We start from the raw sequence: 48,355 nt of genomic DNA on the forward strand, positions 1-48,355 counted from the left end.
TGGGCAGCGACCCGGCGCAGACCCTGGTCGCGTCCATCGGCGTGTTCGTGCTGCTGGTGGGCGGGGCGGCGCTGCTGTGGGGCCAGGGGGCGCGGGACGACGCGCCGGAGCTGGTGTCGGCGGATCCGTGGGGTCAGCTGGCGGTGGCGCTGCTGCTGGCGGCCGGGGTCGGGGCTGTCGTCCGCTGGACCCGCTTCGGGCGGGAGGTCCGTGCCGTCGTCGACGACCGGCAACTGGCCGTCCTCGGGGGCATCGACGCCGACCGGGTGGCGGCGGCGGGCTGGGCGTTCGGCTCGTTCACGGCGGGCCTGACGGGCGTGCTGCTGGCGCCGTACGTCCGTCTGGACCCGTACGGCATGCCGCTGCTGGTCATGGAGGTGGTCGCGGTCGCGGTGGCCGCGCGGATGCGCAGCCTGCCGGTCGCGGTGATCGCGGCGCTGGGCATCGGCGTGGCCCAGAGCCAGCTGACGCGCCTGCACCCCTCCGGCTGGGGCGCGCCCCTCCTGCAGGCCGTCAGCACGAACCTCTTCGTCGTGGCCCTGCTGATCGCGGCCCTGGCCCTCCCTCGCGTCGGCACCCGCGACGCCCTGCCCCGCACGGCCACCGCGCGCGTGCCGACCCCGCCGGGCGCCTGGATCGTGGCGACGGTTCTCTTCCTGCTCCCCCTGGGCTTCGCGGGCTCGGACCTGCACACGTCGGTCCAGGTCCCGGCGCTGGCCGTGGTGCTGCTGTCCCTGGTCGTGGTCACGGGCCGGGGCGGCCAGATCTCCCTCGGACAGGCGGCCTACGCGGGCCTCGGCGCCCTGTTCACGGCCCTGCTGGCGGCGGGCCGCTTCCCAGGCCTGCCGCGCCTGCCGGAACTCGCGGCACTGGCGCTGGCGGTCGTCCTGGTGGCTCCGCTGGGTCTCCTCACGGGCTGGCCGGCGATCAGCCGCCGGGGCCTGGCCCTCGCCCTGGCGACGTTCGCGGTGGGCGTCGGCGTGAGCCGCTTCGTCTTCACCCAGCCGTACGCGATCTCGGGCCTCTCCCTGGGCCGCCCGGCCGGCTTCGAGGGCGACCGCGCCTACTACGTCCTGGAACTGGCCCTCCTGGCGGCCGCCCTGCTGGCGACCCGGCTGCTGCGCCGGGGCCGCACGGGCCGGGCCCTGGCGGCGATGCGGGACCACGAGCCGGGTGCGTCGGCGGCAGGCGTCCAGGTGCCCTCCTTGAAGCTCCTGGCCTTCGTCTCGGGCGCCGCCCTGGCGGCACTGGGCGGCGGCCTGCTCGGCATGGGCCTACGCGCCTTCGACCCGGCCGCCTACGACCCGGTCCGCGGCCTCCTCTGGTTCGCCGCGGTGGTCGTCCTGGGCGCCGACAGCACCCTGGGCGCCCTGGCCGCGGCAGCCCTCCTGGTGGGCCTCGACGCCGGCGCCCGGGGCGGGGTGGCGGCGGCCCTGATCGGGGTGCTGGCGGTGCTGGTGGGCCGCTTCCCTGGAGGGCCGTACGAGGCGTTGCGGACGGCGGCGGGGAGACGGCGGCGAAGGGCGAGGCTCACGGCGTTGGGGGCGGAGGTACGGAGGCGACTGCGGCCACCGGAGCGAGGACCTGCGTCCGGGCCTACCTCGGCGGGTTTGACGGCGCAGCCCCGACGAGCCGCGGCCGCCGACGGCGCTCACCCCCCACAGGGGCCACCCGCACCCGACGACGAAAGCAGCACGGGTGGTGCGGATGGGACCCCAAACGCGGCCGAAGGCCGCGTGCACCACCACGCACCCGCACCCAACGACGCCACCCTCACCACCCACCACCTCCAGGCCCGCTACGACACCTTCACCGCCCTCCACGACGTCACCCTCACCGTCCCACCCGGCCACATCACCGCGATCATCGGCCCCAACGGCGCCGGAAAGAGCACCCTGTTCCACTGCCTGGCCGGCACCCACCGCCCCGCCCACGGCCAAGTCCTGCTCGGCACCCGAGACATCACCCGCCTGCCCGCCCACGCCCGCACCCGCCTCGGCATCGCCCGCACCTTCCAGCAACTGGCCGTGTTCCCTTCCTTGACCGTCGCCGAAAACGTCCGCGTAGGCGCCGAGCAGGGCCGGGTCCGAGACCCCGCGGCCGTGGAGCGAGCCCTCGGCCTCCTCGGACTCGACGGCCCCGTAAGGGCAATGCCCGCCGCGGACCTCCCCACCGGCACACTGCGCCGCGTCGAACTGGCCCGCGCCCTCGCGGGCAGCCCGCGCGTGCTGCTGCTCGACGAACCCGCCGCCGGCCTCGACACCGCCGAAGTCAACGCACTGGCCCGGGTCCTGAAGGCCCTCGCCGCCGACGGCACGGGCCTGCTCGTCGTCGAGCACGATCTCGACCTGGTCGCCGACCTCGCCGACACCGTGCACGTCATGGCGGCGGGCCGCATCGTCGCCTCCGGCCCACCCGACCGCGTGCTCGACCTCGCGGGCTCCCAGGAGACCGCCGTATGACCACGATCTCCCTGCGCCACGCGCGCGTGCGCTACGGCCCCCTGGAGGCCCTCCACGGCGTCACCCTCGTCGCCCCCGGCCCCGGCCTCACCGTGCTGCTGGGACGGAACGGATCCGGCCGTACGACCGCGCTGCGCGCCCTGGCCGGCACCGTGCCCCTGTCGGGCGGCGCGGTGGTGTGGGACGGCGCCGACGTGACCCGTATGCCCGCGGACGAGCGGGCCCGCCGCGGACTGTGCCTGGTACCCGAGCGGCAGGCGACGTTCGGCTCCCTCACCGTGCGCGAGAACCTCGAACTCGCGGCCGAGTCGTACGACATCGCCCTCGACGCCTACCCCCGGCTCGCGCCCCTCCTCGCACGCCGGGCCGGCACCCTCTCCGGCGGCGAGCAGCGCATGCTCGCCCTCGCCCGTGCCCTGCTGGCACGCGCGCGCGTGGTACTCGTGGACGAGCCCGCGCAGGGCATGTCGCCCACGGTGGCGGCCCGGACGTACGAACTGCTGAGCGGACTCGACGCCTGCGTGATCGTCACCGAGCAGCGCCTGCCGCGCGTGCTGCGCGGCAGGGCGGCGCTCGTCCACGAACTGCGGCGGGGCGTGGTCGTGTTCAGTGGAGAGAGCGGCGAGTGGGAGCGCCGTGCAGCGCGCCGAACCGGGTCGAGCCCTTCCGGATGAGCTGCGACGTCTTCGAGGTCAGGCGGTCCACGACGCTGGGCCTCTCCAGCTGCATACGGCCCTTGAGCCCGTACCGCCTGGAGCAATGCGGCCAGGCGCCCCATCCCTGCACGGCCACGACTTTACGGGCGATCGCGATCTGTTCCTGGCGGGTGGCGAGATCCGCGCGCGGGGCGTACTTCCCCCCGCCGAAGCCCTCCCAGGTCGACTGCGAGAACTGCAGCCCCCCATAGTGGCCGTTGCCGGTGTTGATGCTCCAATTGCCGCCGCTCTCGCACTTGGCGACACAGCCCCAGGGCCACTGGTCCTTGGCACAGCCGTACGCCGCGGGTTTGGGCGGCGGTCCGGGGGCCGGTGGTGGCGCCGTATGGACGTGCTGCGTCGGGTGCGTTGGCTGCGCCGCGTGCGACGTTCCCGGGAGAACGGCGGTGAACAGTGCGGCGGCCAGGGCGATCGTGAGTCGTGTGCATTTCATATCAGCACGCTAGGCAGCTCATTGCGGTCGGCCGGGGCGGCGCGTCCGACGACCGCCGGGGCCCCACCCGGTCGGCGGACCGAGTGGGGCCCCACGCCCGGTGCGGCAGGCGACGCACTCAGAGTGCGAGGCGCTGTCCGGGCACGATCAGATGGGGATCACCGCCGATGACGGACTTGTTGGCGGCGTAGAGCCGCTCCCAGGTGGTTCCGTGCCGGGCGGCGATGCCGCTCAGCGTGTCGCCCTCACGGACGGTGTGGTCACCGCGGGACGAGCCGCGGTTCGGGTGTCCCGCCGAACGCTCCGGCGTCCGCGACGGAGTCGACGGGGCCGCCTTGGCGGAGGATGTGGCGGCGGAGGGGGCCGAGCCGGTGGCGGGCGCCGCGGGTGCGTCTCCCCACGCTCCGGCACGGGCCGAACAGGTCGGCCACGCACCCCATCCCTGGGCGCGCTGGACCTTGGTGGCCACGGCGATCTGCTGGGCCTTGCTCGCCTGGTCCGCCGTCGGCGCGTAGGCCGTACCGCCGTACGCGCGCCAGGTGGAGGGGGCGAACTGCAGTCCGCCGTAGTAGCCGTTGCCGGTGTTGATGTGCCAGTTGCCGCCGCTCTCGCACTGTGCGATGCGGTCCCACACTCCGCCGTCCGCCGCCACTGCGTTGCCGGTGGCGGCCAGCAGCCCGAGCGGGGCGAGCAGTGCCGCCCCGGCGAGGACCGCCGTCGTACGAGTCCGGCTCCGGTTCGGAGCCTGCTGCGTCTTGAGACCGTTGCCGTGAGTGTTATCGGCACATTCGGACATGTAGTTCCCTCTCGAAGGACCCGGGGTCCCCCAGGGCGAAGCGCCGCTCCCACGCCATGGGGCGCGTGAGTCGCGCTCACCCCCGTCCGCCGGAGTGGTGCTGCGAGCCGGCTTGTTGCGGCCGGCGGACGTACCCGAGCGGTGCTCGTTGCACACGGCCGAGGAATCTAGGGAGGGCGCACGGTCGGCATCAACCAACTCCTTGTCACTCCAGGCCAGTTCGCCGTTACCTCCGGTATCGGCGATTTCCGGCCACCCACTTCATTCGCTGATTTCCGGATTTGTCGACCACCACCCCCGACGATCTGTGACGCACCCCACGCAGTCAACTTCCTTGGGTTTCCGAGGAGTTGACGATGAGTACGCGATTCCGCACGCGAGGTGACCGTGCGCTGTGGATGGTTCGATTCCGTTCGCCCGAGTGCGTGACTCCCGCCACAGATCGTCCGTTGTCTTCTTCATGAGCCCGGCACCCGCCCGGTTCACGGGCCGGGAGCCACCCGGCCCCGCCACGCACCGCACCCCGAGGGAGCCAACCGTGCCGCGCATGCTCGACGTCAGCGACGAGGTACGTGCCGAGATCGGCGACGAAGAAGCCGACCGGCTGCTCGCCGGAGAGAACGCCCCCGGCAGTTACGACTGCACGTCCTGCCGCACCCCGGGCGACTCCGAACAGGAGCGCACCAGCACCGTCCTGTTCATCGGGGACGAGACCGCAGTCCTCGCCTTCGCCCACGCCACCTGCCTGCCCTCGCAGGTCGTCCAGGTCACCGAGGAGCAGTTGCAGGGTGCCGTGAAGTCCATCACCGGCGACCGGGTCGATCTGGAGCCGGAGTCGATCGTGCCGGAGCAGGCCGTGCTCGGCGTGACCAGCGGACTGGTGCTGATCGCCGGGGAACTGCACCCCGCCCTGGTCGTCGAACCGACCGGACCCATCGTGCGCCCCGGGGCGATCGGCGCCGGGGACGACTTCCTGCCGCTGCTCATCGAGCAGGGGTTCATGCCGGTGACGGAGCTGGCCGACGTACCGCCGGTGCTGCACGGCTGGTCCGTGCTGCTGGCCATGGGGCAACTGCACGCGGTCCTCCAGCCCGGGACCAACGGCGGCCAGCCGGTCGCCTGGTGGCAGGCGCATCAGCCGTTGCTGGTGACCGACGGCTGGCGCGCCGCGGCAAACAAGCACCAGCAGGTGCTGATGTTCGCGGCACCGGTGGGTTCGATCGGGCGCCAGCCCCGGGAGGACCTGCTGCGGGAGGCACTGGACAAGGCCGCGGCGAACGGGAAGTTGGTAGGGGCCGCACTGCCTCTCGCGGGGACCTGAGCGCGCCCGCCCCGCGCCCCGGGACGTTGCCGACGCCCCGATGAGCAGGCGATCCTTCACGGCCAGCCGCATCTCTTCGACCGCGGGGTCGTTTGGACATACGTGCATGCATACGACGTTCCCCGCCATCAGGGCGGCCCCTCGCCCACGCCGATCTACGACGCGCTCTACGCCGAGTACGTCAAGTCCTTCCGCTCGCTGCCGGGTGATCGCAGCGGTGAGGAGGAGCTGGGGTTCATCGCGTTCGGGAACATCCCGCGCAGTACGGGCTCGTACGGGGGTCACCGCCCGGGGTCGTTCAGCAGCTCGTACACCGCCTACAGCGCGGGGGCACAGAGTGCGCGCCAGGGCCACGGCCAGCAGCCGCAGTGGCAGCGCGTCGGGCACATCGGGCCGCAGGGCACGGGGATGCACCACGTCCCGGCCGCGCTGCCACCGGCGCGCAGAGGCTGAACACACGGAAGGGCGGCCCGCACCGGGCCGCCCTTCCGTCATGTCCGTTACTTCTTCTTGCCGCGCTTCTCGCGCACCCGCACCGAGATATGGATCGGCGTGCCCTCGAAGCCGAACTCCTCGCGCAGCCGGCGCTCGATGAACCGGCGGTAGCCCGCCTCGATGAAGCCGGAGGCGAAGAGCACGAACCGCGGGGGCTTGGTGCCGGCCTGGGTGCCGAACAGGATGCGGGGCTGCTTGCCGCCGCGGATCGGGTGGGGGTGGGCGGCGACCAGCTCACCGAGGAAGGCGTTCAGGCGACCGGTCGGGACGCGGGTCTCCCAGCCGGCGAGCGCCGTCTCGATCGCCGGGACCAGCTTCTCCATGTGCCGTCCGGTGCGCGCGGAGACATTGACCCGCGGTGCCCAGGCGACCTGGCCGAACTCGGTCTCGATCTCCCGCTCCAGGTAGTAGCGGCGCTCCTCGTCGAGGGTGTCCCACTTGTTGTAGGCGATGACCATCGCGCGGCCCGCCTCCACGGCCATCGTGACGATGCGCTGGTCCTGCACCGAGATGGACTCGGAGCCGTCGATCAGGACGACGGCGACCTCGGCCTTCTCGACGGCGGCCGCGGTGCGCAGCGAGGCGTAGTAGTCGGCGCCCTGCTGGAGGTGGACGCGCTTGCGGATGCCCGCCGTGTCGACGAACTTCCAGGTCACGCCGCCCAGTTCGATGAGCTCGTCGACCGGGTCACGGGTCGTACCGGCGAGTTCGTTGACGACGACGCGCTCCTCGCCCGCCACCTTGTTCAGCAGGGACGACTTGCCGACGTTCGGGCGGCCGATGAGAGCCACGCGACGCGGACCGCCGATGCCGCCCCCGCCGAAGGACTCGCGCGGGGCCTCCGGCAGCGCCTCCAGGACGGCGTCCAGCATGTCGCCGGTGCCACGGCCGTGCAGCGCGGAGACGGGGTGGGGCTCCCCCAGTCCCAGCGACCACAGATACGCGGCGTCCGCCTCACCACTGGGACCGTCGACCTTGTTGGCGCACAGCACCACGGGCTTGCCGGCCTTGCGCAGCAGTCGTACGACGGCTTCGTCGGTGTCGGTGGCACCCACCTTGGCGTCGACGACGAACACGACGGCGTCGGCGGCCTCGATCGCGAACTCGGCCTGCGCGGCCACGGAGGCGTCGATGCCGAAGACGTCCTGCTCCCAGCCACCGGTGTCGACGACCTTGAAGCGGCGGCCCGCCCACTCGGCCTCGTAGGTCACGCGGTCCCGGGTGACGCCGGGCTTGTCCTCGACGACGGCCTCGCGGCGCCCGATGATCCGGTTGACGAGAGTCGACTTGCCGACATTGGGCCGGCCGACGACGGCGAGGACGGGAAGCGGCCCATGACCGGCCGCCTCGATCGCCCCCTCGACGTCCTCGAGGTCGAAGCCCTCTTCCGCGGCGAGCTCCATGAACTCCGCGTACTCGGCATCGCCAAGCTCTCCGTGGTCGTGCTCTTCGAGCGAGCCCTCGGAGTGGATGTGGTCGTTCATGAAGTCCGTACCTCGTTCATCGTGGTGATCGGTGGACCGCCCGGTGCCTTTGTGCCGGTCTGATCCACTACTCAGTGTCGCCTAGCGACCGGTCAGTCGCCTGGCGTTTTCCAGGTGCGCGGTGAGCTGCTTCTGGATGCGCTCGGTCGCCTCGTCCAGCGCCTTGCGGGTACGCCGGCCGCTGCCGTCGCCCGCCTCGAAGGGGTCGCCGTACACGACGTCGACGCGGTGCCGCAGCGGAGGCAGCCCCTTCATCAACCGTCCCCGCTTCTCGGAACTTCCCAGCACCGCGACCGGGACGATCGGGGCCCCGCTGCGCACGGCGAAGTAGGCGAGCCCCGCCCGCAGCGCGGCGAAGTCGCCCTCGCCCCGGGTGCCCTCGGGAAATATCCCGAGCACACCACCGTTCCACAGCACATCGAGCGCCTGCGTGATGGCCGTGCGGTCGGCGGAGTGACGGTCCACCTTCAGCTGGCCGATGCCGGTCAGGAAGGGGTCGAGCGGGCCGACGAACGCTTCCTTCTTGATCAGGAAGTGCACGGGGCGGGGCGACACGCCCATCACCATCGGCCCGTCGATGTTGTGGCTGTGGTTGACCGCGAGGATCAGCGGCCCGGACGCGGGCACCTTCCAGGCACCCAGGACCCGAGGACGCCACAGCCCGTACATCAGGCCGACGCCGATGCGCCGCCCGACCTCGGCGCCCCGCTCGGAGGGCGCGGACGCAACGCTCACTTCCCGGCCCGCTTCTCCTCGACGAGCGTGACGACGCACTCGATGACCTGCTGCAGCGTGAGCTCGGTGGTGTCCACCTCGACCGCGTCGTCCGCCTTGGCGAGCGGCGAGGTCTTACGGCTGGAGTCGGCCGCGTCGCGCTTGATCAGCGCCTCGCGGGTCGCGTTGACGTCGGCGCCCTTCAGCTCGCCGCTGCGGCGGGCGGCGCGGGCCTCCGGGGAGGCGGTGAGGAAGATCTTCAGATCGGCGTCGGGCAGCACGGTCGTACCGATGTCACGCCCCTCGACGACGATGCCGGCCTCCGCAGAGGTCGCCAGGGTCCGCTGCAGCTCGGTGATCCTGGCCCGCACCTCCGGCACGGCACTGACCGCACTGACCTTGGAGGTGACCTCCTGGGTGCGGATCGGGCCGGCCACGTCGGTGCCGTCGACGGTGATCGTCGGGTTCGCCGGGTCGGTGCCGGACACGATCTCGGGCTTGCCGGCCACGGCGGCGATCGCGGTCGGGTCCTCGATGTCGATCCCGTTGGTCACCATCCACCAGGTGATCGCCCGGTACTGGGCGCCGGTGTCGAGGTAGCTCATCCCGAGCTGCGCGGCGACGGCCTTCGACGTGCTCGACTTGCCCGTGCCGGAGGGGCCGTCGATGGCGACAATCACGGGCTTGGCGGCACCGTTTTCCACGGGGGAACACCTTCCTGGTGCGGTGAGGCGGGAGGGGCGGGGCGCGAACGTGCCCCGCACAAGGTTACTGGGTGCGGCTCACTCATCCGGCCGCACACTTCCCCGACGCCGGTCCGGGCGTCCCAGCCCGTCCGGCGTACGAGGACAAGTCCGAACCGCCCCGAGCCCCCCACCCACCCGCGGGGACCTCGCCTCATGGCGCTGACGACTAATTCTCAGCACCGGCCCAGGCATCTCAGCCCGTCCGGCGTTTGAGGACGAGGCCCGAAGGGCCGACAGCGGGGGTCTGGGGGCGCAGCCCCCAGGGGACGGGACGGGTAGGGGCGGCGGGGGCGAGAAACCCTACTGCCGGATCGCCCAGCCCCGCTCCCGCAGCGCAGCACTGAGCACCGGCGCCGCCTTCGGCTCCACCATCAGCTGAACCAGACCGGCCTGCTGCCCCGTCGCATGCTCGATCCGCACATCCTCGATATTGACCCCGGCCCGCCCCGCATCCGCGAAGATCCGAGCCAACTGCCCCGGCTGGTCGTCGATCAGCACCGCGACGACCTCGTAGACCCGAGGAGCCGCCCCGTGCTTGCCGGGCACCCGCACCTGCCCCGCGTTCCCCCGCCGCAGCACGTCCTCGATCCCGGACGTCCCCTCCAGCCGCTTGGCATCGTCGGACGACTGCAGCGCCCGCAGCGCCCGCACCGTCTCCTCCAGATCCGCGGCGACATCCGTGAGCAGATCGGCGACCGGCCCCGGATTCGCGGAGAGGATGTCGATCCACATCCGCGGATCGGACGCCGCGATCCGCGTCACATCACGAATGCCCTGACCACACAGCCGTACGGCCGCCTCCTCGGCGTTCTCCAGCCGCGCGGCGACCATGCTGGACACCAGGTGAGGCATGTGCGACACCAGGGCGACCGCCCGGTCGTGGGCGTCGGCGTCCATCACCACCGGCACCGCACGGCAGTGCGAGACCAGCTCCAGAGCGAGGTTCAGCACCTCGGTGTCGGTGTCGCGGGTCGGCGTCAGCACCCAGGGCCGGCCCTCGAAGAGGTCCCCGGTCGCGGCCAGCGGCCCGGACTTCTCCCGGCCCGACATGGGATGCGTACCGATGTACGCGGACAGATCAAGCCCCAGCGCCTCCAGCTCACGCCGCGGCCCGCCCTTGACGCTGGCCACGTCGAGGTAGCCGCGGGCCACCCCCCGGCGCATGGCGTCGGCGAGCACCCCGGCCACGTGCGCGGGCGGGGCGGCGACGATCGCGAGGTCCACGGGCCCCTCGGGGGCCTCGTCCGTGCCGGCGCCGAGCGCGGCCGCCGTACGGGCCTGCTCCAGGTCGTGGTCGGCGAGGTGGACGACGACGCCACGCCCTGCCAGCGCCAGCGCGGCGGACGTACCGATGAGGCCGGTTCCGATGACGAGTGCGGTTCTCACTGGGCGATGTCCTTGCGCAGGGCGGCCGCGGCACCGAGGTAGACGTGCGCGATGTCGGCGCGGGCCTTGTCGGACTCGATGTGCGCGAGGACACGCACGACTCGGGGCATGGCGCCGGCGATGTCCAGTTCCTGGGCGCAGATCAGCGGTACGTCGACGATGCCGAGCTTGCGGGCGGCGGCCGCCGGGAAGTCGCTGTGCAGATCGGGCGTGGCCGTGAACCAGATGCTGATCAGATCGTCCGGGCCCAGGCCGTTGCGCTCCAGGATCGCGGTGAGCAGGGCCCCGACCTGCTCGTCCATGTGGCCGGCCTCGTCCCGCTCCAGTTGGACGGCCCCCCGGACCGCTCGTACCGCCACGGCTTGGCTCCTTGCTGCTGTACGGATCGGCTCTTCGCCGGTCCAGCCTAGTCAGCCCGGTCACGCCCGGCGCATGTCGCCCGCCCGCTGAGACACCGACAGGCACCCCAAGTCGACTTTGGGTGTTTCCTGGCACTCCCTCCCAGGTTGCTTCTCCTTGGGTGCTTTCAGTGCAAAGATGCTGTTGCTCCGCTCGGAGCGACTTCCCGGCCGGCTGCTGCCGATCTTCGACGGGCCGATCCTCACCGCTCTCGCGATCATCCGGCTGACCGCCGCCCTCTGCTTCTTCCGCACTTACGGAGTGACGACATGAGCAACCGTCCGACGCGGCGCACCGTCCTCATCACGGCAGGCGCCACGGGCGCGGCGGCACTCGTCGCGGCCTGCGGCGATTCCGACGACAAGGGCAGCTCGACCCCGAGCCTCTCCCCCGGCCGGGAGCTGACCACCACCGCCGACGTCCCGGTGGGCGGCGGCACGATCCTCAAGGACGAGAAGGTGGTGGTGACCCAGCCGAAGTCCGGCGAGTTCAAGGCCTTCTCCGCGATCTGCACGCATCAGCGGTGCACGGTCGGCAGTGTCTCGGACGGCACGATCAACTGCCCCTGCCACGGCAGCAAGTTCAACATCACGGACGGCTCGGTGGCCAACCCTCCGGCGACGAGGCCGCTGCCCGAGAAGAAGATCACCGTGGACGGAAATTCGATCCGCCTGGCGTGATCCGCCCCGTACGCTCCGGGTCATGCACCCCGAGACCCTGGTACGCGACCACACGATCTACGCCTGCGTCATGGGCTCGCGCGCCTTCGGTCTGGCCACGGACGGCAGCGACACCGACCGCCGGGGCGTGTACCTCGCGCCCACTCCCCTCTTCTGGCGCTTCGACAAGCCGCCGACGCACGTCGAAGGCCCGTTGGAGGAGCAGTTCAGCTGGGAACTGGAACGCTTCTGCGAGCTGGCCCTGCGTGCCAACCCGAACATCCTGGAGTGCCTGCACTCCCCGCTCGTGGAGTACGCCGACGGCACGGGCCGCGAGCTGCTGGCCCTGCGCGAGGCGTTCCTGTCCCGCCAGGCCCACGAGACGTTCACCCGCTACGCACTGGGCCAGCGCAAGAAGCTGGAGGCCGACGTCCGCGTGCACGGCGCCCCGCGCTGGAAGCACGCGATGCACCTGCTCCGCCTCCTGATCAGCGCCCGCGACCTGCTCCGCACCGGCCGCCTCACGATCGACGTGGGCGACCATCGCGAGCCACTGCTCGCGGTCAAGCGCGGCGAGGTCCCCTGGCCGGAGGTCGAGTCCTGGATGACTCGCCTGGCCAGGGAGACAGAGGAGTCCTGCCACCACAGCCCACTCCCGCCGGAGCCGGACCGCCGCCGCGTCGAGAACTTCCTGATCCGCGTGCGGCGCGCCTCAGCCCTCCAACCGAGTCCTCACGACGAAGGCGTGCAGGGCGTCGTAGGCCCCCGGAGCGTCGGGCAGCGCTGAGGCGGCCTGCGCCTCGTCCAGCACCCCGTGCAACCGCTCGACGTCGGCCCGCACGCGCGCGTGGTCGACGTCGGCGGCCCCGTGCTCCTGCTCCGCCTTCGCCGCGATCAGTTCCGGCAGATAGGCCGGGGCGTCCACGTGCTCCAGCAGCGTGGGCAGATGCGCCTGCACTTCACCGCCGCGCATCAGGTGGACGCCGGTGAGCAGCACGCGGAAGGTGTACAGCAAGGGCTTGAGCTCGCCGGTCTTCTCGAACAGCCGCCACTGGGTGCCCGCGAACCCGCGGTAGTGGTGGGCATGGTGGCTGGTCAGGACGCCGGGTGCGAGATCGGCCAGCTCCCGGTGGACGTCCGTGGTGTGCACGACGAGCGGCGAGAGCAGCTGCTCCAGCACATAGCCGTTGCGCCGCAGCATCAGCCGTACGAACTTGCGCAGGTCGTGCGTCACCAGGTCCATCTCGACGCCGTCCCGCACCCACATCCGCGACCGCGTCTCGGCCGGCTCCCGCAGCCCCACGAGGTCGGCGACCGGCAGCAGATGCACACCGCGCAGGTCCACGTCGGAGTCGCGCGACGGGAAGCCGTACAGGTGCGCGCCGGAGACGGTCGCGAACAGCACCGGGTCGGGCTGTTCGGCGACGATGGGCGCGAGGTCGAGGTCGAGGGCGTCGATCATCCGTCAAGCGTCCCAGAGCGCTCCGAGGGTCAGCAGATCCCCTCGGTACTCGACCCGGTCCGCCCACTCCGTCGGCCAGGCGTCGGCCCCGAGCCAGGCGCCCGCGAACGCCCCCGTCAGGCACGCGATCGAGTCCGAGTCCCCGGACGTGCAGGCGGCCCGGCGCAGGGCCGTCAGCGGCTCGTCGACGAACATCAGGAAGCACAACAACCCGGTCGCGAGGGCCTCTTCGGCGATCCAGCCCGCGCCGGTGGCCAGGCACGGGTCGGTCTCGGGCGAGGCCGTGCGTACGGCGTCCTGGAGGCGGCCCAGTATCTCCAGGCACTCGTCCCAGCCGCGTGCGATGAAGTGCTCGGGGGTGGGGTCCTGGCTGCGGGTCCACAGGTCGCCGAGCCAGCGCTGGTGGTAGTGGGAGCGGTTCTCGTAGGCGTAGGACCGCAGCAGCCCGACCAGCCCGGTCGGCTCTGCGCCCTGCGCGAGGAGCCGTACGGCGTGTGCGGTCAGGTCGGACGCGGCGAGCGCGGTGGGGTGCCCGTGGGTGAGCGCGGACTGCAACTGGGCGGCGCCCGCGCGCTGTTCGTCACTCAGGCCGGGGATGAGGCCGATCGGCGCGACCCTCATGTTGGCGCCGCAGCCCTTGGAGCCGATCTGGCTGGCGTCCTGCCAGGGCCGGTCCGGGCGCTCCAGCAGGTCGCAGGCCCTGAGGCAGGTGTTGCCCGGGGCACGGTTGTTCTCCGGTGAGCGATTCCACGCGATGAACTCGGCACGCACCGGCTCCACCATCGCCTCGGGCCGGAGCACACCCAGATCCATCGCCGTGCGCAGCCCCTTCCCCAACGCCAGCGTCATCTGCGTGTCGTCGGTGACGATCGCCGGCGTCGGCAGTTCCATCTCGCGCCAGGGTCCGCACTTGGCGAGGATCGACGGGACGTCGTGGAACTCGGTCGGGAAGCCGAGCGCGTCCCCGAGGGCGAGGCCGAGCAGGGAGCCGGTGGCGGCGCGCTTGCGGACGGTGGTCGTGGTCATGCGGGGCGTCCTTCCGGGGTGGGCCGCAACAGGGGTGGGTGGAGGGCGGTGGCGGTGCCCGCGCGGTAGAGCGCGGCCGGTTTGCCGCGGCCGCCGGTGAGCCGGGCGGCACCGGGGACGGGTTCGACGAAGCCCGGGGTGGCGAGCACCTTGCGGCGGAAGTTGGGCCGGTCGAGGGTGGTGCCCCACACCGTCTCGTAGACCTGTTGCAGCTCGCCGAGGGTGAACTCGGGAGGGCAGAAGGCGGTGGCGAGACAGGTGTACTCGAGCTTGGCGCCGACGCGTTCGTGGGCGTCGGCCAGGATCCGGTCGTGGTCGAAGGCGAGCGGCCCCGCCGTGTCGTACGGCACCCAGCGCGCCTGCGCCGCGTCGCTGCCGCCGTGCGGTTCGGGCGGGTGGGGCAGCAGGGCGGTGAAGGCGACCGTCACGACTCGCATCCGGGGGTCGCGGTCGGGCTCGCTGTAGGTCCTCAGCTGCTCCAGATGGAGCCCGGAGACGTCCGACAGGCCGGTCTCCTCGGCGAGTTCACGCCGGGCGGCCGTCTCCGCCGACTCGTCCGGCTGCACGAAGCCGCCGGGCAGCGCCCAGTGCCCCTTGTACGGCTCCTGCCCGCGCTCGACGAGCAGGGCGTGCAGGACGCCGTCGCGGAGGGTGAGGACGGCGAGGTCGGCGGTGACGGCGAAGGGTTCGTGGGCGTACTTGTCGTAGCCCTCGGGCGCGTTGGGTCCCGGCATGCCGCTCACCCCTTTATGGTCGACGCGACTATTAGTCACTCCGACTATAAAGAGAGGTGATCCGGTTCCACAACCCCAAGAAGGCAAAACCGGCACCGGCGCGGAGGCACGCGAACGCTCCAGCAGCTGCCGGAGTTCGACAGGCCCAGCAAGGCCCCCAGCAGCCCGTCAGACGCACGGAACAGCTCGCCCTGGCCCGGGAGGACCTCCGACGCCGCGCACGGCCCTCCAGCGCTCTCGGACAGCAGTCGGCCGGCCCTGGAGCACACCAGGACCGGCCGACGCGGGAACAGACGCGGGTACGACCTACAGATCGACTTCCTTCATCAGCATCCCGACCTCGGTGTTCGACAGCCGCCGCAGCCAGCCCGACTTCTGGTCGCCGAGGGTGATCGGCCCGAAGGAGGTGCGCACCAGCTTCTCGACGGGGAAGCCCGCCTCCGCCAGCATCCGGCGCACGATGTGCTTGCGGCCCTCGTGCAGGGTGACCTCGACCAGGTAGTTCTTGCCGGTCTGCTCGACGACCCGGAAGTGGTCCGCGCGCGCGTAGCCGTCCTCCAGCTGGATGCCGTCCTTGAGCTTCTTGCCCAGGTCGCGCGGGATGGGGCCGACGATGGCCGCGAGGTAGGTCTTCTTGACGCCGTACTTGGGGTGGGTGAGGCGGTGGGCCAGCTCGCCGTGGTTGGTGAGCAGGATGACGCCCTCGGTCTCGGTGTCGAGCCGGCCGACGTGGAAGAGCCGGGTCTCGCGGTTGGTGACGTAGTCGCCGAGGCACTGGCGGCCCTCGGGGTCCTCCATCGTCGAGACGACGCCGGCGGGCTTGTTGAGGGAGAAGAACTGGTACGACTGCGTCGCGACCGTCAGGCCGTCGACCTTGATCTCGTCCTTCTCCGGGTCGACGCGCTTGCCCTGCTCCAGCACGATCTCGCCGTTGACCTCGACCCGCGCCTGCTCGACCAGCTCCTCACAGGCACGCCGGGAGCCGTAACCGGCCCGCGCGAGCACCTTCTGGAGCCGCTCGCCCTCCTGCTCGGCGCCCGGGAAGGTCTTGGGCAGCTTGACGTCCTTCTTGCCCGCGTACCGCTCCCGGTTGCGCTCCTCGGCGCGCGCGTCGTACTCACGGGAACTCGCCGGTGCCGAACGGCCCCGGCCGGTGCCTTGCTGCCGGCCCTGCTTGGGCCCGCCCTTGGCGCCGCCGCGCGCGGAGGCACCGCGCCCCGACTTCGGGCCGTCCTGGGTGGCGCCGGGGCCCACGTCGTAGCGACGCTCCTCCGGGCGCGGCTTCTTCGGCCGGCCGCCCTGCTTGTCGTCGCGGTTGTTACCGGCGCCACGGTAATTACCGCGGCCACCGCTGCTTCCGCCGCGGCTGCCGCTGTTGCCACCACGGCTCCCGCCGTTGTTTCCGCTGCTGTTCCTGCCGCTGCTGCTTCGCATCAAAGTTCCGTCTGGTCGTCTACGTCGTCGGTACCCCGGCTCACCGGGGTGCCCGGACCGTCATCGGGAGCGTCCGGGTCGAACGACGGCACCCCTTCCTGGGTCTCGGCCTCGATCGCCTCCGCCTCCGGGAGGAAGGGCGCGAGCTCCGGGAGCTCGTCCAGACCGCGCAGGCCCATCCGCTCCAGGAAGTAGTTCGTCGTCCTGTACAGGATCGCACCTGTTTCGGGTTCCGTGCCCGCCTCCTCGACCAGCCCGCGCTGAAGGAGGGTGCGCATGACGCCGTCGCAGTTCACTCCGCGCACGGCCGAGACGCGGCTGCGGCTGACCGGCTGGCGGTACGCGACGACCGCGAGCGTCTCCAGGGCGGCCTGCGTGAGGCGGGCCGTCTGCCCGTCCAGCACCAGCCGCTCGACGGCCGCCGCGTACTCGGGACGGGTGTAGAAACGCCAGCCGCCCGCGACGAACCGCAGCTCGAAGCCGCGCCCCTGCACCGCGTACTCGTCGGCCAGCTCCCGCAGGGCATCGGCGATCTGCCGGCGCGGCCGCTCCAGGAGCTTCGCGAGGCGCTCCTCGGTCGCGGGCTCGTCCACGACCATGAGCATCGCCTCCAAGGCGGGCTTGAGGTCGAGGTCGGCGACGCCGCGCAGCCCGACCGGAAGCTCGGTGGTGTCCTCACTCACGCCTTCTTCTCCTCCTTGGGCGGCTCGGGCGGCCGGTCGAACTCGTCGGTCACCATGGGCGTCTCGTCCCCGTCCCCACCGGTCCACCGGACCGTGAGCTCCCCGAGGGCGGTCTCCTGGTCGAGGGCGACGGCCTTCTCCCGGTACAGCTCCAGAAGCGCCAGGAATCGGGCTACGACGGTGAGGGTGTCGTCGGTGTCCTCGACGAGCGCCCGGAAGCTGGCCTCACCGAGCTCCTTGAGCCGCGCGACGACGATCCCGGCCTGCTCCTGCACGCTCACCAGCGGCGCGTGGATGTGATCGACGTAGACCTGCGGCTTGGGCTTGGGCTGCATCGCCTTGACCGCGAGCCTGGCGAATCCTTCCGCCCCGATGCTGATGACGACCTCGGGCAGCAGCTCGGCGTGGTGCGGCTCCAGCCCGACGGTCCGCGGATAACGCCGGGCCTCGTCGTCGAGCCGCCGGCTGAAGATGTCGGCGATCTGCTTGTACGCCCGGTACTGCAGCAGCCGCGCGAACAGCAGGTCCCGCGCCTCCAGCAGCGCGAGGTCGGCCTCGTCCTCCACCTCGGCGGAGGGCAGCAGCCGCGCCGCCTTCAGGTCGAGCAAGGTGGCCGCCACGACGAGGAACTCGGTCGTCTCGTCGAGATCCCAGTCCGAGCCCAACGCCCTGATGTGCGCCATGAACTCGTCGGTCACCTTGGACAGCGCGACCTCGGTGACGTCGAGCTTGTGCTTGGAGATCAGCTGGAGGAGCAGATCGAAGGGGCCCTCGAAGTTGGAGAGGCGAACCTTGAAGACGCCGTCGTCGGGTTCACCGGGACCCTGGGTTTCGCCGGAGTCCTGCATGCTGCCGGAGTCCTGGGCTTCCCCGGGCTCGGGTTGTTCCGGTTCGACAGCTTGCAGCTCGGTCTCGGGCCGGCCGCCGTTGTGGGCAGGCGTTCCGCAGGGGGTCCCCCCAGGCCCTTCAGACACGGGGGGAGGAACGGGTGGGCACAACGGCCCACCGGCCTCAGCAGGGGACTCGACCTCGGCCACCGACAAGCTCTCCGCATGAGGCGCAGGAACCGGCTCAGCCGACGGAACAACAGGAGCCGCCCCGGGCCCCCGCCCCAGCGCACGCCGACGCCCGCCGGAGGCACCGGCGCCGGGGGTGGGAACGTCGTTCGAGGTCATGGCCCCCGCAGGCTACCGCTACCGCCCGCGAAGCCGTCGTACGAGGATGCTGGCGTCCCCGCGGGTCTCCAGATCGGCGAGGACCACGGCCACCGCCTCGCGGACGATCCGCCCGCGGTCGACGGCGAGCCCGTGCTCACCGCGGAGCACCAGACGCGCGTGCTCCAGATCCATGAGCTCCTCGGCGGAGACGTACACGGTGATCTTCTCGTCGTGCCGTTCGCGACCACTGGGCCGACGCGAGGCCGTCCGCCCACGCTTGCGCGGCGCGGCACCGGAGGCGGCAGCGGCCGTACCGGACGCCGCGGGACCGCCGGAGGCGCTCGCCCCGGCAGAACCTTCCTGCACCCCCTGACGTCGCGGGGAGCGCTCGGCGGCCGCGGCCCGGCTGCGGGACTCACCCGCGTCGACGGACTCCGCCTCGGCCGCCACGTGCTCCGCGCCGTCACCGTCACCGCCCTGCACGGGCACCGACTGCGGCGTGTCCTCGGCCGCGGCGGCGGCGTCGCTCTCCCCCGCGGGAGCCGGCACCCGGGCCTCGCCGTTGACCGGGCGCCGGGGAGTGGACGGCTGGAGCGCCGTGCCCCCTGTCGTGCGGAACAGTTCGTCGGCCCCCGGCAGACTCACTCGGCGTGACACCGGGCGAGCACCTCCCTGGCGAGCTGGCGATAGGCGGCGGCACCGACGGAGTTGGAGGCGTACGTGGTGATCGGCTCACCGGCGACCGTGGTCTCCGGGAAGCGCACCGTGCGCCCGATGACCGTGTGGTAGACGTGGTCGTCGAACGCCTCGACGACACGCGCGAGCACCTCACGGCTGTGCACGGTGCGCGAGTCGTACATCGTGGCGAGGATCCCGTCGAGCTCCAGCTCCGGGTTGAGCCGCTCCTGGACCTTCTCGATGGTCTCCGTCAGCAGCGCGACACCTCGCAGGGCGAAGAACTCGCACTCCAGCGGCACGATCACCTTGTGGGCGGCCGTCAGCGCGTTCACCGTGAGCAGACCCAGCGAGGGCTGGCAGTCGATCACGATGAAGTCGTAGTCGTCCATCAGCGGCTTCAGGGCCCGCTGGAGGGTGGACTCGCGCGCGACCTCGCTCACCAGCTGGACCTCGGCGGCCGACAGGTCGATGTTGCTCGGCAGCAGGTCCATGTTGGGGACCGCCGTCTTCAGGAGCACCTCGTCCGCCGACATGCCCCGCTCCATGAGCAGGTTGTAGACGGTGAGGTCGAGCTCCATCGGGTTGACGCCGAGGCCGACCGACAGCGCGCCCTGCGGGTCGAAGTCGACGAGCAGGACCCGGCGTCCGTACTCCGCGAGCGCGGCACCCAGGTTGATGGTCGACGTCGTCTTGCCGACGCCGCCCTTCTGGTTGCACATCGCGATGATCTTCGCGGGACCGTGATCGGTCAGCGGGCCCGGGATCGGGAAGTACGGCAGCGGGCGCCCGGTCGGGCCGATGCGCTCGCGGCGCTGGCGTGCCGCGTCGGGCGCGAGCGTGGCCGCGTACTCGGGATCGGGCTCGTACTCCGCGTCGGGGTCGTAGAAGTGCCCCTCGGGCAGTTCGTCGTAGTCGGCGAAGTGGTTGTGGGGCGCGCCACTTCCGTCGCCGGCCATGGCGTTCACGTGATGGCCATCCATGCTCATGTTTGCTGGCTGAGTCACCCCTGAGGTCAGGTGACCCTGGTGGGCTGCGAAGGTGCGCACCGCGACGGAGCCGACAGCCTCGAATCCCGCGGGACCCTGGCCCCGTACCGGCATTCCTGGTTGACCACCCCCGGGAGAAAATGTCGACTCATTCACAAGTCGTCTTACCTCCTTGGGGACCAGGAAACTTCTAGACAGGTCAGCGTGGCACCATGCCGACGGTTGGCGACTCTATGGCGTGTCGGCGGTTCGCAGCAACACAATCCGCCGGACCGGGCAGATGTGTCGACAATGAAACATCCCGCTGTCAAGGGCGTACGGCCGTCGCACGGCAGGTTTCACCGGTGTGCGAATCGGTCGAAGGGTTGCGTTCGAGGCGAGTTGACCGAGAGTCGCAAAGTGACCATACACACATCCGGCCGGACCTTTTCGGGCAAGGTCCGGCCGGGTGCGTACGGTTGACGACTCGTGTTGACGTATCGCCTTTACCAGAAAGTGACTTAACCGATCGGCTCAGCCGAGCAGCGACTCGAGCTCGACGTGCTCCAGGTCGTGCGCCTCCGCGACCTCCCGGTAAACCACCTTGCCGTCATGCGTATTGAGGCCCTTGGCCAGCGCGGCGTCGCGGCGCAGGGCCTCGACCCAGCCGCGGTTGGCCAGTTCGACGATGTACGGCAGCGTGGCGTTGGTCAGCGCGTAGGTGGAGGTGTTGGGCACCGCGCCGGGCATGTTGGCGACGCAGTAGAAGACCGAGTCGTGGACCTGGAAGGTCGGCTCGGCGTGCGTCGTCGGGCGGGAGTCCTCGAAGCAGCCGCCCTGGTCGATCGCGATGTCGACAAGGACACTTCCCGGCTTCATCCGGGAGACCAGCTCGTTGGTGACCAGCTTCGGGGCCTTGGCGCCCGGGATCAGGACGGCGCCGATGACGAGGTCGGCGTCCAGGACGGCCTTCTCCAGTTCGAAGGCGTTGGACATGATCGCCCGGACCTTGGTGCCGAAGACCTTGTCCGCCTCGCGCAGCTTGTTGATGTCGCGGTCGAGCAGCGTGACGTGGAAGCCCATGCCGACGGCGATCTGCGTCGCGTTCCAGCCGGAGACGCCACCGCCGATGACGACGGCCTTCGCGGGCTGGGTGCCGGGGACGCCTCCGGGGAGCACACCACGGCCGCCGGCCGAGCGCATCAGGTGGTAAGCGCCGACCTGCGGGGCGAGGCGGCCCGCGACCTCGGACATGGGGGCGAGCAGCGGGAGCGCGCGGCTGGGCAGCTCGACGGTCTCGTAGGCGATCGCCGTGGTGCCGGACTCGATGAGAGCGTCCGTGCACTCCTTGGAGGCGGCCAGGTGCAGATAGGTGAAGAGCGTCTGGTCCTTGCGGAGGCGGTGGTACTCCTCGGCGATGGGCTCCTTGACCTTCAGCAGCAGGTCGGCGGTGGCCCAGACCTCGTCGGCGGTCGGCAGGATCCGGGCGCCTGCGGCGACGTACTCGCCGTCCGGGATCGACGAGCCGACACCGGCGTCCTGCTCGATGACGACCTGGTGGCCGTGGCGCACCAGCTCATGCACGCCGGCGGGGGTGATGGCCACCCGGAACTCGTTGTTCTTGACCTCGCGGGGGATGCCGACCTTCACGTCGATCACGGTCCTTGGCTCAGAGGGTGTGGGGGCATTGCAAGACATACCCAGGCATGCAGGGCACACCGGGAGACACCGCAGGAGAAGGTGCGGCAGAGCCAGTCTAATGAAGGTGTTCCCGCTGTCTAGCCTTTCATTGCATCAATCTTCGGCGGATGCACTACGGATTTCGCAGGCGTTAGCGTCGTGTTCCGGCTCGAAAGCGTCTTGCCCGGGCTCAGGCTCGGCCGCATCGGACTCCTGAGGCTCCTCCCCCAGCATCCGCTGGGCGGCGCCACGGTGCAGCTGCGCCGCCGCGGGATCGCCCAGATGCTCCAGGGTGTCGGCGAGCCGCAGGAACAGCGCCGCCTGCAACCGCGTGTCCCCGGCGCGCCGCGCCAGCTCCACCGCCTCCCGGCAGGTGCGCAGCGATTCCTCGGGCCGCCCCGCGTACTCCTGGACCCGCGCCAGCTCGCTCAACGCCCGTGCGTGGGCCGCGAGATCGCCGTTCTTGCGGTGCCCGGCGACCGCGGCCCGCCAGTTGCGCAGCGCCTCGCCGTAGCGGCCCGCGAAGGTGTGGGCGGCGCCGATACGGCCGTACAGCCGGGCGGCGTCGGCGCGCTCCCCCCGGGCCAGCCGCTGGACCAGCGCCCGGCCGAACCAGTCGGCGGCCCGGTCGTAGTCCCCGAGCTCCAGGTGGGCGCCGCCTACGGATTCCATCGCGCGACCGGTCGCATACGGGTCGTTCGCCTCCCGTCCGGCGTCCAGCGCGGCCCGATAGCTCACCAGCGCCGCCTTCGTCCGCCCGGTGCGGGCGTCGAGATCGCCGAGGTTCAACAGGGCCGCGGCCTTCTCGCGGGGCAGGTTCCGGCGCTCGGCCACGTCGAGGACCAGGCGGTGGATGCCGTACAGGTCGCCGGCGGCCGCCTGTGTGCCGAAGTGCGCGACCATGGCCCTGACCAGCTGGGACATCAGGCGCCGGGCCAGGGTGTCCAGCTCCCCGTCGGCGACCGCGGCGCGGGCCGAGGCCAGCAGGGCGGGCCTGCGGATCTCGATCCAGTCCGCGGCGGCCCGGGGATTGGGAAAGCGCAGGGCGCGGGGCGTGTCGAGGAGCTTCTGCCGGGTCTCGGGGTCGTCGGTCTCGGTGATCGCCCGGCAGGACTGCAGCAGCCGTACGGTCCGCTCCAGCATGCGGGCGCGCGCCAGCTGGATCTCGCCCGGGCGGTCCTGGGTCTCGGTGAGGGCCGTGAGGAGGGGGTGCAGGCAGGCCGGGACCTCGTACTGGGGCAGCGGCGAGTCGACGGCGTGCAGCAGGCCGAGGGCGACGAATTCGTCCAGGGTGGCGCAGGCGCCGTCGACCGAGCAGCCGGCCAGGGCGGAGGCGGTGTGCGGGTCGACCAGGCCGCCCGGCGCGAGGGAGAGCAGCCGCAGCATCCGGGCGGCGGGGCCCGGGAGGGACGCGTGGACGAGCCGGAAGACCCTGCTGAGCGGTGCGCCCTCCTCGCCTTCGGCGTGCACCTGCTTGGCGAGGTCGGCGACGGCCACCTTGGGGCGGGCGGCGAGCCAGCCACCCGCCATCAGCAGCGCGGCCGGCTGCCCCTGCAGGACCTCGACGAGGCCCTCGGCGGCCCGTGGGTCGACGGTGATGCGGACCGAGCCGGCCTGCCGGGACAGCAGCTCCACCGCCGACTTGGTGTCCAGGCCGCCCAGCGTGCAGGGCCGCACGCCCGGGATCCCGGTCAGCGGACCGTGGGAGACGGCCACGACCAGGCACTGCGGGGTGTCCGGCAGCAGGGCGTCGACCTGCTCCGCCTCGGCCGCGTCGTCGAGCAGGAGCAGGGCCCGGCGCTCGGCCAGCGCCTCGCGGAGGGCCGCCGTGAGGTCGTCCTCGTCGGCGCCGGGCGGGGCCGGCCGGTCCAGGGCGGTGAGCAGTTCGCGGGCGGCGCGCTCGATGGGGACGGGGGTGCCGTCGGGCTCGCTCAGGCGGGCGCGCAGCACGCCGTCCGGATAACGGTCCGCCACCTGCCGTACCAGTTCCTCGGCGAGTGCGGTGCGGCCCGAGCCGGGGCGGCCTGCGATGAGCAGCACGCGCGCGCGTGGCGCCTTGCGGCCGGAGAGGGTGTCCAGGCCCGCACGCTCGATGTCGGCGCGGAGTTCCTTCAACTCGCGTGTGCGGCCGAGGAATTGAAGGGCGGATGCCATGTCCGCCGCCCGCCCGCCCGATGCGACCGCCTGTTCCGCCACCGTCACACTCCCTTCCCGCCGAGGGCGGGTTGCCGCAAGAGCACCACACGAACCCCCAGCGATTCGTATGCTGACCGGGCACACACCCGAGTCCTGCAGGCACAGTTCCGGCCGCGGCCGGTGGACCCGGTTTTTCGGGATGCTGACGGTGTGCGGTCCGCCGGGCCGGTACGCCCGGGCTGCGGGGCGCGGCCCATCGCCTCCGCATCCTTCGCGGATGCTGGACGCGATCTGGGCTTCGAAGCCATCGGTGCTCCCGAACTGCAAGCCTGTCGCTTCGGCTACGGGCAGTGGGCAGCCTAGTTCACGCGCTGCGACGATCCCGTCGGAGCACAACGGGAAAGTCCCCCGATCGGATCATCCGACCGGGGGTCGCCCGATAGTGACTCAGGATTCGAAGGGGCGCGCCGGCCACGGCGCCTGCGCCGGGCGGAGCGCGTCCAGCCCGTCGCCGTTCCTCGCGGCGACCAGCGACAGCGCGCCCACGACGAGGCAGTTGTTGTGCAACTCGCCCGCGAGCACGGCCCGGACGAGCTCGTCGACCGGCACGCGCGCGTGCTCCATGTCGGCCTCCTCGTCCTCCACCTCGAAGCGCTTGCCGTCGGCCTCGGACAGGTTGCGGGCGAGGAAGATCCGTACGGCCTCGTCGCAGCCGCCGGGCGTGGTGTAGACGTCGGTCAGCACCCGCCAGTCCTCGGCCTTGACGTGCGCCTCCTCGTAGAGCTCACGCTGGGCGGCGTGCAGCGGGTTCTCACCGGGGACGTCGAGCAGGCCGGCCGGGATCTCCCACAGCTTCTGCCGCACCGGGTGGCGGTACTGCTTGATGAGCAGGACGCGGTCCTCGTCGTCGAGGGCGAGGACGGCCACCGAGCCCGGGTGGACCTGGTAGTCGCGCCGGACAACCGAGCCGTCGGGCATGACCACGTCGTCCGTGCGGACGGAGGTCTTGTTGCCCACGAAGGGGGTGTCCGTCGCCCGGATCTCCCACTCCTGCGGGGTGTCCTTGATCGTCATGCCTGCCCTTCCACACACTTTCAAAAGACCCGCCAAAGAAAACCGGGGTGCGCACCTTTGAAGGTTTGCACCCCGGCCACCGTACAACTCTCGTGTTACTTCGAATTCTTACCGGCGCCCTCGCCCTGCTGACGCTCGACGGCTGCCTTGACCAGCCCGGCGAACAGCGGGTGCGGACGGGTCGGGCGCGAGCGCAGCTCGGGGTGGGCCTGCGTGGCCACCAGGTAGGGGTGGACCTCGCGCGGGTACTCCACGTACTCGACGAGCTTGCCGTCGGGCGACGTGCCGGAGAACAGGATGCCGGCCTTCTTCTCCAGCTCCGCGCGGTAGGAGTTATTCACCTCGTACCGGTGACGGTGCCGCTCCTCGACGTACTCCTTGCCGTCGTACACCTCGCGCACGATGGAGCCCTCGGCCAGCTTGGCCGGGTACATGCCAAGGCGCATCGTGCCGCCCATGTCGCCCTCACCGGCGACGATGTCGAGCTGCTCGGCCATGGTGGAGATGACCGGGTGGGAGGTGGCCGGATCGAACTCGGTGGAGTTCGCGTCGCCGATGTCGGCGAGGTTGCGGGCCGCCTCGATCACGATGCACTGCAGGCCGAGGCACAGGCCCAGCAGCGGGATCCTGTTCTCGCGGGCGAACTTGATCGCGCCGACCTTGCCGAGCACACCGCGGTCGCCGAAGCCGCCCGGGATGCAGATGCCGTCGACGTCGGCGAGCTGCTGCTTGGCGCCGGCCGGGGTCTTGCAGTCGTCGGACGTGACCCACTTGATCTTCACGCGGGCTTTGTTGGCGAAGCCGCCCGCGCGCAGCGCCTCGGTGACCGAGAGGTAGGCGTCGGGCAGGTCGATGTACTTGCCGACCAGCGCGAGGGTGATCTCGTGGTCGGGGTTGTGGACGCGGTCGAGCAGGTCGTCCCAGGTCGTCCAGTCCACGTCGCGGAACGGCAGGTCCAGCTTGCGGACGACGTAGGCGTCCAGGCCCTCGCCGTGCACGGTCTTCGGGATGTCGTAGATCGAGCGGGCGTCGGGGCAGGCCACCACGGCCGCCTCGTCGACGTCGCACATGAGGCTGATCTTCCGCTTGATCGCGGTCGGCACCTCGCGGTCGCAGCGCAGCACGATCGCGTCTGGCTGGATACCGATGTTCCGCAGCGCCGCAACCGAGTGCTGGGTCGGCTTCGTCTTCAGCTCTCCCGAGGGGCCGATGTACGGCAGGAGCGAGATGTGGACGACGAAGACGTTGTCACGACCGACCTCGTGACGGACCTGGCGGACAGTCTCCAGGAACGGCAGCGACTCGATGTCGCCGACCGTGCCGCCGACCTCCGTGATCACCACGTCGACCTCGTCCGTCGCCATACGGCGGATGCGGTGCTTGATCTCGTTGGTGATGTGCGGGATGACCTGCACGGTGTCGCCCAGGTACTCGCCGCGCCGCTCCTTGGCGATCACCGTCGAGTAGACCTGGCCGGTGGTGACGTTGGCGGATCCGTCCAGGTCACGGTCGAGGAAGCGCTCGTAGTGGCCGATGTCCAGGTCGGTCTCGGCGCCGTCGTTGGTGACGAACACCTCACCGTGCTGGAAGGGGTTCATCGTGCCAGGGTCGACATTGAGGTACGGGTCCAGCTTCTGCATCACGACGCGCAGGCCCCGCGCCTTGAGCAGCATGCCGAGGCTGGAGGCCGTCAGGCCCTTGCCGAGCGAGGAGGCGACACCCCCGGTGACGAAGATGTGCTTGGTCGTCGTGGAATTTGGCATGGCCAAGAGGGGGCTCCCGTGGTCGCGATCTTGAAGTGCGGTTCGGGGGTCTTCACGCCCACCGGTCCACGGGCTACCAGGGTATCAGCGACTAGGACCGACGGCTTCCGGCCACGCTCCGCACACGAGTCGGCACGGATCCGCATGCCCTACCGGTTTCCCACCCATCGGTCACCCCTTGCTCACCCGTTCGGCCGACCCGGGTTGCCCGGAGCGGCACGCAGATCATCTACGTGCGTCGTATCCTGCTCGGACATTCGCTGCCGAGCCCGGCCGGCAAACACGGCACCACCCCCGCCCGTCACACCCGGAACAACGAGAGCTCGTCAGTTCGTTGAGCAGAGATTGTTGAGAAGAGACGGTCGTTTTGCCTCACGGCCGAGACGACTGCTTTGCTTCACCGCTCAACGACGCATTACACAACCCACCCCTTGACCGCACTAGCGAGAGCCCCCTTGTCAGAAGGGGGTGACGTGGCCGTTCGACTGGAGTTGCACGTGGCCGGGCGCATCGAAGACTACGCACTCATCGGAGACATGCAGACCGCCGCGCTGGTCTGCCGGGACGGCACAGTGGACTGGCTGTGCCTGCCCCGCTTCGACTCGCATGCCATCTTCGCCGGCCTGCTGGGCACCGAGGAGCACGGCTTCTGGCGGCTCGGCCCCGCGCACGCCTCCGACGCCGAACCACCCACCGCGGCCCGGCGCAGCTACCGCGGCGACTCCCTGATCCTGGAGTCCGAGTGGGACACGCCGCGCGGCACGGTCCGGGTGATCGACTTCATGCCCCCACGTGACGGCGCGCCCCAGCTGATCCGGATCGTGGAGGGCGTCTCGGGCCGGGTGCCGATGCGCTCGGCGCTCCGGATGCGTTTCTCGTACGGCCGCATCGTGCCGTGGGTGCACAAGCACGAGGGGCGCACGGTGGCCGTCGCGGGCCCGGACTCGGTGTGGTTCGACACCGACCGCGAGACGTACGGCAAGTCGCTGACGACGTACTCCGACTTCACGGTCGGACCGGGCGACCGTTTCGCGTTCACGATCTCCTGGCAGGCCTCACACAAGGAGCCGCCGCCGCTGCCGGAGCCGGAGCAGTCGCTGGAGGCGACGGAGGACTTCTGGCGGGAGTGGGTCGAGCACTGCACGTACCACGGCCCGTACCGCGAGGCCGTGGTCCGCTCGCTGATCACGCTGAAGGCGCTGACGTACGCCCCCACCGGCGGCATCGTCGCCGCGCCCACCACCTCCCTGCCGGAGGAGATCGGCGGCGTCCGCAACTGGGACTACCGCTACACCTGGCTGCGCGACGCGGCGATCACCCTGTCCTCGCTGCTGCGCACCGGCTACCGCGAGGAGGCCCGTGCCTGGCGCGAGTGGCTGCTCCGGGCGGTCGCGGGCGACCCCGAGAACCTGCAGATCATGTACGGCATCGCGGGCGAGCGCGAGCTCGGCGAGGCCGAGCTGGACTGGCTGCCCGGCTACGAGAACTCCGCCCCGGTCCGGGTCGGCAACGGCGCCGCGCACCAGCTCCAGCTGGACGTGTACGGCGAGGTCACCGAGGCCCTGCACCTGGCCCACATGACCGGCCTGGCCCGCAGCGACTACGCCTCGCTGCTCCAGCTCAAGCTGATCCGCTACCTCGAGGACCACTGGGACCAGCCGGACGAGGGCATCTGGGAGGTGCGCGGGCCGCGCCGGCACTTCGTGCACTCCAAGGTGATGGCCTGGGTCGCCGTCGACCGCACGATCAAGCTCATCGAGTCCGGCGACGCCGACGGCCCGCTGGAGCGCTGGCGCGAGCTGCGCGACGACATCCACCGGGACGTGTGTGAGAAGGGTTACGACAAGGAGCGCAACACCTTCACGCAGTCCTACGGGTCGAAGGAGCTGGACGCCTCCCTGCTGCTGATCCCGCAGATGGGCTTCCTGCCGCCGGACGACAAGCGCGTCATCGGCACCATCGAGGCGATCCAGCGCGAGCTGTCCACGCCGGACGGCTTCATCCTGCGCTACCCGACGCAGGGCGAGGACGAGGGCGTCGACGGCCTGCCCGGTGACGAGGGCGCCTTCCTGGCCTGCTCGTTCTGGATGGCGGACGACCTGGCGATGATCGGCCGCGTCGACGAGGCCCGCAAGCTGTTCGAGAAGCTGCTGTCGCTGCGCAACGACCTCGGTCTGCTGGCCGAGGAGTGGGACCCGCGCCTGCAGCGCCAGGTCGGCAACTTCCCGCAGGCATTCAGCCACGTCCCGCTGATCGACACCGCCCTGCGGCTGACGGCGTCCGGGGCGTACGGGGGCTGAGCACACCGCCCCCAGCTCGACAGGACGGACGTAACGCGCCCGCCTAGCCTGGAAGGAAGCTCTTGCCCCTTGTCGGAAGAGGGCGGCCATGGCTTCCCACTCGAAGGCGGGCGCGGCCCTCGACGCGCTGCGTGAGGATCTCGCCGGTGATGTGTTCGCGCCGGGGGATTTCGGTTACGACGACGCCCGGGTCGTCTTCAACACCATGATCGACCGGCGGCCCGCGGTGATCGCGCAGTGCGTGGACGAGGACGACGTCGTGCGGGCCGTGCGGTTCGGCCGGGAGCTGGACCTCAACATCGCCGTGCGCGGCGGCGGGCACAGCGTCGCGGGCATGGCGCTGAACGACAACGGCCTGGTCGTCGACCTGCGCCATATGCGCGCGGTCACCGTGCACCCCGGGGCCGAGGCGGTACGGGTCGCGGGCGGGGCCACGATGAGCGACCTGGACCGCGCCACCCAGGTGTACGGCCTCGCCACGACCGGCGGCCGGGCGTCGACCACCGGCGTCGGCGGCTTCGTCCTGGGCGGCGGCACCGGCTGGCTGGACCGCTGCTGCGGGCTCGCCGTGGACAACCTGCTCGGTGTGGAGCTCGTCACCTCCGACGGCAGCCGGGTCCACGCCAACGCGGACGAGAACCCGGACCTGTTCTGGGCGCTGCACGGCGGCGGTGGCAACTTCGGCATCGCCACCGCGATCACGCTGAAGCTGTACGAGCTGCCCGAGTTCGCCGTCGCGATGCTGCTGTACCGGCCCGAGTACGCACCGGACGTCGTGCGCACCTTCCGCGACGTGATCGAGTCCGGCCCCGACGAGGTGGGCGGCGGCATCGTGCACTTCACCGGCCCGCCCGAGGACTTCGTACCGCCGTCCCTGGTCGGCAACCTGGTGTGCGCCGCGCTGCTGACGTACGCCGGTTCCGAGCAGGACATGCGCAAGTACGCCGAACCGCTGCTGGCGCTGGAGCACGAGACGGAGATCGTCGGCGCGATGCCGTACGCCGACGTGCAGTGCATGATCGACGATCCGCCCGGTATGCGGCACTACTGGTCGGCGGAGTATCTGACGGACGCGCCGGACGACTTCGTCGACGTCTACTGCGCGGCCGGGCGGTCCATGCCCGTGCCGACCGGTACCCAGCACGCCCTCCTCCCGCAGGGCGGCGCGGTCGCCGCCGGACCGCACGAGTACCCGGTGCCCTACCGGGACGCGCCCTGGGCGGTGCATCCCTACGGCATGTGGCAGGACCCGGCGGACGACGCGCGGTGCAGGCAGTGGGTCCGGGACGTCCGCGCGCAGGTGCGGCCGTGGAGCACGGGCGCGGTGTACCTGAACTTCATCGGCGACGAGGGCGCGGAGCGTGTGGTGGCCGGTCTGGGCGCCGAGAACACCCGGCGGCTGGCGGAGCTGAAGCGGCGGTGGGACCCGGACAACGTCTTCCGGTTCAACCACAACATCAGGCCGGCCTGAGCATCGTCACCGGCTGAGCGCCGTCACCAGGCCTGCCCGAATGCCGTCAGCGTCCGCTCGCCGCCCGGATCGCCCGCCGTCGCCGGGACGAGGGCGATCTCGTCGAGGCCTGCCTCGGCGTACTCCTCGGCGCGCGTACGGCGTCCGGGTCGCCCACCAGGCCGACCATGCCCGCTGCCGCGGCGGGCAGCACCCGGACCAGCGTGGCGGGGTCGGCACCGGTCCGGGCCAGCTCGACCGCCTCCCCGAACCCTGCCGCCTCGAACATGTCGCTGTAGCCCGGCACCGTCAGATACCCGGCGATGCTCCGCAGGACCTGCGCGAGGGACTCCGGGGCCGGGTCGACGGCGGCCGGCAGCCAGGCGGCCAGGGCCGGCGGCGACGCACGGCCCGCGCGCTCGGCGGCCGCCCGGAGTTTCGCCCGCAGTACGCGGACCTGTTGCGGCGAGACGAGGTCGAGCAGCATCCGGTCGGAGTGGGCCGCCGCCGTGGCGATCGCGCGGTCGCCGAAGGCCGCCACGGTGAGCGGGCCGCCGGGTGGCGGGAGGCGGCGCGGGAAGGCGCTGCCTGGGACGACCGGCTCGCCGGGCGTGCCGTGCAGCAGCCCGCGCAAGGCTGCCGCCGAGGCCTCCATCGCCGCCGCGGGCCGCACCCGCGGCACCCCGTGCACGCCCTCGACCACCCGCTTGCTGGACGTCCCCAGCGCCACCCCGACCGCCCGCCCGGTGACGGCGGCGACCGAGGCGGCACCCCGTGCGATGCCGAACGGCTCGCGCACCGACACCGCCACGGGACCGGCCGTCAGCGCGACCCGCTCGGTGGCCCGCCCGATGGCCGCGGCGAGGACGAAGGAGTCCCAGGTCGGCCCCTCCCCCGCCCACACCTCGCGGTACCCGAGCCGGTCGGCGGCCAGCGCCACCCGCAACGGCTCCTCGACCGGGCTGTCGTCCTCCCGTGCCACGGCAACCACGCTGAAGTCCATGCAGGCGCCGCTACCCCGCCGAGGACACCCCAACCGGGGTTTCCGTGCGCTCGGCCGAGTCCTCCAGCACGATCCGGCCGATGATGTCGTACCGCTCCGGCCGCCGGAGCTTCAGATACCAGCCGAGCCCGAGCCCGCCGAAGAAGACCAGCCCCACGGTCCACGGGATGGCCTTGAAGAACAGCGAGTCGGCCGCCGTACCGGCCGCGGTGTCCAGGTTGGTCACCAGCAGCCCCACGACCGCGATCATGCCGATGCCCCCGAGGAGTGGGGCGGTGAGCGTGCGGAACCAGTGGCGGTCCTCGGGGTGGTTCCCGCGGAAGTACCCGATGACCGCGAAGGAGCACAGGGTCTGCACGATCAGGATCGCCATCGTGCCGAGGATCGCCAGCAGTGTGTACAGGTGGATGTACGGGTCCTGACCGGTCAGCCAGAAGCCGCCGACGAGCCCGACCGCGATGACCGACTGCACGAAGGAGGCGATGTACGGCGAGCCGTGCCGGGGGTGCGTGCGGCCGAGCGCGGGGTGCGGGAAGCCCTCACGGCCGATGGCGTACAGATAGCGCGCCGCGCACTGGTGGAAGGCCATCCCGCAGGCGAACGACCCGGTGATCAGCAGCCACTGGAAGGCGTCGACCGCCCAGGCGCCGAGGTAGGCGTGCGCCGGGTCGAAGAACAGGTCGAGCGGGCTGGTGCCGGAGGAAAGCTCCACGGAGCCCTTGAGGCCGTTGCCGGCGATGGTCATCCACGAGACGTAGATGTAGAAGATCCCGACGCCGATCACCGAGATCAGCGTCGCGCGCGGGATGACGCGCTTGGGGTCGCGGGACTCCTCGCCGTACATCGCGGTCGACTCGAAGCCGACCCACGACCAGAACGCGAAGAACAGGCCGAGACCGGCGGAGGCTCCGGTGAAGGCGTTCTTGGGGTTGACGGGCTCCAGGGGGATGCCGTCCGGACCGCCGCCGTTCAGGAGCACGGCCGTGGCGACCACGAACAGCACCGCGATCTCGGCGACCAGCATCACGCCGAGGGCCTTCGCGGTGAGGTTGATGTCGAAGTACGCCAGGACCGCGGTCACGAGCAGCATGGCGGCGGCGTACAGGATCCAGGGCAGGTCGACGCCGAGCTGGTCGTGGACCGTGGTCTGCGCGAAGTACGAGAAGACGCCGACGATGGACGCCTCGAATACGATGTACGCCAGCACGGCGAGCATCCCGGAGGCCATGCCGGTGATCCGGCCGAGCCCGTGGGAGATGTAGCCGTAGAAGGCGCCGGCGGCGGTGATACGGCGGGCCATGGCGACGTATCCGACGGAGAACACCGTCAGCACGAGCGTCGCGAAGAGGTAGCCGGCGGGTGCTCCCGTGCCGTTGCCGAAGCCGACGGCGATGGGCAGGTTGCCGGTCATCGCCGTGATCGGCGCGGCGGTGGCGACCGCCATGAAGACGACGCCCGTCAGGCCCACGGAATTCGCCTTGAGCCGGTGGACCTCTCGCGCGGGTTTTTCCGTCATTCCGTCCCTCTCGACGTGCTTGCGCAACGAAATTCGAAGGTGAAGGCGCGCTTCGCTTCGGATGTGCCAGTGTGGCGGGGCAGTGACGCAGGCCACAACAGACAGGGGGTGGGGCAATGGGCCGCCGGGCGCGACGCTCTGTCGGGCGTAGGCGGCCGGTGATCGTCTCCGTGACGGTCCGGATATGTCGTGGAAGCACGACCGCGGGTAGCGTCCGGCACATGGACAGCGGTACGGGCGGCACGAGCAGTACGGGCGGTATGAACAGCGGTGCGGGGGGCGCGGACAGTGGCTTCGGCACCCACGGCGCCGGGATCACCGTGCGGCGGGCGCTGGAGCTGCCCGGTCTGCGCAGTGGGCTCCCCGAGGTCATCGCGGGCGCCGACCGGCTGGGGCGGACCGTGCGCTGGGTGCACGCGGGCGAGGTACCCCACATCGCCTCCCTGCTGAAGGGCGGGGAGCTGCTGCTGACCACGGGCTACGGCCTCGGCACCCGCCCGGCCGACCAGCGCGCGTTCGTGCGCACCCTCGCCGAGCGCGGCATCGCGGCCCTCGTCATCGAGCTGGGCCCGCGCTTCACGCGCCTGCCCACCGCGCTGGTCGACACAGCCCGTACGGCAGGTCTGCCGCTGGTGCAGCTGCACCGCGAGGTGGCTTTCGTGACGGTCACCGAGGAGATCCACACCGAGATCGTCAACGGCCACTACGCGCTGCTGCAACGGGCGGAGGAGGTGCACCGCCGGTGCACGGAGGCACTGCTCGGCGGCGGCGGTGTGCCCCAAGTGCTCGGCATCCTGGCGGACTTCAGCGGCAACCCGGTCTTCCTGGAGACGACGGACGGCCGGCTGCTGTACGCCGCCGGGGCCGGACCCGAGGGCGCGGATCCGTTGCAGGTGTGGGAGGGGCTGCGGGGGCAGCACAAGGACGGGCCGCCGCCCGCCGGGTCCGTGCTGGTGGATGTGCCGGGGGGCGGACCGGGGACGGGCTCGGTCCGGGCCCGTGTCGTGCTCCTGCCCGTACGGGGCCCCCTCGCGCCCGTGCACCGGATGGCCGCCGAGCGGGCCGCGGGCATCCTGGCCGTGGTGCTGATGCAGGCCCGCCAGGAGGAGGAGTTGGCGGCGCGCGGTCGCGGCGACTTCCTGACCGACCTCGCGGAGGGCCGTGTCGCCGCCGGGGACGCCCCGGCACAGGCGCGTGTGCTGGGCTTCAAGCCGGGCGACGGCCCGCTGCTGCCGGTCGTGATGCGGCTGGGGGACGCGCTCTCCCCCGGCGGCGGCTGGGCGGTGCTGGCGCGTGCGGTCGGGGAGGAGCTGGCGTCCGTGGGAGTTCCGGTCCTGCTGGGGGTACGCCCGGTCGAAGGCCGCGTCCCCCTACTGCTGGGCCTGCGCGCGGAGTCGGACCGGTCGGCGGTCGCGGACCGGGTCGCGGCGGCGCTGCGGGCGGGTGTCGAGCGGGCCGGGTTCCAGCGGCCGGGCGCGCAGCCCCCGGTCGTGGTCGTCGGGGTCGCGGGCGGCTGGGCGGCGGCCTCGGCGAGCCTGAGGCACGCGGCGGAGACGGCGACGGCGGCGCAGGGCCTGTCCGACCGCCCCTGGTACGACGCCCGGCGCCTGGACATCGACCTGCTGCTGTGGCGGCTGCGCGACCACCCGGACCTCGCGGCCTTCGTGGACCGCGCGATCGGCCCGCTCCGCGACCACGACAACCGCTCCCGCCCGCCCCTGCTGCCCACCCTGGAGACGTACCTGGCGCACGCGGGCCGCAAGGCGGAGACGGCCCGCGAACTGCACCTGAACCGGCAGACGCTCTACAACCGCCTCGCCCGCATCGGCGAGTTGCTCGGCACCGACCTCGACGACCCGCAGACGGTACTGGCGTTGAGCCTGGCGCTGCGGGCGCGAAGGCACGCGGGGTAGAGGGGAAAGGACCAGAGACTCGCCCGGCGCCTAGATCATGGGCTGCGGCTGCGTCAACTCGTCGTACACGCTGAGCACTTGGGCCACCGTCTCGTCCTCCGTCGGCCAGCTCGCCGCCTGCCGCAGGCCCCGCTCCCTGAGCAGCTCGCGGCGCTCGGGATCGCCGAGCAGCCGTACGACGGCGTCGGCGAGCGCCTCCGGGTCGCCGTACGGGACGAGTTCGGCCGCGTCACCGACGAGTTCCGGCACCCCGCCGACCTCGGTGGCGACGAGCGGCACGCGCGTGTGAAGCGCCTCCTGGGCGAGGACGGACCGTGACTCCCAACTGCTCGGCAGAAGCGCGATGTCGGCGGCGGCGAGCAGCTCGGAGACGTCGTCGCGCCGCCCGATGAGCCGTACGGGCAGCCCCTCGTCCTCGATCCGCTGCTGCAGCGCGGCCCGCAGCGCCCCCTCCCCCGCGATCACGACCAACGGCACGGGATCGAGCCGCAGCCACGCGCGCGAGGCGTCCAGCAGCACGTCGTACCCGCGATGCCGCTCCAGCGAGCCGACGGCGATCAGCAACGGGCGCCCGGTGGCTCCGAGTTCGGCCCGGACCTTGGGCCGCAGCCGGTCGGGGTCGTCGTGCTCCACGGCCCGGCCCGGGCCGGGCATCGCGACGGCGGCGAGGCGGGCGTCCCGGGCACCCGTACGGCGGGCCCGGTCCACCAGCGCCGAGGTGGTCCCGAGCACGACGGAGGCGGCCTTGACGACCCGCCGCTCCAACAGCCGTACGAGATGGGCGCGGGCCCCCTCGGCATGCGCCCGGTCGTGCCAGGTGACGACGAGCGGAGTGCGCCGTCCACTGAGCGCGAGGACGGCACGGAAGGAGGCGTGCAGCCCGTGCGCGTGCACCAGGTCGGCGTCGGCGCACGCGGCCCGCAGGGCGGCCACGGAGGCGGGATCGCTGCTGCGTGGCACGTGTACGTGCTCGGCACCGGCCCCGGTGAAGTCGTAGGCGTGATCGGCCTCGACGGGGGCGCATACGGTGACCCGCACGCCCCGCGCGACCAGCCCCGAGGCCAGCGATCGCACATGCGCGCTACTGCCGGCGTTGCCGCCGCCCAGCACCTGCACGGTGCGCAGCGACGACTGGCCGTGCGGTGAGTGGCTGCTCACGGGGGTCACGTGGCCGGGGCTCCTGGTTCGGGTCGGGCGGTCACGAAGAAAGTACAGAAGGATCGGGCGGAGGGGGTGTACCGCGAAGATCCCTACGCGTACGACGTGTTTACGCCAAGGATGCCAGGACGTACGGGTGTTCCGGGAACGGCGGGAGGGCGAAGACGGCGCGGACGCCGGGCAACGCGGCGGGCCGAGTCACCTGCACGAGTGAGCCGGGGTGGGGGGTGTGGCCGAACATGCGCACGTGGAGCATGCCTCGGCGGCCGGCATGAAGGCGGCCATCGCGCCGAGGCACCGGACGTCGCCGACCGCGACCGGGCCCCGCTGCTGGAGTGAGTTCCCCAAGGTCCTGGACGCGGCCGTGCGCCACGACGGCGCACGGCCGGCTCCGCCACCGCTCTCGCTACACGTCCGCCCGAGCCGTAGCCAGCAACTCCTCCGCGTGGGCCCGCGCGGTCTCCGAGTCCTCCTGGCCGGCGAGCATCCGGGACAGCTCCCGGACCCGCTCCTCGCCCTCCAGGACCTTCACCCCGGACCGGGTGACCGACCCGTCGTTGGTCTTCTCGACGAGCAACTGCCGGTCGGCGAAGGCGGCGACCTGCGGCAGGTGGGTCACCACGACGACCTGCGCGGTCTTCGCCAGCCGGGCCAGCCGCCGCCCGATCTCCACGGCCGCCTTGCCGCCGACGCCCGCGTCGACCTCGTCGAAGAGGTACGTCGGCACGGGATCGGTCCCCGCGAACACGACCTCGACGGCGAGCATCACGCGCGAGAGCTCACCACCGGACGCGCCCTTGGCGATGGGCCGGGGCGGCGCTCCCGGGTGCGGCGCGAGCAGCAGCTCGACCTCGTCCACGCCGGACGGCCCATAGGCGACCGCGCGCCCGCCGACCTCCACGCCCTCCGGATCCTCGGTCTGCCGGATGTCGAAGGACACGCGCGCGTGCGGCATGGCGAGCGAGGCCAGCTCCGCCGTCACGGCGGCGGCGAACCGCTCGGCGGCGTCCGTCCGCGCATCGGTCAACGCCTGCGCCAGCCCGCCCAGCTCGGCCCGCAGCGCGTCCCGCTCGGCGGTCAGCTCCCCGATCCGCTCGTCGTCGCCGTCCAGCTCGGTCAGCCGGGCAGCGCTCTCCTCGGCCCAGGCGAGCACGGAGGCGACGTTCTCGCCGTACTTCCGCGTGAGCGCGTTCAGCGCGGCCCGCCGCTCCTCGACGGCCGCGAGCCGCAGGGGGTCGGCGTCCAGGTCATCGGCGTAGCCCGCCAACTCCCCGGCGACATCGCCCAGCAGGATCCCGATCTCCCCGATCCGCTCCGCCAGCGCGGCCAGCGCCGGATCGTGCGCCCGCACGGCGTCCAGGGCCCGCTGCGCACCGGCCACGAGCGTCGCCGCGTCGATGCCCTCGGGATCCTCGGGGTTGCCCGCGAGGGCGGCGTGAGCGGCCGTGGCGGCCGACGACAGCGCCTCCGCGTGCCCCAGCCGCTCGGCCTCCTCCGCCAGCTCCATGTCCTCACCGGCCCGCGGCTCGACCCCCGCGATCTCGTCCAGCCCGAACCGCAGCATGTCGGCTTCCTGAGCCCGCTCACGCGCGCGCGTGACGATCTCGTCCAGCTCGACGGAGACCGCCCGCAGCCGCCGGTACGCCTCGGTGTACTTGGCGAGCGGCACAGCGACGGAATCCCCCGCGTACCGGTCGAGCGCCTGCCGCTGCCGGGACAGCTTCAGCAGCCCCTGCTGATCGGTCTGCCCATGCACGGCCACCAGTTCGTCGGCGAGCTCGGCCAGCATCCCCACGGGCACACTGCGCCCACCGAGATGTGCCCGCGACCGCCCTTCGGCGGAAACGGTACGGCTGATCAGCAGCGCCCCGTCGTCGAGCTCCGCCCCGGCCTCCTCTACCCGTACGACGACCGGCGCACCCGAAGGCACGGCGATCCGCCCCTCCACGACCGCCTTCTCGGCCCCGATCCGCACGAGCGCCGGGTCCGCCCGCCCGCCGAGCAACAGCCCCAGGCTGGTGACCACCATGGTCTTGCCCGCACCCGTCTCACCCGTGACGGCGGTGAACCCCGGCGACAGCTCGACGACAGCGTCGTCGATGACTCCGAGCGACCGTATCCGCATCTCCTCCAACACGGACACGACCTTACGAGGTCGGGGGCGGGGAGTGCGACGGCCCCCGGGTGCGTGATGTGAAGGTGCAGGTGACGAATGGGTATCGGCCGCACATTGTCACCCAGGGGAGTGGATGCCCCTGAGGGGCGCGGGGAACTGCGCGACAAGCCACGACGGACCCGCAGCCGCCAACGCAACCCCACACCCCACGGCGAGACGACTAATGAGGCGCCCCCCGCCACCCGGAAACCGGCAAGGCAAACTTCGCAACCAGCCGGTCGGTAAACGACGCATGATGCAACCGAGCCAGCCGCACCGGCACAGCCCCCCGCCGCACCTCGACCCGCGCCCCCGGCGGCAACTCCACGGTCCGCCGCCCGTCACACCACAACACCCCCGGCGGGATATGCGGCAGAACCTCCACCGCAAGCACCGAATCCGGCGACGTCACCAACGGCTTCGCGAACAACGCGTGCGCACTGATCGGCACCATCAACAGCGCCTCGACCTCGGGCCACACCACGGGCCCCCCGGCGGAGAAGGCATACGCGGTCGACCCGGTGGGGGTCGACAGCACGATCCCGTCGCACCCGAACCCCGTCACCGGCCGCCCGTCGATCTCCAGCACGACCTCGAGCAGCTTCTCGGCACCGGCCTTCTGCACGGCCGCCTCATTGAGCGCCCAGTCCGTGTGCACGATGTCACCGTTCTGATGCACGACGACGTCGACGGTCATCCGCTCCTCGACCTCGTACGCCTTGGTGACGACCCGGTCGACAACCTTGTCGAGATCGTCCCGCTCGGCCTCCGCGAGGAACCCGACGCGCCCGAGGTTGACGCCGAGCATCGGCACCCCGGACGCCCGCGCGAACTCGGCACCCCGCAGCAGCGTCCCGTCACCGCCCAGCACTATCAGCAGCTCGCACCCGTCGAGGCACTGCGGAGTCGCCTCCTTGACGAGCTGCACCTCGGGCGGCAGCGGCAGGTCGGCCGCCTCGTACTCCAGCACCCGCACACCGATCCCCGACCGCAGCAGTCCCTTGACCACCAGCTCGGCGCTGCGAATGGCCGCGGGCCGCCCCGTGTGGGCGAGCAGAAAGACAGTACGAGCTCGGTTCTGTGTCAACGCGGCCCCTCCGCAACTGCACGGTCAACGTCGGCCGGGTCCAGGGCGGGCGCCCCGGAACGCAGCCACAGAAAGTACTCGACATTCCCGGAGGGACCGGGCAACGGACTGGCCGTGACCCCCTTCACCCCGAGGCCGAGTTCCCACGCCTTCTCGGCCACGCCGCGCACGGCCTCGGCCCGCAGCTGAGGGCTGCGGACGACCCCGCCGCTCCCCAGCCGTTCCTTCCCCACCTCGAACTGCGGCTTGACCATCATGACCAGGTCCGCGTCCGGCTTCACGCACCGCACCAGGGCGGGCAGCACCAGTCCGAGCGGGATGAAGGAAAGATCCCCCACGACAAGATCCACTGGCTCCCCATCGATCGCTTCGAGCGTCAACTCGCGTACGTTCGTACGGTCTTTGACGGTCACGCGTTCATCACTCTGGAGAGTCCAGGCGAGTTGTCCGTATCCGACGTCGACGGCGACCACATGGGCGGCCCCCGACCGCAGCAGAACGTCGGTGAAACCCCCGGTGGACGCGCCGGCGTCCAGCGCCCGCCGCCCTTCCACCACGAGCCCCTGGGGCACGAAGGCCGCCAGCGCGCCCGCGAGCTTGTGCCCGCCCCGCGACACGTACTCGGGATCGGTGTCGTCGGACACCACGACGATCGCCGCAGCGGTCTCCACCTGCGTGGCCGGCTTGGTCGCGACGGTCTTGCCGACGGAGACCCGCCCGGCGGCGATCAGCTGGCTGGCGTGCTCGCGCGAGCGCGCCAGCTTCCGGCGGACCAGCTCCGCGTCGAGACGACGGCGTGCGACTCCTGCCACGTTCGGTTCAGCTCCTGTTCCCATACGGCGATAGGGGCGCCGGAGGTCCCGGGCGGGCGTCGAGCGCGGTGAGCGCGTCGCGCAGCCCCCGGTGTACATCCTCGTACACCTCGAGGTGCCCGTCCGTGGCGAGGTGGTCGGTATCGCCCAGCCGCTCCAGCTGGGCGTCGACCTCGGCGTTGCCGGTGGGGGTGCGGGGGACGTTCAGCGGGGCGGGAGCGGCGGGGTCGTACGCGGGTTCGACCGCGAGACCGGCCCCCTCCGCCTCGGGCACCTCGGCCGCGCCTACGACCGCCTCGGCCTCCTCCGGGATCTCCGTCTCCGGAACCGTGTCGCTCATGCCCAGACGCTACCCCGAACCGCTGGGGTACCGTCGATCGCGATGGCCACGATTGAGGAGTGCCGCGCCGCACTCGAAAAGCTCTCGGACAACATGCAGCGCGCCGAAGGGGACGTCCGCACGGCCGCGACCCTGGACCGCTCGGTCAGCTGCCACATCACCGACCTGGACATCACGTTCGCCGGCCGCATGGCGGGCGGCCGGATCCAGGTCCAGGAGACACTCCAGGGCCCGCCCCGCGAGAAGGCCCAGATCAGACTCAGCATGAGCGGTGACGACCTGGTCGCTCTGGTCGACGGCGAACTGCACTTCGCCAAGGCCTGGGGCTCGGGCCGGGTGAAGCTGCACGCGGGCGTACGCGACCTGCTGGTGCTCAGGAAGCTTCTGTAGCCGCGACCTTCTCGACCTGATCCTTCTTGCCCTGGTCCTTCTTGACCTGGTCCTTCTTGACCTGGTCCTTCTTGCCCTGTTCGCGCGCCTTCCGAGCCGCCGGCACCACCAACGGCGTCCCCGTCTCCGGGTCGTCGATGACCTGGCACCGCAGCCCGAAGACCTCCTCGACCAGCTCGGCCGTCACGATGTCGTTCGGCGCGCCCTCGGCGATGATCTTCCCGCCGCGCAGGGCGATGAGGTGCGTGGCGTACCGGGCGGCGTGGTTGAGGTCGTGCAGCACGGCGACCAACGTGCGCCCCTGCTCCTCGTGCAGTTCGGCGCACAGGTCCAGGACGTCGATCTGGTGCTGGATGTCGAGGTAGGTCGTCGGCTCGTCGAGCAGCAGCAGCGGCGTCTGCTGCGCGAGCGCCATGGCGATCCACACGCGCTGGCGCTGACCGCCGGACAGTTCGTCGACATAGCGATCCGCGAGCTCGGCGACCCCGGTCTGCTCCATCGACTCCTGCACGACCCGCTCGTCCTCGGTCGACCACTGACGCAGGATGCCCTGGTGCGGGTACCGGCCCCGGCCCACCAGGTCGGCGACGGTGATCCCGTCGGGCGCGATCGACGACTGCGGCAGCAGACCCAGCGTGCGCGCGACCTTCTTCGCCGGCATCGACTGGATGACCTGCCCGTCGAGGAGGACCCGCCCCTGGCTGGGCTTGAGCATCCGTGACAGCGCCCGCAGCAGCGTGGACTTACCGCACGCGTTCGGGCCGACGATCACGGTGAAGGAGTTGTCAGGTATCTCCACCGACAGCTGCTCGGCGATGACCCGCTGGTCGTAGGCGAGGGTGACGTTGTCGGCGGACAGGCGGTTCACGGTGCTCCTTCGGTTGTTCAGCCCACTGCTGTTCTTGTTGCTGCTGCCGGCGCTCATATCCGGCCCGCCTTGCGCTCGGTGACCAGCAGCCACAGCAGGTACACGCCGCCGAGCACGCCCGTGACGACGCCCACGGGCAACTGATCGGCTCCGAAGACCCGCTGGGAGATCCAGTCGGCGGCGACGAGCAGGGCCGCGCCCATGCACAGCGAGGGCAGCAGATTCGGCCCGGGTGAGCGGGTCAGGCGCCGGGCGAGCTGCGGGGCGGTGAGCGCCACGAAGCTGACGGGCCCGGCGGCGGCGGTGGCGGCCGCGGTGAGCAGCACGGCGGCCACCATCAGCAGCAGCCGTACGCGTTCGACGCGCACCCCGAGGGCGTACGACACGTCGTCGCCCATCTCCATCATCCGCAGCCCGCGCGCGTTGGCGAGGACCAGCGGCACGAGGACGGCGCACAGCGCGAGCAGCGGCCAGACCTGGGCCCAGTCACGTCCGCTGAGGGAGCCGGTCATCCACACGACCGCGCGGGCCGCGTCGACCAGGTCGGCCTTGGTCATCAGATAGCCGTTGACCGCCGTCATGATCGCGGACATGCCGATCCCGACCAGCACCAGTCGATAACCGTGCACGCCCCGCTTCCAGGCGAGCAGATAGATGGCGACCCCGGTCGCGAGTCCGCCCGCCAGTGCGCCGAGGGTCACCTGGGTGGCGTCCCCGGAGAGCAGGACGATCACCACGAGCGCCCCGGCCGTGGCCCCCTGCCCGAGACCCAGGATGTCCGGGCTGCCCAGCGGGTTGCGGGACAGCGCCTGGAACAGCGCACCCCCGAGGCCGAGCGAGGCACCGACCAGAAGCCCGACCAGGACCCTGGGCAGCCGCAGCTCGTTGATGATGAACTCCTGCCCCGCGTTGCCGTCGCCGGCCAGCGTCCTGAGGACGTCGCCCGCCGCGATCGGGAAGTCGCCGGTGCCGATCAGCACGACGCTCGCGGCGAGAGCGGCGAGCAGCAACAGGACGACGACGGTCAGCGCCCGGACGTCCAGCCGGACGGAGAGCCCACCCGGGATCCGCACGGCGCGGTTGGCGCGGCTGGTCCGGCTTGCGGACCCCGCTTCGCTCTGCGAAGCACGCTTCGATGCGCTCATGGCGTCGCTCTTCACTGCGGTCTTCACAGCTGGGCCGTCCTCCGCCGTCGTACGAGAAAGATGAAGACCGGCCCGCCGAGGATCGCGGTGACGATGCCGACCTGAAGCTCCGAGGGCCGGGCGACGATCCGGCCGAGGACGTCGGCGCCGAGCAGCAGCACGGGCGACAGGACGGCCGCGTACGGCAGGATCCAGCGCAGGTCGGGGCCGGTGAAGGACCGCACGATGTGCGGCACCATCAGGCCGACGAACACGATCGGCCCGCAGGCGGCGGTCGCGGCCCCGCACAGCACGGTCGCGGCGAGCATCGACAGCACCCGGGTGCGGTTCAGGTTCGCGCCGAGGGCCTTGGCCGTGTCGTCGCCCATCTCCATGGCGTTCAGCGGCCGGGCGAGGGCGAGCGCGAGGACGGTGCCCGCGAGGAGGAACGGCAGCACCTGGGTGATGGTCGAATCGGTCGCCGAGGACAGCGAACCGACCGTCCAGAAGCGCATCTTGTTCAGCGCCACGTCATCCATGATCATCACGGCCTGGAGATAGCCGTAGAGCGCGGCGCTGATCGCCGTACCGGCGAGCGCGAGCCGTACCGGGGTGGCGCCCCGGCTGCCGCCGAGGAACCAGACCATCGCCCCGACCGCGGCCGCGCCGAGGAAGGCGAACCAGACGTAGCCGCTCAGGCTCGTGACGCCGAAGAAGGTGATGGCGGTGACGACCGCGGCGGACGCGCCCGCGTTGATGCCGAGCAGGCCGGGATCGGCCAGCGGATTGCGGGTGAGCGCCTGGAGCACGGCACCGGCGAGACCGAGGGCGGCGCCGGCGAGCAGCCCGAGCACGGTGCGCGAGATCCGGTCCTCGACCACGACGTCGCCGTAGGTCCCCGAGCCCTCGAACAGGCCGTGCCAGACCTCCCCCATGGACAACTGTTTCGCCCCGATCGCGATGCTCGCCGTTGCGACGACCACCAGGATCAGGACAGAGACGAGCAGCCCAACGGCGCGGAGCGCCCGTCGGGTTGGCGGCGCGGACACGGAGTCCGCGCGCTGTTCGGGAGGACTGTCGACCAACACGCAGTTAGGTTAGCCTACCCTGCTATTCAGCCACGATCCCGCCGCGTGCCCGCACCCGCTCGTCCCCGACACGGTGCGGCGACTCACCACCCCAGCCGCGCCAACGCCTTCCCCGCTTCCAGCTCGCACACACCTTCACCAGCCGCCGTCCAGGCCGCCGCGCACAACGCCCGCAGCCCGTCCAACCCCTCACCCTCACCGTCGAGTTCCAGCCGCTCCGCACCGGCGGCGGCCGTCCAGCCACCACACCGGAAGCCGTCACCGTCCGCCACGACCTCCGGCTGCCCGGTGAGCAACCCCCGCAGATCCGCGTCGACATAAGTCGGCCGGTGCTGCGGCGGCGCGGCCAGCAACTGCGCGCCGTCGGTCACCCCGGTCAGGACGAGCAGTGAGTCGACGTCCCCGTTGAAAGCGCCCTCGATGTCCGTGTCCAGCCGGTCCCCGACCACCAGCGGCCGCTCGGCCCCGGTCCGCAGGATCGTCTCCCGGTGCATGGGAGGCAACGGCTTGCCCGCCACCTGCGGCTCGGCGCCGGTCGCTATCCGTACGACCTCCACCGCGGCCCCGTTGCCCGGCGCTATCCCGCGCCCGCTCGGAATCGTCAGATCGGTGTTGGACGCGAACCAGGGCACCCCGCGCGCGACGGCGTACGAAGCCTCCGCGAACCGCCCCCACGGCAACTCGGGCCCGCCGTACCCCTGCACGACCGCCGCCGGATCGTCGTCGGCCGACTCCACCGGCTCCAGTCCGCGCTCCCGCAGCGCCACCCGCAGCCCCTCCCCGCCGATCACCAGTACCCGGGCGCCCGCCGGCACCTGCTCACTGATCAGCCGCGCGACCGCCTGCGCCGAGGTGATGACGTCACCCGCACCCGTCGGTATCCCCAGCTCCGTCAGATGCGCGGCCACGGCATCCGGAGTCCGCAGGGCGTTGTTCGTGACATAGGCAAGATGCATCCCGCCCGCACGGGCCACGGCCAGCGACTCCACGGCATGCGCGATCGCATGGCCCCCCGCGTACACCACACCGTCGAGGTCGAGCAGAGCCGTGTCGTACGCCTCACTCAGGGCCTGCCCACTGCCCTCGGGCCTCATCCGGACACCCTGGCTCATTCCGCATCGCTCCTCGTTCGACGACTTTCCCCGATCATCCCCCATGCCACTGACACCCGTACGATGCCGGGATGAACACAGCAGGTCACCCGGAAGCAACGGCGCGCCGAGGCCTGGAACTCACCCCGTTCCGAGGCCTTCGCTACGACCCCGACCGGGTCGGCGGCCTGGCCGCCGTGACATCCCCTCCGTACGACGTCGTCGTCCGCCCCGACGGCCTGCACCACCTCCAGGACGCGGACCCGTACAACATCGTCCGCCTGATCCTCCCCCAGGCCGACACGGCCGACGCCCGCAACGAACAGGCGGCCAAGACCCTGCGCCGCTGGCTCTCCGAGGGCGTCCTGACCGCCGACCCCGAGCCCGGCCTCTACGTCTACGAGCAGCACGACGGCGACGGCATGCTGCAGCGCGGCATCATCGGCGCCCTGCGGGTGACGGAGCCGTCGGAGGGCCTGGTCCTGCCGCACGAGGACGTCATGCCGCACGTGGTCGCCGACCGAGCGGACCTGATGCGCGCCACCTCCGCGAACCTCGAGCCCCTGCTCCTGACGTACCGCGGCAACGGCACGGCGGCCGACGCGACGGCCGTCATCGAGCGCACGGCCGAGCGCCCGCCCCTCTTCTCGACCACCACGGAGGACGGGTTCAGCCACCGCCTGTGGTCGATCACCGACCCCACCGACCTGGCCCGCGTCCAGTCCGACCTGGCCCGCCACCAGGCCCTGATCGCCGACGGCCACCACCGCTGGGCGACGTATCGCCGTCTACGCGCGGAGCACTCCTCCCCCAGCCCTTGGGACTACGGCCTCGTCCTCCTGGTCGACACGGCCCGCTACCCGCTCCGCGTCCGCGCGATCCACCGCCTCCTGCACGGCCTGCCGGTCCCGGCCGCCCTGACCGCCCTCGACGGCCAGTTCCGCGTACGCCGCCTCGAACTCCCCCTGCCCGAGGCCCTGGAGGCCTTGGCGGACGCGGCCCGCTCAGGCAACGCCTACCTCCTCGCCGGAGACGGCGCCTTCCACCTCGTCGACCGCCCGGACCCGGCCCTCCTCGCCCGCACGGTCCCCACCGACCGCCCGGCCGCCTGGCGCACCCTGGACGCGACAGTCCTGCACGCCACGCTCCTCGCCGAGATCTGGCACATCCCCGAGGACGACCCCACCCGCATCGCCTACATCCACGACACCGCCGCCACCGTCGAGAAGGCCGAACGCGACGGCGGTACGGCCGTCCTCATGCACCCCGTCCGCGAGGACGTCGTACGCGACCTCGCCCGCCAGGGCGTCACCATGCCCCGCAAGTCGACGTCGTTCGGCCCGAAACCGGCCTCGGGCCTGGTCCTGCGCGCCCTGGACCTCTGAACGCCGAAGGGCGGGACCCCAAGCCCGGGGTCCCGCCCTTCACTTCACGCGTCGCTCACTCCTCGCGGCCCTCATCGGCCCCGCCCTCAGCCTGCTGGTCGCCGTCGGCCTCGTTCTCAGCCTCGTTGTCGCCCTCGTTCTCGTCGAAGGCGTCGACGAACTCGACACCGTCCAGCTCGGCAAGCCGGTCGGAGGCGTCCGTGCTGCCGTCCTTGTCGGCCTCGACAGCCTTGGCGAACCACTCCCGCGCCTCACCCTGCCGCCCGGCCGCGAGCAGCGCGTCCGCGTACGCGTACCGCAGCCGCGCGGTCCACGGCTGTACGGCGTTGGAGGCGAGCTCGGGGCTCTGCAGCGTCACGATGGCCGCGTCGAGCTGCCCCAGGTCACGCCGGGCGCCGGCCGCGACGAGTCGCATCTCGACCTGCCCGGCCTTGTCCAGCTTGTGCACCTCGGGCGCCCCGGCCATGTCCAGCGCCTTCTCCGGCCGCCCGAGCCCACGCTCGCAGTCGGCCATGAGCGGCCACAGGTCCACGGTCCCGGTCATCCGCCGCGCCGCCCGGAACTCGGCCAGCGCCTCGGCGTACTTCTGGTTCGCGTACGCCGCGAACCCGGCCGCCTCACGTACGGCCGCGACACGCGACGCCAGCCGCAGGGCCACCCTGGAGTAGCCGTAAGCGCCCTCGGGGTCCTCGTCGATGAGCCGCGCGACCATCACCAGGTTCTTGGCGACGTCCTCCGCGAGCGTCTTCGGCAGGCTCTGCAGCTCCTGCCGTACGTCCTGGTCGATCTCGTCGCCGGTGACGTCCTCCGGGATCGGCAGCCGCTTGATCGGCTCGCGGTCCCGATCCCGCTCATCACGGAACCGGCCACCGCCACGCCGGTCGTCTCGGCGGTCATCACGGCGGTCGTCACGTCCACGGAACCCTCCGGGACGCCCACCACGGTCGTCCCGACGGGGCCCACGACCGCCACGGTCGTCCCGGCCCCGGAACCCGCCATGCTCGCCCCGGCTGTCATCACGCCGGAACCCGCCACGCTCCCCGCGGCTGTCATCACGCCGGAACCCGCCACGCTCCCCGCGGCTGTCATCACGCCGGAACCCGCCACGCTCCCCGCGGCTGTCATCACGCCGGAAGCCACCGCGATCCCCGCGGTCCTCAGCACGCCGGTCGTCCCGACGCAGCCCACGGTCACGGTCGCTGCCACGCTCACCACGGTCATCCCGCCGGAAACCACGGTCACGGTCATCCCGCCGGAAGCCACCCCGCTCGCCGTCACGACGGTCGTCACGGCGGTCGTCACGGCGGTCGTCCCGCCGGAAACCACGGTCACGGTCGTCGCCCCGACGGTCATCACGACGGTCGTCACGGCGACCGTAGCTGCCACGGTCACCGCGGTCGTCGCGACGGAAGCCACCACGGTCGTCGTCGCGCCGGAACCCGCCACGATCGGCGTCCCGACGCTCTCCGCGGTCGTCGCGACGGTAGGAAGGACGGTCGCCGTCACGGCGGAACCCACGCTCGCGATCCCGATCGTCCCGACGCGGCCCACCGGACCGATCGTCCCGACGGAACGCGGGGCGAGGCCCCCGGTCGCCGTCCCGGCGATCATCACGCCGATCGTCGCGACGGTCATCACGCCGGTCGTCGCGGCGGTCGTCGCGGCGGCCATCACGTCGGTCGTCACGCCGGCCGCCGTAACCACCACGACTGTCATCACGCCCGTAACGGCCGCGGTCACCACGGTCGTTGTCCCTGTCCCGACGGTCGTTGTCCCGCCGGAAACCGCCCCGGTCCCCGCGGTAACCGCCTCGGTCACCCCGGTCGCCGCGGTCACCACTGTCCCGTCGCCGCTGGTCGCGCTCCGGTCGATCGTCGGGAGAGTTGGTGGACATGGGTGACTCCTGTCTTCGGTACCGCAAGTCATTCTCGCGCAGCCGGCTACCCAGCGCGCTCCGGAAAAACAAAAAGGACCTCTGGTCCCAGCTTGACGCTGGGACCAGAGGTCCTCCAAAGATTGTTCGGCGGCGTCCTACTCTCCCACAGGGTCCCCCCTGCAGTACCATCGGCGCTGTAAGGCTTAGCTTCCGGGTTCGGAATGTAACCGGGCGTTTCCCTCACGCTATAACCACCGAAACACTATGAAACTATCCAGCCGCACCATGCCGTGACCTGGCATGGGGCTGTTCGTGGTTTCAGAACCAACACAGTGGACGCGAGCAACTGAGGACAAGCCCTCGGCCTATTAGTACCAGTCAGCTTCACCGGTTACC

Annotated in this window: 43 protein-coding genes, 1 rRNA gene and 1 pseudogene (1 of these 45 cut by a window edge); 13 read left to right on the forward strand and 32 right to left on the reverse strand. The window is 71.6% G+C overall.

All coding sequences use genetic code 11. From position 1 onward, the window contains the following. Positions 1–2,462, forward strand: partial view of an ATP-binding cassette domain-containing protein gene (locus tag ACIREI_RS17750; protein ID WP_403333604.1) — the 3' portion only. 274 nt of this gene lie to the left of the window's left edge; only the last 2,462 of its 2,736 coding nucleotides appear in the window; its start codon lies off the left edge, out of view; the stop codon is at positions 2,460–2,462. Next, positions 2,459–3,136, forward strand: coding sequence for an ATP-binding cassette domain-containing protein (locus ACIREI_RS17755; protein ID WP_403333606.1), 678 nt, complete (start codon positions 2,459–2,461; stop codon positions 3,134–3,136). The genes ACIREI_RS17750 and ACIREI_RS17755 overlap by 4 nt, the downstream gene beginning before the upstream one ends. Here the strand turns inward: ACIREI_RS17755 and ACIREI_RS17760 are convergent. Beyond that, complete coding sequence (locus ACIREI_RS17760; protein ID WP_403333608.1) at positions 3,069–3,611, reverse strand: transglycosylase family protein; 543 nt, start codon at positions 3,609–3,611, stop codon at positions 3,069–3,071. The genes ACIREI_RS17755 and ACIREI_RS17760 overlap by 68 nt on opposite strands. A gap of 118 nt (positions 3,612–3,729) precedes the next feature. Next, complete coding sequence (locus ACIREI_RS17765; RefSeq protein ID WP_403333610.1) at positions 3,730–4,407, reverse strand: transglycosylase family protein; 678 nt, start codon at positions 4,405–4,407, stop codon at positions 3,730–3,732. A 538-nt stretch (positions 4,408–4,945) separates the two neighbouring features. On the opposite strand from ACIREI_RS17765, the gene ACIREI_RS17770 reads away from it, so the two are divergent. Both ACIREI_RS17770 and ACIREI_RS17775 read left to right on the forward strand, forming a co-directional pair. Next, the gene (locus tag ACIREI_RS17770) at positions 4,946–5,728 is read left to right on the forward strand and encodes a hypothetical protein (protein ID WP_403333612.1); all 783 of its coding nucleotides are present in this window, start codon (positions 4,946–4,948) and stop codon (positions 5,726–5,728) included. Between the two features lie 102 nt (positions 5,729–5,830). Beyond that, positions 5,831–6,181, forward strand: a complete 351-nt coding sequence (locus ACIREI_RS17775) for a hypothetical protein (RefSeq protein ID WP_403333613.1) — start codon at positions 5,831–5,833, stop codon at positions 6,179–6,181. Between the two features lie 47 nt (positions 6,182–6,228). On the opposite strand, the gene der is transcribed toward ACIREI_RS17775, so the two are convergent. The 5 genes from der to aroH form a co-directional block, all read right to left on the reverse strand. After that, on the reverse strand, positions 6,229–7,707 hold the full coding sequence (gene der, locus ACIREI_RS17780; RefSeq protein WP_403333615.1) for a ribosome biogenesis GTPase Der: 1,479 nt from the start codon (positions 7,705–7,707) through the stop codon (positions 6,229–6,231). A gap of 81 nt (positions 7,708–7,788) precedes the next feature. Continuing rightward, the gene (locus ACIREI_RS17785; RefSeq protein ID WP_403333617.1) at positions 7,789–8,481 is read right to left on the reverse strand and encodes a lysophospholipid acyltransferase family protein; all 693 of its coding nucleotides are present in this window, start codon (positions 8,479–8,481) and stop codon (positions 7,789–7,791) included. Further along, positions 8,439–9,125, reverse strand: a complete 687-nt coding sequence (gene cmk, locus ACIREI_RS17790) for a (d)CMP kinase (protein WP_403333619.1) — start codon at positions 9,123–9,125, stop codon at positions 8,439–8,441. Before cmk ends, ACIREI_RS17785 begins: the two co-directional genes overlap by 43 nt. 342 nt (positions 9,126–9,467) lie before the next feature. Continuing rightward, positions 9,468–10,553 carry a prephenate dehydrogenase gene (locus tag ACIREI_RS17795; RefSeq protein ID WP_403333621.1) on the reverse strand — a complete coding sequence of 362 codons (1,086 nt, stop codon included), beginning with the start codon at positions 10,551–10,553 and terminating at the stop codon, positions 9,468–9,470. Further along, positions 10,550–10,912 (reverse strand): chorismate mutase, encoded by a 363-nt coding sequence (gene aroH / locus ACIREI_RS17800; protein ID WP_403333623.1) that lies wholly within the window; start codon positions 10,910–10,912, stop codon positions 10,550–10,552. Before aroH ends, ACIREI_RS17795 begins: the two co-directional genes overlap by 4 nt. A gap of 124 nt (positions 10,913–11,036) precedes the next feature. Between aroH and ACIREI_RS17805 the strand changes: the two are divergent. From ACIREI_RS17805 to ACIREI_RS17815, 3 genes and pseudogenes are all read left to right on the forward strand, one after another. Beyond that, positions 11,037–11,225, forward strand: a pseudogene (locus ACIREI_RS17805) (DUF6529 family protein); the annotation flags it as partial. Further along, the gene (locus tag ACIREI_RS17810; protein ID WP_403333625.1) at positions 11,222–11,632 is read left to right on the forward strand and encodes a Rieske (2Fe-2S) protein; all 411 of its coding nucleotides are present in this window, start codon (positions 11,222–11,224) and stop codon (positions 11,630–11,632) included. The pseudogene ACIREI_RS17805 and the gene ACIREI_RS17810, both read left to right, overlap by 4 nt. Before the next feature lie 22 nt (positions 11,633–11,654). Further along, positions 11,655–12,398: a DNA polymerase beta superfamily protein gene (locus ACIREI_RS17815; protein ID WP_403333627.1), complete on the forward strand. Its 744-nt coding sequence runs from the start codon at positions 11,655–11,657 to the stop codon at positions 12,396–12,398. Here ACIREI_RS17815 and ACIREI_RS17820 read toward each other — a convergent pair. The 12 genes from ACIREI_RS17820 to ACIREI_RS17875 all read right to left on the reverse strand — a co-directional run bounded on the left by ACIREI_RS17820 (position 12,324) and on the right by ACIREI_RS17875 (position 26,403). Next, the gene (locus ACIREI_RS17820) at positions 12,324–13,073 is read right to left on the reverse strand and encodes a DNA polymerase beta superfamily protein (RefSeq protein WP_403333629.1); all 750 of its coding nucleotides are present in this window, start codon (positions 13,071–13,073) and stop codon (positions 12,324–12,326) included. The two genes, ACIREI_RS17815 and ACIREI_RS17820, sit on opposite strands and share 75 nt — an antisense overlap. Positions 13,074–13,076: 3 nt before the next feature. After that, positions 13,077–14,099: an ADP-ribosylglycohydrolase family protein gene (locus ACIREI_RS17825; RefSeq protein ID WP_403333631.1), complete on the reverse strand. Its 1,023-nt coding sequence runs from the start codon at positions 14,097–14,099 to the stop codon at positions 13,077–13,079. Continuing rightward, complete coding sequence (locus tag ACIREI_RS17830; protein WP_403333633.1) at positions 14,096–14,833, reverse strand: NUDIX hydrolase; 738 nt, start codon at positions 14,831–14,833, stop codon at positions 14,096–14,098. Before ACIREI_RS17830 ends, ACIREI_RS17825 begins: the two co-directional genes overlap by 4 nt. A 306-nt stretch (positions 14,834–15,139) precedes the next feature. Then, on the reverse strand, positions 15,140–16,267 hold the full coding sequence (locus tag ACIREI_RS17835) for a pseudouridine synthase (RefSeq protein WP_403333635.1): 1,128 nt from the start codon (positions 16,265–16,267) through the stop codon (positions 15,140–15,142). Continuing rightward, on the reverse strand, positions 16,267–16,950 hold the full coding sequence (gene scpB, locus ACIREI_RS17840; protein WP_403333637.1) for an SMC-Scp complex subunit ScpB: 684 nt from the start codon (positions 16,948–16,950) through the stop codon (positions 16,267–16,269). Before scpB ends, ACIREI_RS17835 begins: the two co-directional genes overlap by 1 nt. After that, positions 16,947–18,125, reverse strand: a complete 1,179-nt coding sequence (locus ACIREI_RS17845; protein WP_403333639.1) for a segregation and condensation protein A — start codon at positions 18,123–18,125, stop codon at positions 16,947–16,949. Before ACIREI_RS17845 ends, scpB begins: the two co-directional genes overlap by 4 nt. Before the next feature lie 18 nt (positions 18,126–18,143). Continuing rightward, positions 18,144–18,764 (reverse strand): hypothetical protein, encoded by a 621-nt coding sequence (locus ACIREI_RS17850; protein ID WP_403333641.1) that lies wholly within the window; start codon positions 18,762–18,764, stop codon positions 18,144–18,146. After that, positions 18,749–19,885: a ParA family protein gene (locus ACIREI_RS17855; RefSeq protein ID WP_403333643.1), complete on the reverse strand. Its 1,137-nt coding sequence runs from the start codon at positions 19,883–19,885 to the stop codon at positions 18,749–18,751. Before ACIREI_RS17855 ends, ACIREI_RS17850 begins: the two co-directional genes overlap by 16 nt. A gap of 399 nt (positions 19,886–20,284) precedes the next feature. Then, the gene (gene ald, locus ACIREI_RS17860; protein WP_403333701.1) at positions 20,285–21,400 is read right to left on the reverse strand and encodes an alanine dehydrogenase; all 1,116 of its coding nucleotides are present in this window, start codon (positions 21,398–21,400) and stop codon (positions 20,285–20,287) included. 144 nt (positions 21,401–21,544) lie between these two features. After that, a complete protein-coding gene (locus tag ACIREI_RS17865) occupies positions 21,545–23,626 on the reverse strand; it encodes a tetratricopeptide repeat protein (RefSeq protein WP_403333645.1) in 2,082 nt (693 codons plus the stop codon). A 387-nt stretch (positions 23,627–24,013) separates the two neighbouring features. After that, positions 24,014–24,640, reverse strand: a complete 627-nt coding sequence (locus ACIREI_RS17870; protein WP_403333647.1) for an NUDIX domain-containing protein — start codon at positions 24,638–24,640, stop codon at positions 24,014–24,016. Between the two features lie 95 nt (positions 24,641–24,735). Next, entirely contained in the window at positions 24,736–26,403 is a 1,668-nt protein-coding gene (locus tag ACIREI_RS17875; protein ID WP_403333649.1) for a CTP synthase, read from the reverse strand. Positions 26,404–26,900: 497 nt separating this feature from the next. Here ACIREI_RS17875 and ACIREI_RS17880 point away from each other — a divergent pair, with 497 nt between their 5' ends. Continuing rightward, positions 26,901–28,703 (forward strand): glycoside hydrolase family 15 protein, encoded by a 1,803-nt coding sequence (locus ACIREI_RS17880; protein ID WP_403333703.1) that lies wholly within the window; start codon positions 26,901–26,903, stop codon positions 28,701–28,703. A gap of 88 nt (positions 28,704–28,791) precedes the next feature. Then, positions 28,792–30,174: an FAD-binding oxidoreductase gene (locus ACIREI_RS17885; protein WP_403333651.1), complete on the forward strand. Its 1,383-nt coding sequence runs from the start codon at positions 28,792–28,794 to the stop codon at positions 30,172–30,174. Between the two features lie 46 nt (positions 30,175–30,220). On the opposite strand, the gene ACIREI_RS17890 is transcribed toward ACIREI_RS17885, so the two are convergent. Both ACIREI_RS17890 and ACIREI_RS17895 read right to left on the reverse strand, forming a co-directional pair. Further along, positions 30,221–31,156: an LLM class F420-dependent oxidoreductase gene (locus tag ACIREI_RS17890; protein WP_403333653.1), complete on the reverse strand. Its 936-nt coding sequence runs from the start codon at positions 31,154–31,156 to the stop codon at positions 30,221–30,223. Between the two features lie 10 nt (positions 31,157–31,166). Beyond that, on the reverse strand, positions 31,167–32,672 hold the full coding sequence (locus tag ACIREI_RS17895; protein WP_403333655.1) for an APC family permease: 1,506 nt from the start codon (positions 32,670–32,672) through the stop codon (positions 31,167–31,169). Positions 32,673–32,932: 260 nt separating this feature from the next. Here ACIREI_RS17895 and ACIREI_RS17900 point away from each other — a divergent pair, with 260 nt between their 5' ends. Beyond that, positions 32,933–34,585 carry a PucR family transcriptional regulator gene (locus ACIREI_RS17900; RefSeq protein WP_403333705.1) on the forward strand — a complete coding sequence of 551 codons (1,653 nt, stop codon included), beginning with the start codon at positions 32,933–32,935 and terminating at the stop codon, positions 34,583–34,585. Between the two features lie 30 nt (positions 34,586–34,615). On the opposite strand, the gene ACIREI_RS17905 is transcribed toward ACIREI_RS17900, so the two are convergent. From ACIREI_RS17905 to ACIREI_RS17925, 5 genes are all read right to left on the reverse strand, one after another. Next, on the reverse strand, positions 34,616–35,752 hold the full coding sequence (locus tag ACIREI_RS17905) for a glycosyltransferase family 4 protein (RefSeq protein WP_403333657.1): 1,137 nt from the start codon (positions 35,750–35,752) through the stop codon (positions 34,616–34,618). A 397-nt stretch (positions 35,753–36,149) separates the two neighbouring features. Then, on the reverse strand, positions 36,150–37,868 hold the full coding sequence (recN, locus tag ACIREI_RS17910; RefSeq protein WP_403333707.1) for a DNA repair protein RecN: 1,719 nt from the start codon (positions 37,866–37,868) through the stop codon (positions 36,150–36,152). 211 nt (positions 37,869–38,079) lie between these two features. After that, a complete protein-coding gene (locus tag ACIREI_RS17915; protein ID WP_403333659.1) occupies positions 38,080–38,985 on the reverse strand; it encodes an NAD kinase in 906 nt (301 codons plus the stop codon). Beyond that, the gene (locus tag ACIREI_RS17920) at positions 38,982–39,797 is read right to left on the reverse strand and encodes a TlyA family RNA methyltransferase (RefSeq protein ID WP_403333661.1); all 816 of its coding nucleotides are present in this window, start codon (positions 39,795–39,797) and stop codon (positions 38,982–38,984) included. Before ACIREI_RS17920 ends, ACIREI_RS17915 begins: the two co-directional genes overlap by 4 nt. Before the next feature lie 7 nt (positions 39,798–39,804). Beyond that, positions 39,805–40,137 carry a hypothetical protein gene (locus tag ACIREI_RS17925; RefSeq protein WP_403333663.1) on the reverse strand — a complete coding sequence of 111 codons (333 nt, stop codon included), beginning with the start codon at positions 40,135–40,137 and terminating at the stop codon, positions 39,805–39,807. A gap of 42 nt (positions 40,138–40,179) precedes the next feature. Between ACIREI_RS17925 and ACIREI_RS17930 the strand changes: the two genes are divergently transcribed. After that, positions 40,180–40,527 carry an SCP2 sterol-binding domain-containing protein gene (locus ACIREI_RS17930; protein WP_403333665.1) on the forward strand — a complete coding sequence of 116 codons (348 nt, stop codon included), beginning with the start codon at positions 40,180–40,182 and terminating at the stop codon, positions 40,525–40,527. Here the strand turns inward: ACIREI_RS17930 and ACIREI_RS17935 are convergent. From ACIREI_RS17935 to ACIREI_RS17950, 4 genes are all read right to left on the reverse strand, one after another. Continuing rightward, the gene (locus ACIREI_RS17935) at positions 40,511–41,452 is read right to left on the reverse strand and encodes an ABC transporter ATP-binding protein (protein ID WP_403333667.1); all 942 of its coding nucleotides are present in this window, start codon (positions 41,450–41,452) and stop codon (positions 40,511–40,513) included. The genes ACIREI_RS17930 and ACIREI_RS17935 overlap by 17 nt on opposite strands. After that, positions 41,449–42,540: a FecCD family ABC transporter permease gene (locus ACIREI_RS17940; protein ID WP_403333669.1), complete on the reverse strand. Its 1,092-nt coding sequence runs from the start codon at positions 42,538–42,540 to the stop codon at positions 41,449–41,451. The genes ACIREI_RS17935 and ACIREI_RS17940 overlap by 4 nt, the downstream gene beginning before the upstream one ends. Positions 42,541–42,563: 23 nt before the next feature. Then, entirely contained in the window at positions 42,564–43,607 is a 1,044-nt protein-coding gene (locus tag ACIREI_RS17945) for a FecCD family ABC transporter permease (protein WP_403333671.1), read from the reverse strand. 83 nt (positions 43,608–43,690) lie between these two features. After that, a complete protein-coding gene (locus ACIREI_RS17950) occupies positions 43,691–44,719 on the reverse strand; it encodes an HAD hydrolase-like protein (RefSeq protein ID WP_403333673.1) in 1,029 nt (342 codons plus the stop codon). Between the two features lie 71 nt (positions 44,720–44,790). Between ACIREI_RS17950 and ACIREI_RS17955 the strand changes: the two genes are divergently transcribed. Further along, a complete protein-coding gene (locus tag ACIREI_RS17955; protein WP_403333675.1) occupies positions 44,791–46,083 on the forward strand; it encodes a DUF1015 domain-containing protein in 1,293 nt (430 codons plus the stop codon). 55 nt (positions 46,084–46,138) lie between these two features. Here ACIREI_RS17955 and ACIREI_RS17960 read toward each other — a convergent pair whose 3' ends face one another. Further along, complete coding sequence (locus ACIREI_RS17960) at positions 46,139–46,903, reverse strand: hypothetical protein (protein WP_403333709.1); 765 nt, start codon at positions 46,901–46,903, stop codon at positions 46,139–46,141. A gap of 177 nt (positions 46,904–47,080) precedes the next feature. Here ACIREI_RS17960 and ACIREI_RS17965 point away from each other — a divergent pair, with 177 nt between their 5' ends. Then, the gene (locus ACIREI_RS17965; protein ID WP_403333711.1) at positions 47,081–47,983 is read left to right on the forward strand and encodes a hypothetical protein; all 903 of its coding nucleotides are present in this window, start codon (positions 47,081–47,083) and stop codon (positions 47,981–47,983) included. A gap of 118 nt (positions 47,984–48,101) precedes the next feature. Here ACIREI_RS17965 and rrf read toward each other — a convergent pair. Beyond that, positions 48,102–48,218 (reverse strand): 5S ribosomal RNA (rrf, locus tag ACIREI_RS17970). Positions 48,219–48,355 lie beyond the last annotated feature (137 nt).

The sequence above is a fragment of the Streptomyces sp. NPDC093591 genome (genome assembly GCF_044764885.1).
Taxonomy (GTDB): Bacteria; Actinomycetota; Actinomycetes; order Streptomycetales; family Streptomycetaceae; genus Streptomyces.

Coding starts and splice junctions, on each gene's coding strand:
- ACIREI_RS17755 (WP_403333606.1), top strand. CDS start 2,459: ATGACCACGATCTCCCTGCGCCACGCGCGCGTGCGCTACGGCCCCCTG.
- ACIREI_RS17760 (WP_403333608.1), bottom strand. CDS start 3,611: ATGAAATGCACACGACTCACGATCGCCCTGGCCGCCGCACTGTTCACC.
- ACIREI_RS17765 (WP_403333610.1), bottom strand. CDS start 4,407: ATGTCCGAATGTGCCGATAACACTCACGGCAACGGTCTCAAGACGCAG.
- der (WP_403333615.1), bottom strand. CDS start 7,707: ATGAACGACCACATCCACTCCGAGGGCTCGCTCGAAGAGCACGACCAC.
- ACIREI_RS17810 (WP_403333625.1), top strand. CDS start 11,222: ATGAGCAACCGTCCGACGCGGCGCACCGTCCTCATCACGGCAGGCGCC.
- ACIREI_RS17815 (WP_403333627.1), top strand. CDS start 11,655: ATGCACCCCGAGACCCTGGTACGCGACCACACGATCTACGCCTGCGTC.
- ACIREI_RS17820 (WP_403333629.1), bottom strand. CDS start 13,073: ATGATCGACGCCCTCGACCTCGACCTCGCGCCCATCGTCGCCGAACAG.
- ACIREI_RS17825 (WP_403333631.1), bottom strand. CDS start 14,099: ATGACCACGACCACCGTCCGCAAGCGCGCCGCCACCGGCTCCCTGCTC.
- ACIREI_RS17830 (WP_403333633.1), bottom strand. CDS start 14,833: ATGCCGGGACCCAACGCGCCCGAGGGCTACGACAAGTACGCCCACGAA.
- ACIREI_RS17835 (WP_403333635.1), bottom strand. CDS start 16,267: ATGCGAAGCAGCAGCGGCAGGAACAGCAGCGGAAACAACGGCGGGAGC.
- ACIREI_RS17845 (WP_403333639.1), bottom strand. CDS start 18,125: ATGACCTCGAACGACGTTCCCACCCCCGGCGCCGGTGCCTCCGGCGGG.
- ACIREI_RS17855 (WP_403333643.1), bottom strand. CDS start 19,885: ATGCCGGTACGGGGCCAGGGTCCCGCGGGATTCGAGGCTGTCGGCTCC.
- ACIREI_RS17870 (WP_403333647.1), bottom strand. CDS start 24,640: ATGACGATCAAGGACACCCCGCAGGAGTGGGAGATCCGGGCGACGGAC.
- ACIREI_RS17875 (WP_403333649.1), bottom strand. CDS start 26,403: ATGCCAAATTCCACGACGACCAAGCACATCTTCGTCACCGGGGGTGTC.
- ACIREI_RS17885 (WP_403333651.1), top strand. CDS start 28,792: ATGGCTTCCCACTCGAAGGCGGGCGCGGCCCTCGACGCGCTGCGTGAG.
- ACIREI_RS17890 (WP_403333653.1), bottom strand. CDS start 31,156: ATGGACTTCAGCGTGGTTGCCGTGGCACGGGAGGACGACAGCCCGGTC.
- ACIREI_RS17895 (WP_403333655.1), bottom strand. CDS start 32,672: ATGACGGAAAAACCCGCGCGAGAGGTCCACCGGCTCAAGGCGAATTCC.
- ACIREI_RS17900 (WP_403333705.1), top strand. CDS start 32,933: ATGAACAGCGGTGCGGGGGGCGCGGACAGTGGCTTCGGCACCCACGGC.
- recN (WP_403333707.1), bottom strand. CDS start 37,868: ATGCGGATACGGTCGCTCGGAGTCATCGACGACGCTGTCGTCGAGCTG.
- ACIREI_RS17925 (WP_403333663.1), bottom strand. CDS start 40,137: ATGAGCGACACGGTTCCGGAGACGGAGATCCCGGAGGAGGCCGAGGCG.
- ACIREI_RS17930 (WP_403333665.1), top strand. CDS start 40,180: ATGGCCACGATTGAGGAGTGCCGCGCCGCACTCGAAAAGCTCTCGGAC.
- ACIREI_RS17935 (WP_403333667.1), bottom strand. CDS start 41,452: ATGAGCGCCGGCAGCAGCAACAAGAACAGCAGTGGGCTGAACAACCGA.
- ACIREI_RS17940 (WP_403333669.1), bottom strand. CDS start 42,540: ATGAGCGCATCGAAGCGTGCTTCGCAGAGCGAAGCGGGGTCCGCAAGC.
- ACIREI_RS17950 (WP_403333673.1), bottom strand. CDS start 44,719: ATGAGCCAGGGTGTCCGGATGAGGCCCGAGGGCAGTGGGCAGGCCCTG.
- ACIREI_RS17955 (WP_403333675.1), top strand. CDS start 44,791: ATGAACACAGCAGGTCACCCGGAAGCAACGGCGCGCCGAGGCCTGGAA.
- ACIREI_RS17965 (WP_403333711.1), top strand. CDS start 47,081: ATGCTCGCCCCGGCTGTCATCACGCCGGAACCCGCCACGCTCCCCGCG.